Source organism: Pectobacterium parmentieri (genome assembly GCF_001742145.1).
Lineage (GTDB): Bacteria > Pseudomonadota > Gammaproteobacteria > Enterobacterales > Enterobacteriaceae > Pectobacterium > Pectobacterium parmentieri.
This window is the reverse complement of the sequence record NZ_CP015749.1, coordinates 3,226,573-3,284,243: the sequence shown is the minus strand read 5'-3', so window position 1 is coordinate 3,284,243 and position 57,671 is coordinate 3,226,573. Positions and strand designations below refer to the sequence as shown.

The window sequence follows — 57,671 nt, the reverse complement described above, 5'->3', positions numbered from 1 at the left end:
CCTTCACGGGTGAGGGCTTTTTTGTTCGCTTTTTAATCCAATTTGAGCCGGTTCACACTTTTCAATGAAAATGACTGAAAATTTTCACGACGAGTTATGTAGACTGGCCGCCATATTTAATGAGGCACGTGTACATGACTGATTTATCTACTTCTTTTTCCGATTTAGGGCTGTCTGCTCCTATTATTAATGCCCTGACCGATCTGGGTTATGAAAAACCATCGCCGATTCAGGCTGAATGTATTCCTCACCTGCTGAACGGTCGCGATGTGCTGGGTATGGCACAGACCGGCAGCGGTAAAACTGCGGCTTTTGCTCTGCCATTACTCAATAATTTAAAGCCTGAGTTAAAAGCACCGCAGATGCTGGTGTTGGCTCCAACCCGTGAACTGGCTGTTCAGGTTGCTGAAGCCTGTAATGATTTTGCCAAACATATGCACGGCGTTAATGTTGTTGCCCTGTACGGCGGCCAGCGTTATGACGTTCAACTGCGCGCTTTGCGTGGTGGGGCACAGATCGTTGTTGGTACTCCTGGCCGTCTGCTGGACCACCTGAAACGCGGTACGCTGGATCTGTCCAACCTGAGTGGTTTGGTACTGGACGAAGCAGATGAAATGCTGCGTATGGGCTTCATCGAAGATGTTGAAAACATCATGGCTCAGATCCCTGCTACGCATCAGACTGCGCTGTTCTCTGCAACTATGCCGGAAGCGATTCGCCGTATTACGCGCCGTTTCATGAAAGATCCGCAGGAAGTTCGCATCCAATCAAGCGTGACTACGCGTCCAGACATCAGCCAGAGCTACTGGACGGTGCAGGGTATGCGTAAAAATGAAGCATTGGTACGTTTCCTGGAAGCAGAAGATTTTGATGCGGCGATTATTTTCGTTCGTACCAAGAACGCAACGCTGGAAGTGGCAGAAGCGCTGGAACGCAGCGGTTACAACAGTGCCGCGCTGAATGGTGACATGAACCAGGCGCTGCGTGAGCAAACGCTGGAGCGTCTGAAAGATGGTCGTCTGGATATCCTGATTGCGACCGATGTTGCAGCACGTGGTCTGGACGTTGAGCGTATCAGTCTGGTAGTGAACTACGATATTCCGATGGATGCCGAGTCTTACGTCCACCGTATTGGTCGTACTGGTCGTGCAGGTCGTGCAGGTCGTGCACTGCTGTTTGTAGAAAACCGCGAGCGTCGCCTGTTGCGCAACGTTGAACGTACAATGAAGCTGACAATTCCTGAAGTGGAATTGCCAAATGCGGAATTACTGGGACAACGTCGCTTGGCTAAGTTTGCCGCTAAAGTACAGCAGCAACTGGAAAGCAGCGATCTGGACATGTACCGCGCGCTGTTGACGAAACTGCAACCGCAGGAAGAGCTGGATATCGAAACGCTGGCTGCCGCGCTGTTGAAAATGGCACAGGGAGAACGTCCTCTGATTCTGCCGCCAGATCCAGCATTCCGTCCTCGCCGCGAATTCCGCGATCGTGATGAGTCTCGTAGTGATTCACGTGGCGATCGTCGCCGCGATCCGCGTGATTCTCGCGAAAGCCGTGACGGTGACCGTCCACAGCGTCGTGAACGTCGTGAGTCGGGTGAGATGGAACTGTATCGTATCGAAGTGGGTCGTGATGACGGTGTTGAAGTTCGCCACATTGTTGGTGCTATCGCCAACGAAGGGGATATCAGCAGCCGCTACATCGGTAACATCAAGCTGTTCGGTTCCCACTCCACGATCGAGCTGCCAAAAGGTATGCCGGGCGACCTGTTATCACACTTTACCCGCACGCGTATTCTGAACAAACCAATGAATATGCAATTGCTGGGTGATGCAGTAGCACAGCCTGAACGTCGTGGCGGTAACCGTCCTGCTGGTGCGGGTGGCGAACGTCGTGATGGCGCAGCGCCACGTCGCTCTTTCGGCGGTGGTGAACGCCGTGAAAGTAACGGTAATGGCGGTGAGCGTCGCGAACGTTCTTTCAATCGTGATGCAGCCCCACGTGCTCCACGCCGTCGTCCCGCTGACGCGTAAGCATATTGTTACAACAGGAAATAAAATATCGTTGTCGAGATATTTAGTAGCTTGACCTTTTCTGTTATAAAAACGACCCACTAGTGGGTAATGCCGATCAGTTAACGATCGCTTGGACGATCCGGCTATTGTGCAAAAATCCGTAATCTCACAGGGATTACGGATTTTTTTATGCTACTTAGCCAGGTCCTTGATACTGTCCATAAATTCACTTCGAAAGAATTTTCTGCTTTTCCGACCTTCTGTCGCTTGAACTGATTGATGAATGCCTTATGGACACGGCGTCGTTACTATTCATAAACGTCGCCTGCTAATGGAGATGATGGTTTGAGCTGTCACCGGGATGACATTGTTCCTCTCGCTTTCCAAGAGCCAGCTCGTTTCTCATCTCGATATCCGAGAGCAATAAAAAAAGGTAGCCGTAACGCTAGGCGTTACGGCTACCTTCAAAAGCTTAACTGACAAGTATTACCCACTAGTGGGTCGTTTTTTTGCTGTAAAATATCTTTTTTGTTCTTAAGTTATTATTAATGATGTCAGTGTATTATTGATTAAATTTAATGAAGGAGTGGCGTAGGTTTTACCCAGCCTGGGCAATGATAATTCTTATATGGCAACCTCGTTGCTGAATTATTTGAAACATCTAATCAATATGTTTTTATTTAAGGGGTTATTTAAGTGGTTGAATTTTCAAAAAATAAAAATTTTAGTTGGGGCGCGCTCATTTTCTTATTGCTCTTTTTATGGTCTTTTTCTTGCGCACTGCAATTATGGATTGTATTAAGTGGACACAGTGGGACTACGGGGTTACGAGACTCCCTAATATATAGTCTACTTTGGTTGGTTCCTTTGCTTTTCTTTCCTCAGTATACGCGCAGGATTGCTGCTGTTTTAGGTATCGTGCTATGGGTGCCTTCCGCGATCGCTATCTGTTATTACTCAATCTATAAACAGGAATTTTCGCAGAGTGTCCTGTTTGTTATTTTTGAATCTAACACAACAGAAGCCACAGAGTTCCTGAGTCAGTATTTCAATTTGAAGATGATTGCTGTGTTAGTTGCTTATACGGCAATTGTTTTTCTACTGTGGAAAAAATTACGTCCTGTTTATGTCACTACCGTAGCCAAAATCGTGACATCGTTGCTGATTTTTTCAGTATTGTTTGCCGTACCTGTATATAAGAAATTATTTACTCAGAAGATATCTATCGAGGATACTGCGGGCTACATTGCAGGTCGCATGGCGACTACCGCCCCTTGGCAATTTCTATCCAGCTATATTGAGTACCAACAGCAGTTAGAAAGCATGACTGAGATGCTACAGCAGAATGCTGCTCTCCCTCCGTTGGAGAATCTAAAAGACGTAAATGGTGATACACCACGCACCTTAGTACTGGTTATTGGTGAGTCAACAACAAGTAGTCGTATGAGCCTTTATGGCTATTCTCGCCCGACAACGCCTCGCTTGGATGCATTGCATAAGACTGATCCGAATCTCATTGTGTTCAATGATGTCGTGACATCCCGGCCTTATACTATCGAAATCCTGCAACAGTCCTTGACCTTCGCGGACGAACAAAATCCGGATTTATATCTCAGTAAACCTTCAATGATGAATATGATGAAGCAAGCGGGATATAAAACGTTTTGGATCACCAATCAGCAGACGATGACTAAGCGTAATACCATGTTAACGGTGTTTTCGCAGCAAACGGACAAACAGTTTTATTTGAATAACCAACGCACACAAAGTGTAAGACAATATGACGATGTCGTATTATCTCCTTTTCAAGAAGTGCTTGCGGATCCTGCTTCGAAGAAATTTATTGTCGTTCATTTATTGGGAACACATATGAACTACAAATACCGTTACCCAGATGATTTTGACAAATTCAATGGCCGTGATGGTACGCCTACAGGTCTGACCGACGGTGAAGTCGAAGTGTATAATCATTATGATAATGCAGAGTTATATAACGATTACATTGTCGATACACTGATTAAAACATTTGAAAAAAGTAAGCCTAATGGTTTTCTTGTCTATTTCTCCGATCATGGTGAAGACGTTTATGAAACACCGCCTCATAATGTGTTAGGGCGTAACGAAGCGGCTCCGACACGTGCAATGTACACTATTCCATTTATGGTTTGGATGTCACCGGAATGGCGTAAAAGCCATACTACCGACTACTCTAAGTATGTTGATCGTAAGTACAGCAATGCGCATCTTATCCATACTTGGTCCGACTTGTCTGGGTTAAGCTACAATATTTTTGAGCCTGAAAAAAGTGTAGTAAACCCAGATTTCAAAGAGGCGGAACGTTGGATTGGGAACCCTTATGATAAGAAAGGCTTGAGAACATTTGATAGCCTACCTGCGACCGTCGATGGGAAATAATCCATAATTAGCTAATATTTCTAAGCAAAACGTCCGGTGAAAGCCGGACGTTTTGTTTTTACAGCGTTTCATTACAGCGTCTGCCGTACATCCATCGCGATTTCAAAAGATCGCAGTCGTGCCTGACGGTCAAAAATTTGACCATTGATCATCACTTCATCCGCCTGCGTTTCACGCAAAAGACTCTGCAGTCCATGACGTATCTTTGTGCGATCGCCGACAATTGACAATCGCAGGGCTTGCTCCGCGCCAAACTGTTCGACAGGAGACCCAACCGTATCGATGTTTTCTACCGGCGCGGGTAACGGGCCCGGAGTGCCACGGCGCAGGTTGATGAACTGTTGCTGCATCGAGGTGAAGAGGAAGCGTGCATCACGGTCACTATCTGCTGCAACCACATTGATGCAAACCATTGCATAAGGCTTAGCATGGGTGGCTGAAGGAATGAAGTTCTCTCGGTACAGGCGGAATGCCTCCAGCAGCATATCGGGGGCGAAATGGGCTGCGAAGGCGAAAGGTAAGCCTAGTCTTGCCGCTAGTTGCGCGCTGTACAAGCTCGATCCCAATAGCCAAATCGGAACGTGTAGACCTTGTCCGGGGACGGCCTGCACCGCCTGACCCGGCTGCGCATTGGCGAAATAGCGCTGTAGTTCCTGCACATCGCGTGGGAAATCGTCGATATCGGCATTAAGGTGACGGCGAAGCGCCATCATGGTGCGTTGATCGGTGCCGGGCGCGCGACCTAATCCCAAATCGATACGGCCGGGATACAGCGATTCCAATGTACCGAACTGCTCGGCGATGACGAGCGGCGAGTGGTTCGGCAGCATCACACCGCCGGAGCCGAGGCGGATACGCTGCGTTCCCGAGGCAAGGTAGCCGAGCAGCACCGACGTTGCCGCACTGGCGATACCGGTCATGCTGTGGTGTTCCGCCAGCCAATAGCGGTGATAGCCCCATTTTTCTGTATGTTGCGCCAGATCCAGCGAACGGTGGAAGGCGTCACGCGCTGTCGCGCCTTGCGGAATCGGTGCAAGATCGAGGACGGAAAACACGGCGGATTGAGAAGGTGTGGACATAATATGGCTCACTTTGTTGTTCACTGACTCCACCTTGTCGGTAGATGCTAACGCTGTCAGTCAATGATGAAAGTCAGAGCAGTATGAGGGAATGTCGCAGCACTGCGTAATTCAAAAGGTGCGTTTATATTCGTCATACTTCAAGTTGCATGTGCGTTGGCTGCGCGTAGTCACCCGAATCACTTACTTGAGTAAGCTCATCGGGATGCCCTCGCTTGCCGTCTGCCTGAAACTCGAATTATTTAGAATAGGAGGAAAAGGGCGGTTGCCCGCCCTGACAGGAATGCGTTATTGAACGAGCTCAAGGCCAGCGACGCGACGCCAATAGCCGTTGCAATCAGCCTGATTTTCCAGTGTTAATGGTGCATTGCCTTGTTCGTTGGCACGAAATTTATCCAGCATGGCTGGCGTGGTGATGTCGTTTGGAGAAAGTCGGACAACATCGACCAGATCCTGCATTGATGTCAGTTCGTTGCCGAGGTTGTAGCAATAGCCGCTTTGCGTCTGGATGCCGTTGAGGACAAAGACTTGCTGATTTTCCTGCGACAGCATTTTTCTGCCTTGCGGGTAGCTAAGGCAGCAGGTTTCACATTCGTCTTTCGGCCGATCTTCTGAACGGGCGGTGAAGCAGCGTGCGGAATAGGCTAACGGCAGATGGCCGTAGCTGAGCACTTCCACTTCAAACTGATGGCGAAAGCCAAGCTCTTCACATTGGTTCAGCAGGTTCTGTAGCCAATCACGGGATAGTTCGACCGGCATGCACCAGCGCACCATGCCTTGTTTATACAGCACCCGTAGGGTGTACGCGTTATAGCAATTGAGCGCGTGTCCAGCGACAAAAGGCAATCCACGTTCGGCGGCGATGTTGACTGCACCCAGATCGTTTGCTTCCAGTAAAAATTCGCCATTTTCCACATAGCGCCGAAGTTCCGTTAGTTCAGACGGAGCTTGTAATAGCGCCAGCGTCGAGATGACCACCTGTTTACCGCTGTTGGCGACCTCGCGGGCAACGTTGAACCAGTCGGCCACCTTCATCAAACGGCGTTTGCTGCATACTGTTTCACCGAGATAAACGATGTCGGCGCTGCTGTTTACCGTGGCTTGATAAAACGCCTCAACATCCTCTTTCGGCCAATAGTAGAGGATATTCCCTAATGCGTATTTCATGTGTCCTCCTGCTACTGCCATTTACGGTGATACGCGCCGAGCGTGGTCTGCGTGCCTTCTGCCACTGCACCTAACGCATCCATCCAGGCTTGCGTGGGTACAAATGTCTCAGGATTGGCACGGCAGCGATCGATAGCCTGTCGCCATACTTGTGTTATTTGGCTGACGTAGGCTGGGCTGCGTTGGCGGCCCTCTATCTTCACGGAAGCAATATTGGCCGCCATCAGTTCAGGCAGAAGCTCCAGTGTGTTCAGGCTGGTGGGTTCTTCCAGCGCATGGTAGCGCTGCCCATCGACCAAATAGCGGCCTTTACATAATGTAGGATAACCAGCGTTTTCATCGTCCTGATAGCGGTCGATCAGGATATTGTTCAGACGCGATTCCATGCCGTTTTCCGTCTGCTGCCAGCGTACAAACTGCGCGGGCGAGCAGGCACCCACGGTATTGGGTGATTCACCCGTCAGATAGGAAGAGAGATAGCAGCGACCTTCCGCCATGATGCACAGGCTACCGAAGGCAAAAACTTCGAGCGGCACTGGGCTGGTGCGGGCGATTTGCTTCACCTGATGAATGGACAGCACGCGCGGTAGCACGATGCGTGAGACATCGAAATGGCGATGGTAGAAACGAATCGCTTCGGTGTTTGTCGCGGAAGCCTGCACTGATACGTGGCGTTCGATGTTGGGATAGCGTTCGGCAGCATATTCCAACATGGCGAGATCGGCGAGGATCAACACATCGGCACCGATCTGCGCGGCCATATCCACGGCACGCTGCCAGCGTTGATAGCCATCTGGATGAGCAAACGTATTGATAGCGATATGCAGCTTACGCCGATGGCGGTGCACGTACTCGCGCGCTTCCTGTAGTTTTTTATCGGTAAAATTCAGCCCGGCAAAATGACGTGCATTGGTGTCATCTTTCAGGCCGATATAGACCGCATCCGCGCCATTATCGATGGCAGCTTTCAGTGCTGGCAGGTTACCAGCGGGGCAAAGCAGTTCCATACACAATCCTTCATTAATCCCGTCGGGGCCGTAGCTGCTCGGTACGATCAATGATGTTCAGACTGATACCGCTTTTATGACGGGCGTTTTGCCAGCCACTTTGCGGGTCGTCGTAAGCGATTATTTATCAGTCGATGAATGTTGTTAACGATTGGGAATATTAATTAACCCATCAGGTAAGGACTTTGATTTAAGGCAGTTTATGGTGCTAATCGTCGCGCAAGGACAAAATCTGTTGGGCATAATTGGATAAGCGACTAAATTATTGACATAGACCTCTGCCGCTTGCGGTGGATGTGGCAAAATGTTTGCAGATTATCTGAACAGTCAGATTGCTTTAAAGAGGAGTATGCCAGTGTTGGAAAAACTACGAGCGCAGATTGTGCGTCAGGGGCCGAGCTTGTTAGGTAAGCCACTCAAGTTCACTCCCTTTGCGCTACAGCGTCAGGTTTTGGAACAGATGTTGGGCTGGCAGTTCCGTCAGGCGCTGGAAGAGGGCGATCTGACATTTCTCGAAAGCCGCTGGCTGAAAATTGAGGTGCGTGATGTCGGGTTGCAGTGGTTTATGACGCTGCGTGAAGGTCGTCTGGTGGTAAGTCACGATGAGACGCCGGATGTTAGCTTCAGTGCGGATGCAAACGATCTGATTTTGATCGCGGCGCGTAAAGAAGATCCAGACTCGCTGTTTTTCCAACGTCGTCTGCGCATTGAGGGCGACACCGAGTTAGGTTTGTATGTGAAGAACCTGATGGATGCTATTGAACTGGAAGCTATGCCTGCGCCGCTGCGTATTGGTCTGCTACAATTGGCGAACTTTGTTGAAGCCGGGTTACAGGAGGGCGTGGTGCAAGCAACGGATCACGCGCCAGTATCATGCTAGTCCGGGTGGAAATTCCCGTTGATGCCGCAGGGATCGACAGCTTATTGCGCCGTTCTTTTCCTACGGGTGCAGAAGCCGATCTGGTGCATCAACTGCGAGAAGACGGCTTATTGACGCTTGGCGTCGTAGCAACCGACGATGAAGGTGGCGTGGTGGGTTACGCCGCATTCAGCCCAGTACTGATCGAAGGTGAGGATCGGCAGTGGGTGGCGCTTGCGCCGTTGGCGGTAGACGACAGCCTGCGCCGACAAGGCGTGGGGGAGAAACTGGTCTACGAAGGGCTGGATGCGCTGAATGAGTTTGGCTACACCGCCGTCGTTGTGTTGGGTGAGCCTGCGTACTACTCTCGCTTTGGTTTCGTTCCGGCTACAGAGCACCAGTTGCATTGCCGCTGGCCGGACAGCGAATCGACTTTCCAGGTCTACCCACTGGCGGACAATCAGGTTGCCGGTGAAGAGTCGTCTGAAGGCGAAAGTGGATTTGAAGATGCAAGCGGTTTGGTTGAATATGCTGAGCCGTTTAGCCGCTTTCTCTAACCGATAGCGTATCAATACAAATCGTCTGAGGCTGGTCTTGTACCAGCCTTTCTTTTTGTTTTTTGCTCAACTGTTTAATGCGATATTCCAGTTTGAGTGCATTTGAACGATCGCCCACCAGACAGTGAAACACCAGCGTCAGCCCCCCTTTCCCTCGTAGCGCTTTTGCCCCTTTTCCTGCTTGATGCTGGTTCAGACGGCGGCCAACATCCGTCGTGATACCGGTGTACAGCGCCCCGTTGACCGTGCGTAACATGTACAGATACCAGCGAGAATGTTCGGCGTGTTCGGTCATGGCGTTGTCTGTGGTTTCTCGGAAACAGGACTGTTGGCGGTCAGTTTAGGGCGCTTATGTTGCTGCGTGAAGTAGCACATTGCTGCTGTTGTTGACAGATTGCAACCTTCCGCAGGGAAATAATTTTCCTACGGATTTTCCCTGTGTCTAGGGAGAAGCCGCTATGCTTACTCTGTGAGCTGAACCAGAGGTTTCGTGCGGTCTTTATCCGCCTGTCACGCAGGTGTTATGGCGTTTTCATATATTCACCTGAGGAATTCTCTCAATGGGACAGTTTGTGTGATTAAAATCACATATAATTATTATTCATTGCATTTATCTTACATCAAGTGTGAATAAGTGCACAAAATAGTCAGGCGCTGCGTGTTCAAATATCTGAGATGTTCGCGTGCCTATATCGTTTCTTCCCGTATTGTTTTTTCGGTGTTGAAGTCATCGCAGGATGAAGAGTAGAGGAAGGCTGATTGCAGTGAGAAGGCGTTCGGTGTCGCTACAGGTTGTATCTCCTGAGCGCTATCTTCAAGGAACCACGTCCACTCGGCTGCGGGCATTGTCCGAACACGCAGCTTCTGCTCAGCAGAGCCGCGACTCATTATGCGCATACGGCGCACGATTTATGCGTGATGGCATGTTGTTCATGACAGCATGAGTTCACGACTGCAAATGTGCTCGTGGCAGCAGGCTGCTGAGCCATATCAGAATTCATCAGGAGTACAGACCTTGTTTCTGATTCAAGAAATTATTCGTAAGAAGCGAGATGGAAAAGCGCTGAGTGAAGAAGAGATCCGCTTTTTTATCAACGGTATTCGTGACAACACCGTCTCTGAAGGCCAGATCGCCGCTCTCGCGATGACCATTTATTTTCACGACATGTCGATGGACGAGCGGGTGGCGCTGACGTTGGCGATGCGTGATTCTGGCACGGTGCTGGACTGGAAGAGCCTGAACCTGAACGGCCCGCTGGTGGACAAACACTCTACCGGTGGCGTGGGCGATGTGACCTCGCTGATGCTAGGGCCAATGGTCGCCGCCTGTGGGGGGTATGTCCCGATGATCTCTGGACGCGGCTTAGGGCATACCGGTGGCACGTTAGATAAGCTAGAAGCGATACCTGGACTGGATATTTTTCCGAACGATGACCATTTTCGGCGCATCATCCAGCAGGTTGGCGTCGCGATTATTGGGCAGACCTCATCGCTGGCTCCGGCGGATAAACGCTTTTACGCCACGCGTGACATTACCGCCACTGTTGATTCGATCCCATTGATCACCGCGTCGATTCTGGCGAAAAAATTGGCCGAAGGACTGGATGCGTTAGTGATGGACGTCAAAGTCGGCTCCGGGGCGTTTATGCCGACCTATGAACTGTCCGAACAACTGGCGCAGGCGATTGTAGGCGTGGCGAATAATGCGGGATGTCGCACCAGCGCCTTGCTGACGGACATGAATCAGGTGCTGGCCTCCAGCGCGGGGAATGCGCTGGAAGTGCGAGAAGCCGTGCGCTTCCTGGCGGGAGAGCACCGTAATCCGCGTCTGTATGATGTTACTATGGCGTTATGTAGCGAGATGCTGCTAGCGGGCGGGCTGGCAAGCTCGGCGGACGACGCACATTCACGTTTGCAGGCGGTGTTGGATAACGGCAAAGCCGCCGATGTCTTTGGCCGCATGGTTGCTGCACAGCGTGGACCGGGGGATTTTGTCGAACACTACGATCGCTACCTGCCGGTGGCGACGTTAAGTAAGCCGGTGTTCGCAGCGCGTGAAGGCATTGTGACCGCGATGGATACCCGTGCGTTGGGAATGGCAGTCGTATCGCTGGGCGGCGGACGCCGTCAGGCCACAGATACGATCGATTACAGTGTCGGTCTGGATAGCATGATTAGTTTGGGTGAGCGCGTTGACGCACAGCGACCGCTGGCGGTGATCCACGCCAATACAGAAGCGCAATGGCAGCAGGCGGCGAATGAAGTCCGAGCCGCGATCCAACTGGGCGACACGGCGCCGGAAAAGACCCCGATGGTTTATCGTCGGGTGAGTACGGAAGCGTGATTGCGCAGGGTTGGTGATAGGTTGTCTTGAATTGATTTTCCCCTGCCTACAGGTGGGGCGTTAGCGCATCGCTGCGCAGGAGAGAAAGAATGAAACGTGTACATATTATGATTCTCGACTCGTTTGGCATTGGCAGCAGTGCTGATGCAGAACGCTTTGGTGATGTAGGTTCGGATACGCTGGGCCATATTGCTCAGGCGTGTGCGGCGGGAACGGCGAATAAAGGGCGCAGCGGTACGCTGCATTTGCCAAACCTGAGCCGTCTGGGTCTGGGGAAAGCCGCTGAAGCCTCAACGGGAACCTTTCCGGCAGGGCTGGATGAAAACGCAGAAATTATCGGTGCTTACGCGCACGCCAGTGAAATTTCTTCGGGTAAAGATACGCCGTCTGGTCACTGGGAAATTGCTGGTGTACCTGTCCTATTCGATTGGGGCTATTTTAAAGATGAAGAAAACAGTTTTCCGCAGGAACTGTTGGATAAACTGGTAAAACGCGCCAACCTGCCGGGCTATCTGGGCAACTGCCACTCTTCTGGTACGGTGATTCTGGATCAGTTGGCTGAAGAACACATGAAAACCGGTAAGCCGATTTTCTACACCTCTGCGGATTCTGTGTTTCAGATCGCCTGTCATGAAGAGACGTTCGGTTTGGATAAGCTGTATGAGCTGTGTGAGATTGCCCGCGAAGAGCTGACCGAAGGGGGTTACAACATCGGGCGCGTGATTGCGCGTCCGTTTATCGGTGACAAACCCGGTAACTTCGAGCGTACTGGCAACCGTCACGACCTGGCCGTTGAACCGCCAGCGCCGACCATCCTGAAAAAGCTGGTGGATGAAAAAGGCGGTGAAGTGGTTTCTGTCGGTAAAATTGCGGATATCTACGCGCAGGTTGGTATCACGAAGAAAGTGAAGGCTACCGGCATTGATGCGCTGTTTGACGCCACGCTGAAAGAGATGGATAGCGCGGGCGACAACACGATCGTGTTTACCAACTTTGTTGATTTCGACTCCGCCTACGGTCACCGCCGCGATATTCCGGGCTATGCGGCCGCGTTGGAGTTGTTCGATCGCCGTTTGCCTGAGTTGATGTCCCGCGTGAAAGGCGATGACATCCTGATTCTGACGGCCGACCACGGCTGTGACCCGAGCTGGCACGGCACCGATCATACCCGCGAAAACGTACCGGTGTTGATCTATGGGCCGAAAGTGAAGCCGGGCTCATACGGTCACCGTAAAACCTTCGCCGATATCGGGCAGACGGTTGCGGCCTACTTTGGCCTGTCGCCTATGGACTACGGCAAATCGATACTGTAAAACACGTCATTTTTACGTGAACTTGATTAATTAAGGAATAAACGCATGGCTACGCCACATATTAATGCAGAAATGGGTGATTTCGCGGACGTTGTACTGATGCCGGGCGATCCGCTGCGTGCTAAGTATATTGCAGAAACCTTTCTGGAAAATGCCCGCGAAGTGAATAACGTGCGTGGCATGTTGGGGTTCACTGGCACCTATAAAGGCCGTAAAATTTCGGTGATGGGTCACGGTATGGGCATTCCATCCTGCTCGATCTATGCGAAAGAACTGATCACTGAATTCGGCGTGAAGAAGATCATTCGTGTGGGTTCCTGCGGTGCGGTACGTGAAGATGTCAAACTGCGCGACGTGGTGATCGGCATGGGTGCTTGTACGGATTCCAAAGTGAACCGCATGCGTTTCAAAGATCACGACTATGCAGCGATTGCCGATTTCGACATGGTGCGTAATGCCGTTGATGCGGCTAAAGCACGCGATGTGTCTGTACGCGTAGGTAACATTTTCTCCGCCGATCTGTTCTACACGCCAGACCCGCAGATGTTCGATGTGATGGAAAAATACGGCATTCTGGGTGTGGAAATGGAAGCGGCCGGTATCTATGGTGTCGCGGCAGAGTTCGGTGCGAAAGCGCTGGCAATCTGTACCGTTTCTGACCACATTCGTACTGGTGCACAAACCACGTCAGAAGAGCGTCAGACCACGTTCAATGAAATGATCGAGATCGCGCTGGAATCCGTTCTGCTGGGCGATAACGAGTAATATCACTGTGACACCCGGCGAGAACAGCCTGGCTGGGTGTTATTTCCTTAATGCGTTCACCTTTAATATACCCCTTCTGAGCATTTACGCCGCTTGCAAAAAAAATCGATAGTCGCATAATTAACAAAGATAATAATTATCATTTCTATTCAATCGGAAAAAATATGCTTGAGTCATTAATATCATCACGCCCATCCTTGCGTGCCGGGCTTCGTTCGCCAAATTTGCTGGCGTTGTTTATTGGTTCCATATGCAGCGGCATGGCCATGCCGCTGTTGGCTGCACAGCAGCCAACAGCGATACAAGCGGCTGATTCAGCGAAAGCATCGGAAGTTACTGATGGTAAGGATACGATTACCGTTGTCGCGAAACCGGAAGATAGCTTCCGTGCGGGAGGAGATCAGTTGGTGCCCGCCTATCTGGATGGTCAGATTGCCAACGGTGGGCGCGTAGGGTTTCTGGGGCAACAAAACGCGCGTGATGTGCCGTTTAATGTCGTCAGCTATACCAGCAAAATGATTGAATCGCAGCAGGCACAAACCCTGGGCGATGTGGTCAAGAACGATGCATCTGTGCAGAGCGTGCGTGGCTATGGCAACTTTGCTGAAGCCTACCGTATTCGCGGCTTCAAACTGGATGGTGATGATATCACTATGGGCGGCCTGTTCGGCGTGATGCCGCGTCAAATTGTTTCCACCAATATGATTGACCGGGTTGAGATCCTGAAGGGTTCCAACGCGTTCCTCAACGGTGTTTCAGCCGGTGGTAGCGGCGTCGGCGGTTCGGTGAATGTTGAACCGAAACATGCCGATGACGAGCCACTGGCACGCGCCACTCTGGACTACACCTCGTCCTCACAGGTCGGGGGCGCACTCGATATTGGGCGGCGCTTCGGCGACGATAACCGGTTTGGTGTGCGAGTCAACCTGTTGCACCGTGAAGGTGAAGCCGCGATTAAGGATCAACGTGAACGGGTCTCGCTGGCCGCCGTTGGATTGGATTATCGTGGCGATCGTTTGCGTACCTCGTTGGATGCGGGTTACCAACACCAATATCTTCACGGCGGCCGTCTGGGTATCAACGTGTCGCAAACCGGGCTACAAGCCATCCCTGAGCCGCCAGCCAATACGCATAACTACAGCCAGCGCTGGGTCTATACCGATATGAAATCTCGCTTTGGGATGCTGCGTGGTGAGTACGATCTGGATAATCAGTGGACGCTCTATTCTGGTATCGGCATGAGCAACACCGAAGAATTAGGGAATTACAGCACGCCGAAATTGGCCGCGGTCGGTGACGGTAGTGCCACGCTGGGGCGCTTAAGTACGGCATATATCGCTCAAAATACCTCCTCGTTGGCGGGTATTCGCGGCAATTTCGACACTGGTCCGGTCAAACATGAAGTCAACTTAGGCTATTCGGGCATCCATACCAAGGCTAAAGTAGCGTACACCATGTCTAAGTATGACTACGCCTCGGATATCTATAATACCCCGGTAGTGGATTTCCCAGCGACCACCAGTCGTGGGGGAGATATGGACTCACCGAAAATACGCAACCGCATGCAAAACTGGGGGCTGGCGCTATCGGATACGCTCTCGGTGTTGGATGACAACGTGCGTTTTACCGCTGGGCTGCGTCGTCAGGAGATCTTGATACGCAATTATGAATACACAGGCATTGAGAGCAGCACGGGCGGGCGTTTTGATCGCACCAAAGTGAGCCCAGTCTACGGTATCGTAGTGAAACCTTGGGAACACGTTTCGCTCTATGCCAACCATATTGAGGCGTTACAGCCTGGCACGAAAACCTCGTCAGCGGAAGCATTGAACCGTGGGCAGATATCAGGTATCTACGTCGCTAAGCAAAATGAAGTTGGCATCAAAGTTGATTATCAGCGCGTGGGAGGTTCACTGGCGTTGTATGAGATCACGCGAGCAAATGGCTTTATTGATCCTGTGACAAAACTCTATGGTCTAAACGGTGAACAGCGGAATCGCGGCGTGGAGCTGAATGTATTTGGTGAGCCGATGTTTGGCTTGCGCCTTAACGGCAGCGCCACCTTGTTGGATGCCACCCTAACCAAAACGCGTGCAGGGGCTAATGATGGCAATGATGTGGTGGGCACACCCGGCTACCAATTGGTGTTTGGTAGTGAATATGATGTGTCTGCGGTAGAAGGATTGACGCTTTCTGGCACTGTTCTGCGCTACGGCTCGCAATACGCCAACGAAGCCAATACGCTAAAACTGAAACCTTGGACGCGTCTGGACCTGGGGGTACGTTATAGCACACCGATGAACGATCACACCTTAGTGTGGCGCGCTAACGTTGAGAACGTCACCAATGAGAAATATTGGGCATCCGTTGATGATACTGGTACATACGTGACGCAGGGCGATCCGCGTTCACTGAAGCTATCTATGTCAATTGACTTCTAACGTTAGTAACCGTTTCTATTAGGCACGTACAGAAAACCCACCTCAGGTGGGTTTTCGCGTGTTTGGCGGGTCGAAATTTTTGGAAGGGTTACTTGATCGCCTGAGCCGGAACCTGTGCCGCGCTGTTAAAGCTGATCTCGTTGATGGCGCTCCATTTGTTCACATCGGTGCCAAACGTATCCAGCTTGAAGAATTTCGCTTTCACCGCAGGGAAGGTGAATTTTTCACCGTCTTTGGCGTTGTTGGAGGTGACCAGATTATCAGCCAGCTTTTTCCAGATTTTACCGTCGGTAGAGTAGGAGACAGAGAACTTCAGTTTGCGCTCGTCTGCCTTGAAAGGAACCAGAACAAAGTTCTCAACGGATTGTTCTTTATCCAGTTCTAACTGAACCCAGCTCTCACCATTTGCTGCCCAGCGCGTTTTTACGTCACCATCGGCAATGTTGGCAGGTTTGTGGCCCTTGTCTGAATCGTATGCGGAGGCTGTAACCGCCGTGACTTGTACCGCGTAAGCGGAAAGAGAGAATAAGCCGCACAGGAGCGTCGTAGCCAGAGTGTATTTTTTCATATTATTCCTCGTAGATAACGGATAAACCATGGCATGCCTGCAAACCAGAAACATGAAATGGAACCTTATTGTGATAAAAAAGAAACGAGGTTTTATTTATGGCGATCACGTTGCAGGAATTTTTCTGTCAGGAAAAAAAGCAGAGCGGGACGGGGCGCACATTATGGCACCCGTCTTGCCGTGAGGAGTATAGATAAAGAGGTTAGCCGAGCGGCAGTGCCATAAGAATGGCGTCTTCCCGGCCTTGTGTCGTGGGGTAATAATCGCGGCGCACGGAGACTTCGTTAAATCCCAGACTTTCATACAGCGCGATGGCTCGTGCGTTTGACTCGCGCACTTCCAGCCACAGCGTCAAAATACCGCGCCGCTCCATCTCATCGATCAGGTGTTCCAGCAGTTGGCGACCAAAGCCCTGACGTTGATGGTCAGGATGCACGGCGATATTGAATAGCGTCGCCTCATCCAGTACCACTTGCGTGATGGCGTAAGCGGCAAGCTGCCCGTCATGGCTCAGTTTCAGGTTGAAATAACGTTCACCCTGATTACTGACAAATGTTTTTTCCGTCCAGGGAAAAGCGTGGCTGGCTTGCTCAATTTTAAAGGCTTGTGCCAGATCGGCTGGCGTCAGAGAAGATATCGTGTTCATGTTCACAGATCTGTTGCCATAACGCCCGTTTGGCGTCGGCATTTTGGTGAAGTTCGGAAAGCAAGGGGCTGGAAAGCTGAATGCCCTGTAGCGCAATGGGGTCGTTGATGCCCAACCGCCAACTGTGGCAATGTGCGTTGGCGGGCAACATCTCTATCTGCTGCGGCGTCAGCCGATAAGCTTGGGCAGAAGTAAGCGCAAGACTGTGCAGAACGTCGGCCAGCAGCGGCTCATCATCAGCCAGCGGCTCGGCGGAGACGATCACCAGACGCACCTGATCGGGTAGACTGACGGCGATTTCGCCTTGCAGCACCGTCGGGCGACGCAGCGTCCACTGCGTAATCCCCAGTTGCTGTAGCAGCCTGTCACGTCTTGATTCCATGCGTTATCCTGTCTGGCGTGCGAGAAAATGATTCGTGCCTATGCTAACAAACCCCGTCGGACTGCGCCAACGTCGGCGCGGTTATTTCCTCTCCACTCTGCAACTTCGAGGCCGAAGCGTATATAATCCCCCGTTCAATGATTAAGGAGCCGTAGCCTGATGTCCGCATTAACCCCCGCCAGTGAAGTCATACTGCGCCATAGTGACGAATTTCTTTCACGCCGAGTTCTGTTTGCCGGTGATTTGCAGGATACCCTGCCCGCACAATTTGAGGCGGCGTCGGTACGTGTCCATTGCAACCAATATCACCACTGGCAACAGATGGTGAAGCCACTTGGGGATAACGCTCAATACGGTCTGGTCGCGGATGTGGCGCTGGTGGCGGATAGCGACACGCTGATTTATTACTGGCCGAAGAGCAAACAGGAAGCGGAATTCCAACTGCGTAATCTGCTGTCTTTGCTGCCAGTCGGCGCGGAGATCTTCGTGGTTGGAGAAAACCGCAGCGGCGTGCGCAGCGCCGAACCCGTGTTGTCTGGTTTCGTTGAACTGGTAAAAATCGATAGCGCGCGTCGCTGTGGGCTTTATCACGGTCGGATTGATAAGCAGGCCAGCTTCACGCTGGATGACTGGTGGGACGAGTATGTGACAGAAGGCGTTACTGTTAAAACGCTTCCGGGCGTCTTCAGTCGTGATGGCTTAGATCCGGGTAGCCGACTGCTGCTGTCTACGTTTGAACCGCATATGAAAGGCAAAGTGCTGGATATCGCCTGCGGTGCGGGCGTGCTGGCATCGGTACTGGCGAAACAGTCGCCGAAAATTCGCCTGACGCTGAGCGATGTCAGCGCTGCAGCGGTGGAGTCCGGCAAAGCTACGCTAGCGGCGAATGAGTTGGAAGGCGCGGTGATTGCGAGTAATGTCTATTCAGATATCGACGGTCGCTTCGATGTGATCGTATCTAATCCGCCGTTCCATGATGGCTTGCAGACGAGCCTGCAAGCCGCGGAAATGTTGATTCGTGGCGCGGTGACCCATTTACCGATTGGTGGACAGTTGCGCATTGTCGCTAATGCCTTCCTGCCTTATCCGGCGCTGTTAGATGCTGCGTTTGGTAGCCACGAAGTGCTGGCGCAAACCGGACGCTTCAAGGTGTATCAGGCCACCGTGGGTCGTCCGCCGCGTACCGGTAAAGGCCGTCGGTAAAAATCTACTGATTAAGCGTCGCCATACTCTCCTTGCCGTAGCGTTCACCTGCTGCGGCATCGGGCGGGAAGATGGCATTAATGGTGGCCAGTTCCTCTTTCGTCAGTGTGACATCCAGCGCCGCAACGTTCTCTTCCAGATAGCGACGGCGTTTGGTGCCCGGGATCGGCACGATATGTTCACCCTGTGCCAGTACCCACGCCAGCGCTAACTGTGATGGCGTGACCTGTTTTTCCTGCGCCAATTGGTTAATTTTCTCTACCAGTTGCAGATTTTTCCCGAAGTTTTCCCCCGAGAAGCGTGGATTGGTGCGACGAAAATCGTCGGCAGCCAGATCGTCTGGGCTGCGGATTGCGCCAGTCAGAAAGCCGCGACCGAGTGGGCTATAGGGCACAAAGCCGATGCCTAAACGCTCACAGGTAGGCAGAATCTCGGTTTCCATATCGCGTGTCCACAGCGAATATTCGCTCTGTAACGCCGTAATCGGGTGCACGCGATGTGCGCGCTCCAGCGTGGTGACAGAGGCTTCACTCAGGCCGATGTAGCGAATCTTGCCTTCTTTAACCAGCTCGGCCAGCGCGCCGACCGTCTCTTCAATCGGAACTGTCGGGTCGATACGGTGCTGATAGTAAAGATCGATAACGTCCGTACCGAGCCGCATCAGGCTACCTTCTACCGCTTGACGGATATAATCCGGTTCACCGCAGACGCCGCGAGCGTAAGGATTAGCCGGATCGCGCACGATGCCGAATTTGGTTGCCAGAAAGACCCGATCCCGTTTGCCTTTTATCGCTTTGCCTAGCAGCAGTTCATTGGTGTGAGGGCCATACATATCGGCGGTATCCAGCAGAGTGACGCCCAGCTCCAGTGCGCGATGCAACGTGGCGATGGACTCTTTTTCATCCTGCGCGGTGGAGTAAAAATCACTCATCCCCATGCAACCTAGCCCAATTGCTGAAACCTGCGGACCGTTTGCTCCTAATTTGCGCTGTTGCATTGTCATCTTCCTCATCTCGTTGGCAGTGAGAGCAGTCTGGTTGTTTATCTGAAAAAGATAAATACTGCTTTTTATGCAACACTATTCAAAAATAACTAACAATGGTGGCGGCGATGGATCATATTCAGGCGATGCGGGTTTTTGTGCGAATTGTCGAACTGGGGAGCTTCAGCCGTGCGGCGGAGCGGCTGGCACTGCCGCGTGCGACGGTGAGTAACACCATCAAACAGCTTGAAGCACGGCTGGGGGTACGTTTGCTGCAACGCACGACCCGTCAGGTGCAGATCACCGATGAAGGGCGCGTTTATTACGAACGCTGCCTGCAATTGCTCGCGGAAATTGAAGAGATCGACACGCTGTTCACACAGCAAAAGTTGCAGCCGGTGGGTAAAGTGCGGGTGGATATGCCGCACTCACTGGCGCGGGAAATCGTTGTTCCGGCGTTGGGAGAGTTCTATGCGCGTTATCCGCAGGTGACGCTGATGCTGAGCGCCAATGATGCGGCGATTAACGTGCTGCGTGAAGGCGTTGACTGCGTGCTGCGCGCCTGGCAGACGGACGACGAGACGCTGGCGACTCGCCATTTGCCGTCGATGCCGCAGGTCACCTGTGCGTCAGCCGATTATCTGGCACGCTACGGCGTGCCGCGTTCGCTTGATGAACTGTCGGGGCATCAGATGGTCGGCTATTTCTCTCTACGTACCGAATATCGTTATCCGTTGGAGTTCATGTCTGGTGATGAGCGCATTACGCGTATGCTACCCGGTGTGTTGCAGGTTAACGGAGCAGATGCCTACATCGCCAGCGCACGCGCGGGATTGGGGATTATTCAGGCTCCACGCCGCGGCTTAAGCTCACTTCTGGAAAGTGGAGAACTGGTGGAAATCTTGCCGGAGATGCCGCCGCCTGCGATGCCGCTCTACGTGATGTATACACCCGGTCGCTTTCTTGCACCACGGATTCGGGTGTTTATTGAATGGCTTGATGAACTCTTTACGCGCCACGCCGCGGAGAGATGATGATTTTTACAGCAAACCCCGCATTCCCGAGGAAATAATCATTGACGTGAACGCGAAAACCTCTAGAATTCGCCCCCGTAGTGATATTGCGTAAAGCAGTGTTGCGAAGGTGGCGGAATTGGTAGACGCGCTAGCTTCAGGTGTTAGTGTTCTTACGGACGTGAGGGTTCAAGTCCCTCTCTTCGCACCAACATCACTACAACGGTTTTGTTTGTCGAACCGAAGCAGTAAATCAGAATTACATAGTAAAAATTGCATGGCAGAGTTGCGAAGGTGGCGGAATTGGTAGACGCGCTAGCTTCAGGTGTTAGTGTTCTTACGGACGTGAGGGTTCAAGTCCCTCTCTTCGCACCATGTCGTGATAGGTTTACCACGTAATATGAATTTACCGCATAAGACAAGCAACGTTCTCAGTGCGAAGGTGGCGGAATTGGTAGACGCGCTAGCTTCAGGTGTTAGTGTCCTTACGGACGTGAGGGTTCAAGTCCCTCTCTTCGCACCACCGAACGCCTCTGTATTCCCCTGATTCTCTCTCCCATCTATTCTTTTTTATTCATTTCCCGCTATAGTGCTTTTCTACGTTTATTTACCATTGATGCTTTTATAGCGCCGTTAGATTAAATATAACTGACAGCGCCGCCAAACCACCAGCCAGCGCAATGCAGGATGGCAGCAGTAAATAGTGACGTAGACGTTGATGAAACAGCATGACAAGCGTCGCCAATAGGGCGGTGGCGATAATCACTTTCAGGTGCGTCAGGTTCAGATTGAGTAGTGCGAGTAGCGGCATGATGGCACAAGGCAACAGCACGCCCCAGGCACTGGACAGATGCTTCCCCATACACCAACTCACGCCCCATAGCCCGCAGGCTGTGATCATTGCTGTCAGCATTTTTCCACCCGTCAAAAATGATAATGATAACTAATATCATATAAGAATTTATATCAATTACTAGCTTTTTGACGGGAAGATGACCGGAATTTTCTACATAACTGCATTAATCGGGATGCTGGTTGTTCAGATGCTGGCGTATTTGGTGGATTAGGTTCACGATCACGGCCGATCGTTCATGTTTACGCCAGATGGCCGCAATCTTTGTATGGATTTCGGGCATGCCGATATCATGATAGGTCACATTATCGGCTTTAATACAGGTGAGTGACTCTGGTACAAGAGTAATGCCGAAGCCCGCTGCGACCATCCCAATGGCTGCCGTCAACTGTGGGGCAAAGGGACTGGGTCTTGGGCCATAGCCTGATAGATAGCAGGTACGAATAATCATATCGTGTAGCCCCGGACAAACTTCACGCGGGAAAATAATCAGTGGTTCCTGACGTAACTCGCTCAGCGAAACCTGCGTTTTATGGCTAAGGGCATGTTCAGCGGGCAACACCAATTTCATTGGCTCTTCTGCCAAAATTTCCCCGTTGATATCATCACTGAGATCGCAAGGTAAGCGCAGAAATGCGATGTCGATATGGCGTTCTTGCAATGAAGTGATAAGTGTCGCTGGGTTTTCTCCCTTCGGTATCGGTTGCACGTGTGGATGTTGTTGACAGTAACGATGTAGCAGCCCAAGCACGGTAGGGTGGAACATGGCTGATGGCGAGAAACCTACGTTCAAGCTTCCTTTCTCACCCCGCGCAATGCTTCTTGTCCGCGCGATTGCCGAATCGGCGAGTTGGAGAATTCGGCGTGCATCCTCATATAGCGCTTGTCCCGCCTCCGTCATTTCTACGCCGCGTGTCAGCCGTTTGAACAGCGGTGTACCGATCTCTTGCTCGAATTTCTTGATCAACTGACTGAGAGGGGGTTGTGACATCCCCAGATTTTCTGCCGCACGCGTGAAATGTCGTGCTTGTGCAACGGCGACAAAATAGCGCAGGTAACGTAGTTCCATTCACGTAACTCCATATCTTTCCGATCTTGAAATGACCTTTATTGCATATTGGAATTTTGTCCTCTCCCGCGTCAATCTTTATCTAAATATTAATAATTTTTAAGTAATTGGTGCGGTGAGAAGGAATGTATGAAAACGAGTATCGGTGAACAATCCTGTGAGGAAGCCTTTGCTAGCTATGCTTATAATTTCCGATGTCAGCATGAAGACTGCGTTATTTATCAGACATCATTAATGAGTGGGCTAATAAATGGCATATACGAAGGCAGCCGAACGATGGCTGAATTACTGGAACATGGTGATTTTGGATTAGGAACATTTAATAGTTTGGATGGGGAACTGGTTGCGTTAAATAGTCAGATTTTCCAACTGTTATCCGACGGTAGCGCACGAGCGGCGAAACCAGAGCAGAAAACGCCATTCGCGGTAATGACGTTCTTTCGCCCAACGGAAACGATCCGTTTTCATCGCTGGACCTCGCGTGAAGAAGTACATCGCCAGATCGATGAGATCGTGGGAACGGATAATCTGTTCTGTGCTTTGCGGATTGATGGGAATTTTCGCTGCGTTGAAACGCGGACTGTTCCCCGCCAGTGTCGGCCTTATAAACCGATGCAAGAGGCTATTGAGGGGCAACCGATGTTTCATTTTGAACACCGTAGCGGCAGCGTTATAGGCTTTCGTAGCCCAGCCTATACCCAGGGAATTAATGTTGCGGGTTACCACGAACACTTCATTACTGACGATCGCCAAGGTGGTGGACATGTTCTGAATTATGACGTTGAAAACGGCACGCTGACGTTTGGCGTGATCGCCAAATTGATCATCGACCTGCCTCAGGATCGGGAGTTCCTCAATGCCGATCTGTCCTCAGAAAACCTCAATAGCGTCATCCAATCAGTAGAGAGCTAGTCATTTCATCGGAGTTATGTCATGGAAAAGTCCACCGAACAGCAAAGCTGGAGTTGCGGAGCCGAGCTGATTGTAAAACATCTGGAAGCGCAGGGCGTGAAGCATATTTTTGGTATTCCCGGTGCAAAAATCGATCGCGTGTTTGATGAGTTGGAAAACTCGACGATTCAAACGATCCCAGTACGGCATGAGGCGAATGGCGCATTTATGGCGGCGGCAATAGGCCGTCTGACAGGGAAAGCCGGCGTGACGCTGGTGACATCCGGCCCCGGCTGTTCCAATCTGGTGACCGGATTGGCGACGGCAACCGCCGAGGGAGATGCCGTCGTGGCGCTGGGTGGGGCGGTTAAACGGGCGGATAAGCTCAAGTTGACGCACCAGAGTCTGGACACCGTCAGCCTGTTTCAGCCGGTCAGTAAATTCAGTGCGGAAATCACGGCATCCAGTGCGATCTCTGAAGTGCTGGCGAATGCATTCCGGGCAGCGGAAAGCGGTCACCCAGGGGCGGCGTTTGTCAGCCTGCCACAGGATATCGTCAATGAACCGGCTATTAGCCCAGTACTGGCTTGCCCGAACTTGCCGCTGTTAAACGGCGCACCACAGAGTGACATTGCGGAAGCGGCCAAACGGCTGAAACAGGCTAAAAACCCGGTGCTGTTGCTCGGATTAATGGCCAGCCAGCAGGAGAATGCGCAAGCGCTGCGTCGTTTTTTGCGCCATAGCCAGTTACCGGTTACCAGCACGTATCAGGCTGCTGGCGTGATCGATCAGCAACAATTTAGTCATTTTGCTGGACGCGTCGGACTATTCAACAATCAGGCTGGAGACAAGCTGTTACAGCAGGCGGACGTGATTGTCACCGTCGGCTATAGCCCCATTGAGTACGATCCGGTCCTGTGGAATAAGGGCAAGGCGACGCTGATCCACATCGATGTGCTACAAGCGGAGATCGATAGTGCCTACCGCCCTGATATCGAACTGATCGGGAATATCGCGATGACGATGGATTCGCTGAATGCGTGTATCAGCGAGCCGTTTATCTTGTCTTCCGGTACGCAGAACGTGTTGCAGGATCGTCAGCGTCAGCGCCACGATCTCAGCACGCGTGCTATCAACATGGCGGGGTTTGCGATCCACCCTCTGCGTTTGGTACGGGCGATGCAGGATATTGTGAATGAGGATGTCACGCTGTGTGTGGACATGGGGAGTTTCCATATCTGGCTGGCGCGATACCTGTATAGCTTCCGGGCGCGACAGATTCTGATGACCAACGGTCAGCAGACCATGGGCGTGGCGTTACCGTGGGCGATAGCTGCGTCGCTGGTACAACCTGGCAAAAAAGTCGTGTCTGTTTCTGGCGACGGTGGGTTTATGCAGTCCAGTATGGAACTGGAAACGGCAGTGCGCCTGAAAAGCAATCTCCTGCATATCATCTGGGTGGATAACGGCTACAACATGGTGGAAATCCAGCAGTTGCACAAATACCATCGCCCAGCGGGTGTCGCATTCGGGCCGATTGATTTTAAAGCCTATGCGGAAGCGTTTGGTGCGAAAGGGTTTGCGGTGGAATCTGCTGATGAACTGGTCAGCAAACTCCGTCAGGCAATGGACGTAGATGGCCCCGCGGTGATTGCCATCCCGGTTGATTATTCTGACAACCACTGGCTGATGGAGAATCTGAATATCAGTGTGCTGATTTAGTGTGTGTAGATTTAGCGCGTATCAATGTTGTGCCCGCATAGTGACGATCGCGGGCACAACGTAGAGCCTTGTTGTCATGTGCTAATAAACGGTTGTAACCCCTCAATAAATAGACTGATACAGCGCTTTGATGTCGTCGATGTTGGTATCGCGTGGGTTACCGCCAGTGCAGACATCGTCAAAAGCGGCCTGTGCCAACGCGGGAATGTCCTCTTCTCTCACCCCGACATCGCGTAGTCTGGGTGGGATATCTACATCGTGGGAAAGCTGCCGTACCGCATTAATCGCGGCTTCTCGCGCCTGAGTCATTGGCATGTTTGCCGCATCTTTTACCCCCATCGCAATGGCGATATCCCGGAATTTTTCACCGGTGTAATCGGCGTTATAGGCCATGATGTGCGGCAGCAGGATCGCATTAGCAACACCGTGTGGCGTGTTGTAGAACGCGCCAAGCGGGTGTGCCATGCCGTGTACCAGCCCAAGTCCAACGTTCGAAAACCCCATACCAGCAATGTATTGCCCCAGTGCCATCTCTTCCACGCCTTTCGGCTTCCCGGCAACGGAATCGCGCAGTGAACGGCTGATAATCTCAATGGCTTTCAGGTGCAGCGTATCGGTCAGTTCCCAGGCGGCTTTGGTGGTGAAGCCTTCAATGGCGTGCGTCAGAGCGTCAATCCCCGTGGCAGCTTTTAGCGAAGCCGGCATGCTCATCATCATGTCGGGATCGACGATGGCGACAATCGGGATGTCATGCGGATCGACGCACACGAATTTGCGACGTTTTTCTTCATCTGTGATCACGTAGTTGATAGTGACTTCGGCGGCCGTGCCGGAGGTAGTGGGGATCGCGATAATCGGCACGGCAGGACGTCGGGTGGCGGCAACGCCTTCGAGGCTGCGGACATCGGCGAATTCAGGGTTATTGATAATAATACCAATGGCTTTGCAGGTATCCTGCGGTGAACCGCCGCCAATCGCGATCAGGTAATCGGCCTGTGATGCCTTGAAGCGTTCGATGCCTTTTTCCACCACGCTGATGGTGGGGTTGGGAATCACCTCATCGTAAATATCGTAGGGTAAGCCCGCTGCATCCAACTTCGCCGTAACCTTGGCAGCGACGCCAAATTTAACCAAATCCTTGTCCGTCACCAACAGGGCTTTCCTGAATCCCCGCCGTTTTACTTCATCGGCAATCTGAGCGATAGCGCCTGCGCCAAAGTAGGATGTTTCATTAAGAATCATTCTGTTAGCCATTGTATGCTCCTGTTTAACGTTGATTTTGATAAATCGAAAAATACATGTCGCGCAATTCCTTGCTATCAGTGTGGAAAAAACGAGTGGCGAGCGCCTTCCGCCTGCTGCCATGTCATCTTGTACGCTGGCACGGAGGTAAAGAGGCTTGAGAAGTGGCTCACAAAATCGTGATGATGGCAGTGTAAGGAAGAGAATAAGGCTGGGGTTTGCTGTGGGATTTTGATTGAAAAAATCTAATTTAAGTCCGTTTTTATCATTATATTATCTAATCCGAATGGTTTTTTTATTCGAGAGACATTCCCTAAGTTAGCCAGTTTTAATGTCATTAATCTGTGTTATCTACTCATGTAAATAATTTACGTGCTTATTTTTTTCAGTAATTAAGCATATTACACTGTGTTGTTTTTTGTGAGTGGTTCATCTTTCTTCAGTTTCTATATAGTTTATCTTATGACTAAGTGTGTGGTTTACCCTGCACTTCGGTGGTAAGTTCAGTCAGAAGATATCGTTTGCGCAGTGTGTTTTATCGCCTGAACACCATGCGCTGAAGAGGGATGAGGAATGGCAAAGCAGACCCCGTTGTACCAACAACATCTGGCCGATGGCGCCAAAATGGTGGATTTTCATGGCTGGATGATGCCGCTGCATTACGGCTCCCAACTGGACGAGCACCACATTGTGCGTCGGGAAGCCGGTATTTTTGATGTCTCCCACATGACTATCGTTGATTTGCACGGTGTGAGAACGCGTGAGTTCCTGCGTTATCTGCTGGCGAATGATGTCGCCAAACTCACCCAGCCAGGCAAAGCGCTGTATACCGGCATGCTGAATGCTTCCGGTGGCGTGATTGACGATCTGATCGTTTATTTTCTGACGGAAGATGATTTCCGTCTGGTGGTGAACTCCGCGACACGCGAAAAAGACCTCGCCTGGATCGAGCAGCACGCTGCACCGTTCGGTGTCGCAATCAATGAGCGCAAGGATCTGGCGCTGATCGCAGTACAAGGCCCACAGGCGCAGGAAAAAGTTCAAGCGATCCTGAAGGCAAAAGGCCTGAGCGATGCAGATGTGGCAGCAGTTGCTAGCATGAAGCCATTTTTTGGCAGGCAGGCAGGAGACGTCTTCGTTGCCACGACGGGGTATACAGGCGAAGCCGGTTATGAAATTGCATTGCCGAATGAGCAGGTGGTCGATTTCTGGCAGCAACTGCTGGCGGTTGGTGTGAAGCCCTGCGGGCTGGGTGCGCGCGATACGTTGCGGCTGGAAGCAGGGATGAACCTGTACGGCCAGGATATGGATGAGGGGACTTCGCCGCTGGCGGCCAATATGGGCTGGACAATCGCCTGGCTGCCGGAAGATCGCCAGTTTATCGGGCGTGAGGCGTTAACGCATCAGCGTGAAAAAGGCACCGAGCAACTGGTTGGTTTGGTGCTGACGGAAAAAGGCGTATTGCGCAATGATTTACCTGTGCGCTTTACTGATAGTGATGGTGTGATGCGCGAAGGAACGATCACCAGCGGATCGTTTTCGCCAACGCTGGGCGTTAGTATCGCGCTGGCGCGTGTTCCGGCGGGGATTGGTGAGCAGGCTATCGTGCAGATTCGTCACCGCGAACTGCCGGTACGCGTGACCAAACCCGGCTTTGTCCGTGCCGGAAAAGCCATCGTTCAGTATTAATAGCCGCATGCTTATCACAATAAGCCATACCCTAAATAATTCGAGTTGCGTGAAGGCAGCAACCGAGTGAATCCCCAGGAGCTTACACAAGTACAAGTAAGTGACTGGGGTGAATGAGGACAAATCGGCTTAGCCGATTTGAACGCCGCTTGCGGCGGCCCTTCAGGGCGAGGCTCAGAGATGAGCCGAGTATTGCTAACGCACAAGCAGCTTGAAGTATGACGGGTATATAGGATTGACGATTTTACGAAAGGGGATGCAATGAGCAATGTACCAGCAGAATTAAAATACACCACGTCGCATGAATGGGTACTGCATGAGGGCGGTGGTATCTACAGCGTGGGCATTACCGAACACGCGCAGGAGCTTTTGGGTGACATGGTGTTTATCGATTTACCGGAAGTGGGCACAGTGGTTGCGGCTGGCGATGACTGCGCGGTGGCGGAGTCGGTAAAAGCGGCCTCAGATATTTACGCGCCCATCAGCGGTGAGATCGTGGAAATTAACGAGGATCTGGAAAGCTCCCCTGAGCTGGTCAACAGCGCGCCTTATACCGACGGCTGGCTGTTTCGTATCAAAATTTCTGATGAGTCTGATTTGGATGAACTGCTTGATGCTGAAGGCTATCAGGCGTCGTTAGAAGAAGACGAGTAGTGAACGCGCCCCGGCCTCTGTGCTGGGGCGTTTTATTTTATTCACCGCGTCGTATTCCAGCGCGGCCGCTATCACGATTGATGCAGGCACAACCGATACAGGAAATTGCTGTAATGACCCAGACACTCAGTCAACTCGAACATGACGGCGCGTTTATCGAGCGCCATATCGGCCCTTCCGTCAGCCAGCAGCAGCACATGCTGTCGGTGGTGGGGGCGACGTCTCTGGATGCGCTTATTCGTCAGATTGTCCCGGTGGACATTCAACTGCCTAGCCCGCCAGCGGTGGGGGAAGCCACGACGGAGCATGAGGCGTTAGCTGAGCTGAAGGCCATTGCAGGACGCAATCAACGTTATAAGAGTTATATCGGCATGGGCTACAGCGCAGTGCTGATGCCGCCAGTGATTTTACGCAACGTGCTGGAAAACCCAGGTTGGTACACCGCCTATACGCCGTACCAGCCGGAAGTCTCTCAGGGGCGTCTTGAAGCACTGCTGAATTTCCAGCAGGTCACACAGGACTTAACCGGACTCGATCTGGCCTCTGCTTCGCTGCTGGATGAAGCCACTGCTGCTGCGGAAGCGATGGCGATGGCAAAACGTATCAGCAAGCTCAAGCAGGCTGAGCGTTTCTTTGTCGCCGATGATGTGCATCCGCAAACGCTGGACGTAGTGCGTACCCGTGCGGAAACATTCGGCTTTGAGATTGTGGTCGGTAAGGCTGAAGAGGCACTGAAAGACGATGCGGTGTTTGGCGTACTGCTACAGCAGGCAGGGACTACGGGCGAGCTGCACGATTACAGTGGCCTGATGGCGTCACTGAAAGCGCGTAAGGTCGTCAGTTGCGTGGCATCGGACATTATGGCATTGGTGCTGCTGACTGCGCCGGGCAAGCAGGGCGCGGATATCGTTTTCGGTTCTGCACAGCGTTTCGGCGTGCCGATGGGCTACGGCGGCCCACACGCGGCATTCTTTGCCTGTCGTGATGAACATAAACGTGCCATGCCAGGCCGTATTATCGGCGTGTCGCGTGATGCGGCGGGCAATACCGCGCTGCGCATGGCGATGCAGACGCGTGAACAGCATATTCGCCGCGAGAAGGCGAACTCCAATATTTGTACCTCGCAGGTGTTGCTGGCCAACATTGCGGGAATGTATGCGGTATTCCACGGCCCGGAAGGGCTCAAACGTATTGCGGGGCGCATCCATCGTCTGACTGATATTCTGGCGGCAGGGCTAACGCAGGGCGGGCTGTTACTGCGTCATCGCAGTTGGTTCGACACGCTAACCATTGAAGTTGCAGATAAAGACGCGGTGCTGAGTCGGGCACTAAGTTTTGGCATCAACCTGCGCAGCGATTTGGCGAGTGCCGTGGGTATCACGCTGGACGAAGCGACGACGCGTGAAGACGTGCTGGCGCTGTTTGCCGTGCTGTTAGGCGACGATCACGGGTTGGATGTTGAAGCGCTCGATTTGGCCATCGGGCAACAGGTCGCGACGATCCCGGCTGGATTGTTGCGCCATGATGCGATCCTGTCGCATCCGGTTTTCAACCGCTATCACAGCGAAACCGAGATGATGCGCTATCTGCACCGTCTGGCGCGTAAGGATCTGGCGCTGAATCAGGCGATGATCCCGCTCGGTTCTTGCACCATGAAGCTCAACGCGGCGGCAGAAATGCTGCCGATTACCTGGCCGGAATTTGCCGAGCTGCACCCATTTTGCCCGCCGGAACAGGCGCTGGGTTATCGTCAGATGATCGAGCAGCTATCAGGTTGGCTGGTGCAACTGACGGGTTATGATGCAGTTTGCATGCAGCCCAACTCGGGCGCACAGGGGGAATATGCGGGGCTGCTGGCGATCCGCCGCTATCATGAAAGTCGCAATGAAGCGGGCCGTCATCTCTGCCTGATCCCTAGCTCCGCGCACGGGACTAACCCGGCATCGGCGCAGATGGCGGGAATGGAAGTGGTGGTGGTGGCCTGTGACAAACAGGGCAACATCGACCTACACGATCTGCGTGAGAAGGCGCAGGCGGCGGGCGAACAGCTTTCCTGCATCATGGTGACGTATCCGTCTACCCACGGCGTCTATGAAGAGACGATCCGCGAAGTGTGCCAGATCGTGCATCAACACGGCGGTCAGGTGTATCTGGATGGCGCGAATATGAACGCACAGGTTGGGATTACGACGCCGGGCTACATCGGCGCGGACGTATCGCACCTGAACCTGCATAAAACTTTCTGTATTCCGCACGGCGGTGGCGGTCCGGGTATGGGGCCGATTGGCGTGAAAGCGCATCTGGCTCCGTTTGTGCCGGGTCATCAGGTAGTCAAAATCGATGGTGTGCTGACGGAACAAGGGGCTGTCTCTGCGGCACCGTTCGGCAGCGCCTCGATTCTGCCGATTAGCTGGATGTACATCCGCATGATGGGTGCGGAAGGACTTAAACAGGCTAGCCAGATGGCGATCCTGAACGCCAACTATATCGCGGTGCGTTTGCAGCAGGCCTATCCAGTGCTTTACACCGGCCGTGATGGTCGTGTCGCGCACGAGTGCATTCTGGACATTCGTCCACTCAAGGAAAGCACTGGCATCAGCGAAATGGATATTGCCAAGCGTCTGATTGACTACGGTTTCCATGCGCCGACCATGTCGTTCCCGGTAGCGGGCACGCTGATGGTGGAGCCGACGGAATCAGAAAGTCAGGTGGAGATCGATCGCTTTATCGATGCGATGCTGGCGATCCGTGCCGAAATTAACCGCGTAGCGCAGGGCGAATGGCCGCTGGACGACAACCCGTTGGTCAACGCGCCGCACACGCAGGTGGAGCTGGTCGCTGACTGGGCGCATCCGTACAGCCGCGAGCTGGCGGTATTCCCGGCAGGTAGCGAACACAAGTATTGGCCGAGCGTGAAGCGTCTGGATGACGTTTACGGCGACCGTAATCTGTTTTGCTCGTGTGTGCCGATGAGCGACTATGCGTAATTAGCAACACTGGCAGTCATTTACAACGTCAGTAGCGTTGTTGCTCATGGTTCCTAAAACCTTCTCTACAAGGGTAATACTCGCCGTTTAAGCATCGAGATACACGGGGCGACCACAGGGGAGAGGCATCCCTGCGGGAACCCCCTGTGTTTCCCCTAAAAACAGGCTTAAGTGAGCAGTATTACTTTCTGTGTTTGTAGTTACATTTATGATGTTGTTGTTTTTTATCTCTTCCTGCCTATGGCAGCATGATGCCGCGTTGGCATAGTGTACTTAGCCACTATCTTCCAATGTTTTGCCATGCGTCCTCATCCAGTCTGCCAGTGAATCCGGCGTTGGAGGCATTCATCATGTGCCTGCGAAATTATTTGCAGACATATTTTCCATTTCCGAAAACAAACTGTCATTAAACTGACGCCCCTTTGACACGCTAGCGCTCTAGGGTAAGGCCTCTGTGTTTCACACTGAGTGACCTTTGAGTTATGCGTGCAAAATATTTTCCCTATCTTGTACTGTTGCCAACGCTGGTTTTTTTGCTTGCCTTCACCTATTTCCCCTTGCTGCGTTCGGTCATCGACAGCCTGTATGACACCCGTTTGAATGCCGATACGCCGCTGTTCGTCGGGTTGGATAATTTTGCACGTCTGGTGCAGGACGCGGTGTTCTGGCAGGCGTTGTTGAACAACGTGTTGTATATCCTGATGACAGTCGTGCCCGGTGTGCTGTTGGCGCTGTTGCTGGCGGTGCTGCTGTGGGAAAACACGCGCGTGAATCGCTGGCTGCGTACTGCTTTTTTCTTTCCGATGATTATTCCGCTGGTGAGCGCCGCGACGCTGTGGCTGTTCATCTTTATGCCGGGACTGGGGCTGCTGGATTACTATCTGGCGAAAGTGTTCGGCCCGATGAATAACAACTATCTCGGTATGAGTGACAGCGCGCTGGTGGCGGTGAGCGTCATTGGTATCTGGAAATTTGCGGGATACTACATGCTGTTTTTTCTCGCCGGTCTGCAAGCGATTTCTAGCTCTGCCCGTGAGGCGGCGCTGATGGAAGGGGCTTCACGGCGTCAGGTGTTTTTCTACGTCACGCTGCCGCTGCTGCGGCCAACCATCGCCTTCGTGGTGACCATCGCTTTTATCTACGCCATTACCCAGATTGATCACGTCGCCGTGATGACGCGCGGCGGGCCGAATAACGCCACGACCGTGCTGCTCTATTACATTCAGGATCTGGCGAATGATACGCACGATCTGGGCAAAGCCTCCGCGGCCACTTTCCTGACGCTGGCGTTGTTGTTTGCCTTTTCCATTATGAATCTGAAGGTGCTGGAGAAGGGAGCACACTATGAGCGCTGAAAATCAGATCGTTGACGTTCGGAGCGTGAACAGTCAGCGCGCTGCAAGCCGAAGCGTGACCCATCCTCTTCGCATCACGACGCGGTTTACGCTGCCGTTGCTGCTGATTTGTGCCGCGTTGCTGTGGATCAGTCCGTTTATCTGGATGCTGTCTTCTTCCATTAGTACCAGTAGCTTTGGTGTGGATATGGCCTCGCTGTTGCCGCGCCTTCCGCTGACGTTCGATAACTTCCGCGATGCGTGGGACAGTGCCGATTGGTTGCGGCTCTATACCAACACGCTGATCTTTGCGGTCGGCACGTTTCTGGTACAACTGGTGACGATCACCACGGCGGGCTACATCTTCGCCTACCACGAATTCCGTGGAAAAACGCTGCTGTTCTACCTGCTGCTGATTCAAATGATGATCATGCCTGTCGTCATGATGGTGCCAAACATGATGACGCTTAAGCAGCTCGGCCTGCTCAACACCCTGACTGGCGTGATGATGCCGTATTTCGCTTCGGCGTTTGGCGTATTTCTGATGCGTCAGGCGTTTCTCAATATTGCTAAAGAAATCGAAGAAGCCGCGTTGATGGAAGGTTGCCGTTGGTGGCAGGTGGTATTTCACGTCCTGATCCCCATGACCTGGCCGTCTATTCTGGCTTTCGCCACGGTCAGCATTACCTACCACTGGAACGAATATCTCTGGCCGCTGATGGTGCTCAACGACCCTGACAAACAGGTGCTGACCATCGGGCTGGTGTCGTTCGCGATGGGCGCTGAGTCCGGCGGACAGTGGGGGTTAATTTGCGCGGGTACGCTGCTGGTATGTCTGCCGCTGATGGTGGCCTTTGTGGTGTTCCAGAAGCAGTTCCTGAGTAGCTTCGGCTTCTCGGGCATTAAGTGAATCGCGGATGAGGCCATGCGGGGGAGACTGATTACTTAAGCCCGTTGTTAGGGGAAACACAGGGGGAGGTTCCCGCAGGGACGCCTCACCCCTGTGGTCGCCCCGTGTATCTCGGTGTTTAGGCGATCGGCGTTAGGCCATATGGGTGACTTCATTCTATTTATCAGGAGCAACACGCTCCGTGTATCTCGATCCTTAAACGATCGGTGTTCGCCAGTGGGCGAAATAATGATAGAGGTGGTTGTTATGTTGCTGGCTCAGATTTCCGATCTGCATTTTCGCAGTGAGGGACGCAAGCTCTATGAATTTATTGATATTAACGGGGAAAATGCGCAAGTCATCAACCAGTTAAACGCGCTGCGTGAGCGGCCAGATGCCATCGTGATTAGCGGTGACATTGTTAACTGCGGGCGTCCGCAGGAGTATCAGGTTGCCCAGCGCGTGTTGCAGATGCTGGATTACCCGCTGTATGTGATTCCGGGCAATCATGATGACAAGCAGCATTTCCTCAATGCTATGCGTCCGCTGTGTCCGCAACTGGGTGATGACCCGGAAAATATCCGCTATGCGGTGGATGATTTCCCAATGCGTTTGCTGTTCATTGACACCAGTCTGGCGGGGCAATCAAAAGGGTGGTTGACGCCGTCCACGCTGGGCTGGCTGGAACAACAATTACAGGATCATTCGACGCGTGAAACGGCGATCTTTATGCACCACCCGCCGCTGCCGCTGGGATCGGCGCAAATGGATCGTATCGCCTGCGAAAACGGGCATGAACTGCTGATGCTGATCGAACGTTTCCCGCAGCTTACTCGCGTATTTTGCGGCCATACGCATCGTCTGATTATGACGCAGTACCGCCAAGCCATTATTGCCACAGTGCCGGGCACCGTCCATCAGGTGCCGTATTTCTACGAAGACGATGCGCCGTATTACAACCTGGAGCCCGCTAGCGTGGTGATGCATCGCTACGTGCCGGTGACTGGGCTGGTGAGCTACAGTCAATCGATCGCATCTTACCCCGGGCCTTATCTCTATGACCCACGTATTAGCTGCCCGGTGGACGCGTAATGGCCGTGATTCAGTTGCGCAATATCAGTAAACACTTCGAGCACACGCAGGCGCTGGCGTCGCTGTCTTTGGATATCGCTGACGGCGAATTTCTAGTGCTGGTCGGGCCGTCCGGCTGTGGAAAAAGTACGCTGCTGCGTATGCTGGCCGGTCTGGAAGACGTGAGTGATGGGCAAATCCTGCTGGAGGATGACGACATTACGACGTGGAGCCCGAAGCAGCGTAATTTTTCGATGATTTTCCAGAACTACGCGCTGTTTCCTCACCTGACGGTCGAGCAGAACATCACTTTTGGCATGCGGATGCGCGGCGAGCCGAAGGCAGACTATCCACAGCGGGTGCAGCGCGTTGCCAGCCTGCTCCAGCTTGAACCATTACTCAAACGAAAACCGGGAAAACTGTCCGGTGGCCAGCGTCAGCGCGTGGCAATGGCGCGAGCGATCGTGCGCGATCCACGTTTGTTTCTGATGGATGAACCGCTGTCTAATCTGGATGCCCGCCTGCGCAGCGATGTGCGGGATGGCATTATGGATCTACATCGGCAGTTGAAAACCACTACGGTTTACGTCACGCACGATCAGATCGAAGCGATGACGATGGCGGACAGGATCGCCGTACTGGATCGTGGCGTGCTGCAACAGGTTGGCACGCCAGAGCAGCTATATTCTCACCCGGCTAATGTCTTTGTCGCTGGATTTATCGGTACGCCCGCGATGAACATGCTGACGCTACCCTGTACCGATGGTCACGCGATTTTACAGGCATTGTCCGTTGCACTGCCTGCCAGTGAAGAAACGGGGTCATTAACCCGCGTGCTGTTAGGGATCCGTCCTGAGCATATTACCGAACACGCTGCGTCAGACGGCGAGTTGTCATTGTCGGGAACGGTGAAGCAACGGGAATTGTTTGGCGCGGAGTATCTGATTCACGTGGATACGCCGTTGGGAAATATTCGCTATCGTCGGCCAAATCGCGGTGGTGTGCCGAACATCGGTATGTCCGTTGTACTTCATTTTTCACCGCAGGATTGTCATTGGTTTTCCGGGCAAACCGCCCGTAATTTATCCCAGGAGAAAAGAAATGCGTAAGCCTCGTATGATGGCGCTGGCGATAGCCTTGCTGATGTCTGGCTCGGCGTTAGCAAAAGAGAGTATCGATTTTATGTTCCCCGCGCCGGTTGATGGCAAGTTGACGATGGAAATGACGCGCATCATCAAAGAGTACAACCAATCGCAGGATCAGGTTGAAGTGCGTGGGATTTTTACTGGCAGTTACGACACGACGAAAGTGAAAGCGGAAGCCGCCGCTAAAGCGGGCGATCCGCCCGCGCTGGTGATTATGTCGGCCAACTTCACCGCCGATCTGGTCATCAAAGATGAAATCCTGCCGATGGACGAACTGTTCAAATACGGTAACGAAAAGGCCACGCCTTTCCTGAGCAAAAATTTCTGGCCTGCGCTGCATCAGAACGCGCAGGTGATGGGTGTGACCTACGCGATCCCGTTCCACAACTCGACGCCGATCCTCTATTACAACGAAGATATGCTGAAGAAGGCGGGCTTTAACGAACCGCCAAAAAGCTGGGATGATGTGGTGGCGGTCGCGAAGAAACTGACCGATCCAGCGAAAGGGCAGTGGGGCATCATGATCCCATCCACGAACGATGACTACGGCGGCTGGATGCTGTCTGCGCTGACGCGTGCTAACGGCGGGGCGTATTACAACGCCGACTATCCAGGCGAAGTCTATTACAACACGGCATCAACCAAAGGTGCGCTCCAGTTCTGGCGCGATCTGGTGTATCGCGACAAAGCAATGCCAGCCGGTGTACTGAATTCTAAGCAAATCAGCGCTGCGTTTTTCTCTGGCAAATTGGGTATGGCGATGCTGAGCACCGGTGCGCTGGGCTTTATGCGTGAAAACACCAAAGATTTCTCGCTCGGTGTAGCGATGATGCCGGAAAAAGAGCGTCGTGGTGTGACTATCGGCGGGGCGAGTTTGGTGAGCTTCAAGGGGATCTCCGAAGAGCAGAAAAAAGCGGCCTGGCAGTTTATGAACTATCTGGTCAGCCCAGAGGTCAGCGGAAGCTGGAGTCGTTTTACCGGCTACTTCGCACCGCGTATGGCGGCCTACGATCTGCCGGAAATGAAAGACTATCTGGCGAAAGATCCGCGAGCCGCGATTGCGCTGTCACAACTGCAATATGCTCATCCGTGGTATGCAACCTATGAAACGGTCGCGGTACGCAAAGCGATGGAAAATCAACTGGCGGCGCTGTTAAACGATCCAGCGAAAAAGGTCGATGACGCTGCTGCCGCTGCACAAAAAGAGGCAGATGGCATCATGAAGCCTTACGTGGATAAAACCGCGCTGCGAGACGTGAAATAAGGGCATCTTGCCCCGTTGATGTTGACCCAGCGGGGCAAGAGGACTCAATGCGAGATAGTTTTCAGTGCGCAGCCTGAGAACGCATACTCGCCGTGTTGCGTGAAGATGACAGCGTAAAGGCGGAGATCGCTGTAAAAGCGAGCGCGATACCCCCCAGAATCAGGTAAGTCTGGTTGAAGCCGATACGATCGTACAGATTGCCCGCGGCAGAGGAGAGAAATATCGCCATGAACTGTTTGGCGAACTGGAAGCCCACCAGATAAATCGTAGCCGACAAGCGCGAATCAAAGGTATTGGCGATGTATTTGAAGATCCCGATGAGCAGCAGTGGCACCTCGAAGGCGTGCAGCATTTTCAGGATGATGACTTCCGTGATGGACGTGGCGCAGGCCGACCCCAAAATCCTGATCGACATAATCGTTCCTGCCACCAACAGCGCATTTTTAGCCCCGATCCGACCGATCAGCCACGGTGTGCAGAACATCACCAGCGCATTTGCCGCTTCTCCTGCGGTGGTGACAAAACCAAAGATCTGATTGCCCTGTTCTTGTGAACTAAAGAACGATTTAAAGAAATTGGCGAATTGCTGATCGTAGACGTCATAAATGCAGGCGACGCCGACCACGTACAGCACCAGCAGCCAGAACTGACGGTTAGTCAGCAGGCCTAATGCCAGCTTCAGGCTAAAAGGCGAGGCGTTAGCACCCAGTGAATTCATGACGGCAGCGGTTGGGTTGCTCTCCGTTTTTGCCAGGCACAGTAACACGAGCAAAATAATCGCTGACCCAGACCCCATCCAGAACACGATATCGGGGTTGATGTTAAACAACATACCCGCCGTTGAGGCGCAGATCCCCCAGCCAAAGCAGCCAAACATGCGCGCCTTACCGTATTCAAAGTGGTGCTGTCGGCTGAGGCGTTCGATGTAAGCCTCAATGGCACCGGCTCCCGCGCTGAAAGAGAACCCGATATACAGGCCGCCGACTAAAGCACCCAGTATCACGTTGATTTTTAACAGCGGGGCGAAGACATACAGGAAGAAAGGGGCAAAAAAGAGCAACAGCACGGAGATTACCCAGAGCAGGTGCTTCTTCATGCCCAGCTTGTCGGACAGAATGCCGAGGAACGGCTGAAACAGGATGGCGAACAAAGATAGGAAGGAAAAGACGATGCCGGTATCGGTTTTATTGAGCCCGATAACATCCGACAGCCAAATTGGTAAAAACGGAAAGCACGTCGCCATGATAAAAAAATAAAGAAAGAAGAACGCGCCGAAAATCCAGAAGTTACGGTTATTTTTGTAGTAGCACGAGGTAGTAGGCATCTTTATTCCCCCTCATGGGGTAGACGTTATCGTGACGCGGGACAATGCTGTCCCGCGCGGTCGTGTTGTGTATGTTGGGTAAGGAAAAAGGTTATTTGCTGACGGTATTCGTCACCGCGGAAAGCCCGATCAGAATGGCGGTTTCTGGCGTCAGGACGGGCAGGGCAAGGCCGGCCTGCATCAGCCAGTCGCCGGAAACCACGATCGGCTGACGTAACCAGGGTGGAAGCTCTCGCATGGTGCCACCACCTTCGCGTACCGTTTTGATCTCTGGGCCATCCAATAGTTTGACTTCATAGCGTGTGTTGGGCAGCAGGCCGGGGAAGCGGAGCGTGCCTGCCAGCGAATAATCTGGCATGCGCAACTGGGCGATTTGGAAAACGGCATGTTGTCGATCGTTGCTCACCACGCCGGTGGCCTGCACCGTATCGTCCGGCATCTCTACCCGCCAGGTGGTGCCGCTGTGCAGCAGCGGACGCAGCGTCTTATGCAACTGGATGTAGTGGCGATAGCCTTCCAGTTCTTCGTCATCCGCTTTGACAGGATCCAGCTCGATTCCCATGTGACCGAACAGAGCGGTCAAACCGCGAAAGGCGATGGTATGACGCCGATACGTCGCGTGGCAGCGCGCGTGGCCGATGTGTTGCCCCATCACTTCTGGTGGAAAGAAGTAGCTCATGCCGCGTTGGATCGTCTGGCGCTCCAGCGCATCGTTGTTATCCGATACCCAGAAGCGCTGGGTACGCTCAAGCACGCCGTAGTCGATGCGGCCGCCGCCGGAGGCGCAGGATTCAAATTCAACATGGGGAAAACGCTGGCGCAGGGTATCGAGCAGGCGATAGAACTGTCGGGTTTGCGCATCGGCAGCCAGTCGTCCTTCATGGCCGGGCTGCACCAGTTCGCGGTTCATATCCCATTTCACATAATCGACAGGATGCTCGCCCAGTAGCCAGCTCAGCCGCTCCAGTAAATAAGCGAAGGCGTCGGGCTGGTTTAAATTCAGTACATACTGATAACGGCCCGTGGGTTGCTCGTAGCCGGGCAATTGCAGTACCCAGTTGGGATGCGCGCGGAACAGGTCTGAATCGGGGTTAATCATCTCCGGTTCGACCCAAATGCCGAACTCCATCCCCAAGGCTTTGACATGCTCAATCACTGGCATCAGCCCGTTAGGGTATTTTTCCTCATCCAGATACCAGTCGCCGAGCGCGGCTCGGTCGTGATGGCGTCCGCGAAACCAGCCGTCATCGATAATGAAGCGCTCTACGCCGACATCGGCGGCTTTGCTCGCCATTTGCATGATGTATTCAGGGTCGTGATCGAAATAGATCCCTTCCCACGTATTGAGGTGTACCGGGCGTGGCTTATCGCCGCAGAACTGGATCAGCGATTGGCGCAGGAAGGTGTGATAGCGCTGGCTCATGCCGTTCAAGCCGGTATCGGAGAAGGCCGCGTACACCCACGGTGTCGTAAGCGATTCCGACTGCGCCAGCGTGATTTCACCCGGCAGATAAAGGGCTTCTGCCTGTACGACGCGGCGTCCGTCGGTTTTGATATCGGCACGCAGCCGATGGTTGCCGCTCCAGCCTAAATGTATACCCCATACCGAACCACGTTGTTCGCTGAACGTAGGCTCGCCGAGAATTAGCGCCGGGAAATATTCGTGTGAGCTTCTTCCCCGACGGCTTTCCTGAATAAAACCGCCGTGCTGCAACGTGAGGCGGTGAGCCTGAAACTCACGCAGCCAGCGGCCGTGAAACGCCATGACATCGTTCGCCCGTTCTGGGACAGGCAACGTGACGGCGAGACGCTGCACTTGCCAGGCATCAGTACGCAAATTCTGTAGCGTGTGGCGCAGTTGCAGTACATCGGTCTGCGGGTCCAGATGCAGTTCGCTGATCAGGCGAAGACCAGCCTGCGTATCGTCTGCTGTGATAGTGAGTGTGTTGTCTTGAACGTCAACCTGTGTGGTTGTGAAGATCGGCGCGGCATCATAGCCCGCTCGGTGCCCTTCAATACCCGGCGAGCCGAACTGTCCACGCCCGTATTCCATCGCCAGCGTCAGGGGGAGATCCACATCCAGACGACCGTTGGCGATGGGGCGTTGCAGGGAAACGACATCTTCTGGCGAAAAACTACACAGCCGTGGTCCCCAATAGAGAATTTCTGCGTCCGGGGCGCAGCGCACGATAACATCACACTGTGCGCTGGTTAATTGAACAATATCACGCTTCATGAGGAAGACTCCAAATTACGACTCGTGCTTCCTAGTGAAAACTTAAACGATTAAGTCATCAACTTAAACGTTTAAGAATTGTGATGTTGATAAAATAATCGTTGGGGAATAGAAAAGGATTTCGATGAAGATGTGAAGGGTGTCTCGCTGGCGGCTGGCGTAAAAAAAGCCAACCGATGTCGTATGAGAGGGGGCTGATCGCCGAATAGATTAGGCGGGAAAGCTCGTTTTACCGAGGCGAAGCGTCGGCTGCCATAACACCTGCAAATTTTCTACGGCTTCGCCCGCGATGAGCGCCTGCGTCATGCTGGCAATCTGTTCACCAACCTGTTCCCGCGTCGCCTGCTCTATCGCCGTCACGCTAATGTCTGTCAGGCTGTCCTGTGGCAAACCGTCATACATCACTAACGCCATAGGGTGTGAACCGGAAAGGCGGCCTTCTTGCTGCAATGCAGCGACAGCGCCATCGCCGTGGACGTTGCCATCCATCACCATTGCGGTTGGCGGCTCAGGCAGTGCCAGAAGGTCGAGCATGGCCTGGTAACCCGCTCGGCGCGTAGGGCTGACACAGCGCAGGTAGGCATCGTGAAACGGCAGGTTGTGACGTTGCAGGGCATCACGATAACCCTGACGACGCTGCATAATGAACGCTTGTGAGTGGTCTTCGCTTAGCATGGCGATACGGCGATGGCCGAGTTCGATCAGGTGTTCGGTCGCTAGCGCCATACCTGCGCGGTTGTCAAAATCGAACCACGCGTAAGGGTGCGGCAACTGGCTACGCCCCAGCGCGAGAAAAGGCACTTTGTTACGTTGCAGTAGCGTCAGTCGAGCATCCTGCTCACAGGTGTGTGCCACGATCAGCGCGTCGATACGGCGACTGGTGATCAACCGAACACCGTTCTGACATTCGTCTTGTTCATCTGCCAGCAGGAGAAAATCGACGTCGTGCTGTGCCAGTTTGCGACTGATCGCGCCAATCATCTCAAAAAAGATATCGTTGCTCAGAGAAGAGGCATAGGGATAGACCAGCCCGACTGCGTCGCTTTTGCCCATTTTCAGGCGGCGCGCGTGCGTATTAGGGCGATAGCCGATGCGCTCAGCCTCTTCCTGGATACGCTGGCGCGTGGCTTCGGAGATATCCCGATGGCCGTTGAGAGCACGACTCACTGCCGCCACCGACAAACCCAGGTTATTTGCGATTGTTTTTAAAGACACCACTCTCTCCTGACGCGAATACCCGGCGACGGGCGGTTATCGGGAAAATCGAATTATAGTAACCATCCTTTGGCTTTGGCGTCTTCCAGATGCTGCTTCAGGTATTGCCACAGTTCCGGGTTGATCGCGGCGATGAACCCGGCGCGGTCGAGCACCTGTTCCAGGCGGATGCCGTTTTCTACCCAGCTTTGACCACCGTTGTACAGATTCATCAGCATCGGCATGACGCGATCGAGCATCAGGGCGAACTGGGCGCTGGGGGTTTCATTCGCTTCGTATTCTTCCCACAGGTCGTGGAATTGCTGACGCTGTGGCTCTGGCAGCAGGCCAAAAATACGGGCAGCGGCAGCGACTTCCTGATCGTGAATCGCAAGACGCGCGGAAAGATCGTAAACGAGCACATCGCCTGCATCGATTTCGACGATATCGTGGATCAACGCCATTTGGATTACGCGCTGAATATCCACGCCTTCACCCGCGTAAGGGGCCAGCGCCATCGCGGCGACGGCAAAATGCCAACTGTGTTCGGCAGAATCTTCGTGGCGCTCGCTGGCGATAATCTTGGTGCGGCGCTGTACGCTTTTTAATTTATCGATTTCTATCAGAAAGCCGAACACATCGGTCATGGAACCGAAATTCAGAGTAGATGGGGAAGATGACATGAAAAGCGTACCTCTTGCAGTGAAAACGATGCGTGACAAAGTCGTGCATGACAAAATTATGCAATAAGACCAGAAGGAAGGCGCTGTGGGCGTTAGAACCGGATGACCGTTAACGCAAATAACCGGTAAGAACGGCAGAGCCCTTCAAAAAACAGGGAAATATCGAAGTCGGTCATTGTAGGGGATGTTGTCTGAGATTGACATGCATGATTGCACGTTAAGTCAGAGAGACGGTGGAAGGGGGGGGAGGATAATTATTTTAGCTTACACGTGTACACTGAAACTATTCTCAGTTAATCTGCTCAAAGGTTAAACACTCGTGTCTGTGTCATTCCCGAGCAAGAGCGGGAAAGACGGGGCAGATACTGCCAGAACACTCTCTATGGCGAAATACTGCGGAACCTATTGATGTCAAAAAATGCCCAGATGTCGGACTACTCGCTGGCAGAGGAAATTGCGAACAGCATCAGCCATGGAATCGGTGTAATTTTCGGTATTGTTGGTCTGGTTTTGCTGCTGGTGCAGGCGGTCAACAATGATGCCGGGAGCGTGGCGATTGCCAGCTACAGCCTTTATGGCGGCAGTATTATCCTGCTATTTTTGGCTTCGACGCTGTACCACGCGATCCCTTCTCAGCGCATTAAACCGTGGTTGAAAAAGTTCGACCACTGCGCTATCTATCTGTTGATTGCCGGAACTTATACGCCTTTTTTGCTGGTGGGGCTGGATTCACCGCTGGCGCACGGTTTGATGGTCGTCATCTGGAGCATGGCGCTGTTGGGCGTGCTCTTCAAACTGGCGTTTGCCCACCGTTTTGAAGTGTTGTCGTTAATTACCTATCTGGTCATGGGTTGGCTGTCGCTGGTGGTGATTTATCAGATGGTGATGAAGCTGTCGGCGGGGAGTGTGACGCTGTTAGCGGTGGGCGGTGTAGTGTATACGCTGGGGGTGATTTTCTACGCCAGTAAGCGTATTCCCTATAACCATGCGATTTGGCACGGATTTGTGTTAGGCGGCTGCGTCTGCCACTTTCTGGCGATTTATCTTTATATTTAAGTTCGTATAAAACGCATGAGCCCGTTAGACTCATGCGTCATGTCACTCGCCGGATTAATCCGTGATCTCATACGGCAGAGGCTGAACCGTGAGCTGGCTTTCGGTGTCGTCACGCACGCGTAGCACGTTCTCCGCGTTCAGATCGTTATTCAACACTGCCTGTACCCAAACGTCACCGTTCTGCAATTGGCTGGCTGCTAATACTGTCCCGGTACGACGCCAGTTCTCGCCAAGCTGCAGTTCGAGATCGTCTCCCGCCTGCGGCACCCGGTTTGCTTTACCCGCCAGCCAGTAGAGCGCACGCTTATTCGCCCCGCGATATTTTGCCCGAGCAACCATTTCCTGACCGGTATAGCACCCTTTGCTGAAGCTAATTCCATTTAATGCCTGTAAATTAGTCGCTTGCGGGATGAACTGCGCACTGTTTGCGCTGTCAATGATGGGCTGACCGGCCTCAATATCCAACGTCAGCCATTGGCGGCTGTCATTCAGGCTGACTTTATCGTCGAGCTGTTCAAGCAACGCAGCGTTTTGCTCAGAAGACAGCACCAGCAGGAAACGCTCTGCGGGATGAGTGAAATGCAGTAAGGTGGCACCTTCGTGCTGCACGACAGGATGCTCAGCGTCTGGAAGTTGGTTAAATACCGAGGCCAACTGTTCGCGGATGCCCGCTCCTGCTGCACCCAGCAGCACGGCGCTGTCGTCTGGCGCGATGGTGGTTTTCGAAAAAACGGCGTATTTTTTCAGTTCGCTAAGCTGAGCGTCGCGTAGATTACGCCGCTCAATGAAAGCAAACCCCTCGCCGTGATGGAACAGGCGCAGGTTGCTCCACATTTTTCCTTTCGCGTCGCAGTGGGCGCAAAGAATGTGTCGATCGTCAGCCAGTGCGCCGACATCCGCGGTAACCTGTCCCTGAAGATATTTGACGGTATCCGGCCCGACCAGTGTGGCTAGCGCCCAATCATCCAGTGAGATGAGCGTGGCGTCGAGCTGAGCGGAAGTCAGTGGAGGGTGTGAGGCAAAAGGGCGTTGATGAGCCGTATGTTGGTTAACCATATAGTACAATCCTGCGCTAAGGGCGATGGCCTAATGGTAAAAGAGCGCTCAGGGTTTGCAAGTGGTTATTAACGCCGTGCTATGACATAGCACATCCTGACTCTGATGAGCGTACTCGGTGCGCTGTATGCCGGTAAGTTATGTCAAAATGTTACTATTAGTTGATGTCCGCTACCTGAATCAGAGTACACTAGCGGCAAGCAGCGATAACAAGGTGGACATGAAACATGGAAATCGATAACAAATCACGTATTCATTGGGCATGCCGCCGTGGTATGCGCGAACTGGATATCGCCATCATGCCGTTTTTTGAGCATGACTATGACACATTAAACGATATAGATAAGCGCACGTTTGTACGCCTGCTACAAAGCGACGATCCCGATTTATTCAACTGGCTAATGAACCACGGTGAGCCAGAAGACGGAGAGCTAAAACGCATGATTTCCCTTATCCAGACGCGAAATAAAGATCGTGGCCCAGTGGCAATGTGACCTTCGCGTTTCCTGGCGCATGCAACTGCTGTCATTGGTTGTGCATGGTCTATTAGTGTTGCTCATTCTGCTGGCACCGTGGCCGGACGGCTATGCGTGGCTGTGGCTGTGTTTGGTCACAATGGTGATGTTTGGTTTCATCCGTAGCCAAAGGAATATCAAATCGCGGCAAGGGTGCATCACGCTGCTTAGCGAAACGACCTTGAACTGGCGGCAGCAGGAGTGGCGGATTGTCAAACGACCGTGGTTGCTGAAAAATGGTGTGTTATTGGCATTGCAATCGGCTAATGGGAAAGACAAGCAACAACTGTGGCTGGCATCGGACAGCATGGGCGATGACGAATGGCGTCATCTGCGCCAGCTTCTTTTGCAGCAAAAACACTGGGCGAGATGAGGACGTATTTTGCGTAGGTATCGCGCCCAGTGTGTAGAAACATCACCGCGGTGATTTACGGAAATAATCGCAGCAGGTATCTTACGCCGCTATCGTGAGTATAGGATATCGGCTGCTCCCGTCATGGGAATGTCGGCTTTCCTTTCTTTTTCCCCGTGCTATTCGGGGAAATGTTCTTATTCGGCCACTGTCTGGCCGTGCCTTGAAATTTATTGGGTATAACTGATGACTAAGCCCGCAGTGCAAAAAAGTGGTCTGCATCCTCGCAATCGCCATCGCGACCGTTATGATTTTCCCGCGCTCAAACAGAGCTATCCTGCGCTGATCCCGTTCGTGAAGGTGAATGCCTACGGTGATGAGTCAGTGGACTTTGCCAATCCCGAGGCGGTGAAAACGCTAAATCAGGCGTTGTTGCAGCACTTTTATCAGATTGCGCACTGGACGATCCCAGACGGCTTTCTGTGCCCACCGATCCCCGGTCGTGCCGACTACATCCACCATCTGGCCGATTTGTTGGCGGAAGATAACCGCTCGGTAGTGCCGCGCGATGCTTCCGTGCTGGATGTCGGCTGCGGTGCCAACTGTGTCTACCCGCTGATTGGCCATCGTGAGTATGGCTGGCGTTTTACCGGCAGCGAGATTAATCCGCTGGCGATGAAAGCAGCCAATGAAACGATTGAAGCAAACCCAGGTTTGAATCGGTCGATTCGCCTACGTCGTCAGAAAAACAGCAAAGCGATACTGGCAGGCATTATTCACAAGAACGATACATTTGATGCCGTCATGTGTAATCCTCCGTTCCATGCTTCCGCTGAAGATGCCCGCGAGGGATCGCAGCGCAAGCTGCATAACTTAGGGCTGGATAAACGTTCACCGCTGAATTTTGGCGGCCAGCAGGATGAGCTGTGGTGCGAAGGCGGCGAGTCTGCTTTCATTGGTCAGATGATCAAAGAGAGCGTCAGTTTTGCCCGTCAGTGCCTGTGGTTTACGTCGCTGGTGTCGCGCAAAGAGAACCTGCCGGAGATTTATCGTGCGTTGGAAGCGGTTGACGCAGAAAAGGTCAGAACGATAGACATGGCGCAAGGCCAGAAGCAAAGCCGCTTTGTCGCGTGGAGCTTTATGGATACTGCCGCGCGAGCCCGCTGGTTGCAAAAGCGCTAAGCTGATTTAACGTACTCACGGATGCCTGTCGCGAAGGTATCCGTGAACGTGCTGCTGTCAGTGCCCATCTCTCTGGAGGTGATTCTTTACTCAACGCTAACCGTATCCGGTTCCTGTTTGGTCACTTTCAACGATGTACCCTGAATCGCCATAAACACCGCTTCCCGCCTGGTCAGATAGCCCTTGACTGAATGTGGCTTAATTGCGCCAGTCAGCGTAGTGTCGGTGATGATGCCACAGCCTGTCGCGTGCGCGATTTGTTGTGCCGTTTCATCAAACCTTGAGAAATCAATATCGTAATATTGTGGCACATCGCATTTTCCGCCCAGATTTTTGGCGTATTCCTTTGTGCCTGTTTGCGCACAACCGGCAAGTAACACACCCGTGACCGCTATGAGTAACATTTTCATCGTGTTTACTCCTGTTGATGCGTACCGTTTACAGCAGTGACGCCATCTCTTGCAGAATCTGTTCGCACCACTGTTCCAGCCGTTCATCGCTGAGATCGTATTGATTCACTTCGTCCAGTGCTAACCCGACAAAATGTTTGCCGTCAGTGGTCAGTGGTTTCGGGCTGGTGAAGTCGTAGCCGTCTGTTGGCCAGTAGCCAATGAAGGTGACACCCAGCGGCAGCAGTTGTTCATGCAGCATGCCCAGCGCATCAAGGAACCATTCGCTATAGCCCAGTTGGTCGCCCATACCGTAAAGCGCCACCACTTTTCCTTTGAGGTTTAGCGTTGCTAATTGACCCCAAATGTTCTCCCAGTCTTCCTGAATCTCACCGAAATCCCAGGTAGGGATGCCGAGAATCAGCGTACTGTAGTCTTCCATTCGTTGAGGTTCGATGTCCTTAACGTTGTGCAGATCTACCAGTTCTTCGCCCAGAATATCGCGAATTTTTTCCGCCGCCATTTCGGTGTAGCAGGTGCTTGAGCCGTAAAACAGACCGATTTTCATATGTCATAAGAGAATTTTGTGGCTAATGCTAGCGAGGATACCACAAGTCATGTGCCGTGCAGAGGGTGGCGCGGGCTGATGCGTGAACGATGCATGCCAGCATGGCACCTCGCTCAGAATGGTGCGCCTGTTTATAAGAGAATGTAGGATTTAAATATATCAAAATGGAATAATCAAAGATTTATTTATTCTTTATGCCTATATTAACTCCCGTTACGATACGATCATCTGGCTATAAATTGTTGCTCTGATGACCTCTGGTCTCTTTCTGAGCCGAAGTGAGGTCATCAAGAGAAAGCGGCAAGGGGTATAAGGACCTGTTTCGTTATGATCGTTCTTTCGAACGTAGGCAAGACTTTTGACAGCGCACATGGCCGCATTGTCGCAGTAGATGACGTGAATCTTACGGTCGAGTTGGGGCAAATTTACGGCATTATTGGTTACAGCGGCGCGGGAAAAAGCACGCTGATCCGTTTGCTGAATGGATTGGAAACGCCGACCAGCGGTAGCATCGTCATCAACGGGTCTGATATTGCTCGCGCCAGTGCGGAAGAGTTGCGTCGTGCACGCCTGAAAATCAGCATGGTGTTCCAGCACTTTAATCTACTGTGGTCGCGTACCGTCAGTCAGAATATCGCTTTTGCCTTGCAAATTGCGGGTGCGCCAAAAGCCGAAATTAAACGACGCGTTGCTGACTTGATTACGCTAGTGGGGTTGGAAGGGCGAGATCACGCCTATCCTTCCCAACTGAGCGGAGGTCAGAAGCAGCGGGTCGGCATTGCCCGTGCGCTGGCAAACAATCCCAGTATCTTGCTGTGTGATGAAGCGACCTCGGCGTTGGATCCGCAGACCACTGATGCAATCCTCGAACTGCTGTTGGATATCAACCGTAAACTGAATCTCACCCTTGTTCTCATTACTCACGAAATGCATGTGGTACGCAAAATCTGCCATCGCGTCGCGGTGATGGAAAATGGTCGGATTGTGGAAGAAGGCTCGGTACTGGATGTATTTGTTCGCCCGCAGCAGGCGATTACTCGCCAGTTTGTGAAGCAGTATCAGAAAATGGAAGAAAGTTTCAACCCACTCCTGACAGAGCACCTGGCGGGCGCTGTGCTTAAATTGACATTCGTCGGTCAGCAAACGCATCAGGCCATTATTTCAGAAGTGATTCAGACCTATCACCTGACGATAAATATTCTGCACGGCCAAATCAGCCATACGCTGAACGGATCGTTTGGTGAATTATATATACATGTTGAAGGCTGCGAACAGGAAACGGACCGCGTATTAACTTTCCTGCAAGAACGTGCGATTGCTGTTGAGGTGATTAAACATGCTTGAGTCTTTATTCCCTCACCTGAACGTTGAACAATTGCTAGATGCAACGTGGGAAACGCTGTATATGACTAGCGTCGCTGGCGTGGCGACGCTGATTGCGGGGATTATTTTGGGCGTGACGCTCTTCCTGACGTCCAAAGGACAGTTGCTCCAGAATCGTCCAGTTTATCTGTTGATTTCAGCCTTGGTGAATATCTTCCGTTCTATCCCCTTCATTATCTTGATTGTTTTACTGATCCCATTTACCAAAACGCTGGTTGGCACCATTTTGGGCGCAAATGCTGCGCTGCCTGCGCTAATTGTCGGTGCTGCACCGTTCTATGCGCGTCTGGTCGAAATTGGCCTGCGCGAGGTTGATAAAGGCGTGATCGAAGCGGCGCGTTCTATGGGCGCGAAAACCCACACGCTAATCTTTCGTGTTTTATTACCAGAATCATCCCCCGCACTCGCCTCTGGGATTACCGTCACGCTGATCGCCTTGGTCAGCTATACCGCGATGGCCGGTGTGATTGGTGCTGGCGGATTAGGGAATCTGGCTTATCTGGAAGGCTTTCAACGAAACCACGGCGACGTAACGCTGGTTGCGACACTGATGATCCTTGTGATTGTGTTTGTCATCCAGTTTATAGGCGACCTGATTACTACCACATTCGATAAACGTTAAGGGCAGGAAGAACGATGATGAAAAAACAACTTATGATGATGGCCTTCGCCTCGCTCACTGCGCTGATGTCGGTCGGTGCAGTTGCGGATACCAAACTCGTGGTGGGGGCGTCCAATGTGCCCCATGCCGAGATTTTGGAAGTGGCTAAGCCCATTCTGAAAACAGAAGGGATCGATTTGGAAATCAAACGGTTTCAGGATTACATTCTGCCGAATACTGCGCTTGCCAGTAAAGATATCGATGCCAACTACTTCCAGCATATTCCGTACCTGGAATCGGTATTGAAAGATCATGCGGGCGATAAAACTTACGATTTTGTCAGCGCGGGAGGGATTCATATCGAGCCAATTGGTATCTACTCCAAAAAGTACAAAAGCCTGAAAGATCTGCCAGAAGGTGGCCGTATTATCATGCGTGATGCTGTGGCGGAAGAAGGCCGAATTCTTGCCATTTTTGAACGTGAAGGGGTGATTAAGCTAAAATCCAGCGTCAACAAGGTTAATGCTCGTATCTCGGATATCGTGGAAAACCCGAAAAAACTGAAGTTCCTGCCGAATGTCGAAGGTGCGCTGTTGCCGCAGATGTACAATAACGACGAAGGCGATGCGGTGGTGATCAACGCTAACTATGCTATTGATGCTGGCCTGAACCCGACCAAAGACCCGATCGCGGTGGAGAGCGGTGAAAATAACCCGTATGCCAATATCATCACTGTACATAAAGGTGATGAAAACAAAAAAGAAATTGTGGCGCTAGTGAAAGTGCTGCATTCCAAACAGATTCAGGATTTCATCCGCGAGAAGTATAAGGGCGCGGTTATCCCAGTCGATAAATAAAAATATGCTGGTATCGTGCATAAAAAAGAACCGCCGAAATGGCGGTTCTTAGCTTGCTGACAACGCATGGTAAGCGGTGTTCAACGGTGTTCCTGATGCAGATGCTTTACTCTTCTACCTCACTCTCACCGTCTTTGTTCCGTAATTATTTATCCCAGTGACTGGTGACGCGTTTCTTTGGTTAGTAGCAGTGCAATCAGCGTCAGTGACGCCATGGCTGCCAGGTAAACGCCAACATAGAACAGACCGTAGTTAGCCGTCAGCCACGCCGCGATATACGGTGCAACTGATGCGCCCAAAATCGACGAAACGTTATAAGAGAATGACGCGCCGGTATAGCGCACTTCCGTCGGGAACAGCTCCGGCAAAAGGGCACCCATCGGACCGAATGTTAATCCCATCAGGCTCAGACCCAGCACCAAAAAGCCCATCACCAGCGCTTGATTACCAGAACCAAGCAAATAAGGAAACAGCATGGCGAAGACCAGCATGATGCAGGTGACGGTAATCATGGTCTTGCGGCGGCCAAAGGCATCTGCCAGATAGCCCGCGACTGGCACCATCAGACCAAAGCCGATCACCGCGACCATCAGCATCAGTAGGAAACTGTTGCGCGAGAAACCCAGACCCTTAGGTGCCGGCGTCGTGCCGTAGGTCATGGAATACACGGTCATGATGTAGAACAGTGTGTAAGTTGCCAGCATGATGAACGTGCCGAGGATCGTGACTTTCATATGCTTACTGAGCAGCGTTCCCAGCGGCATACGCACCTGCTTACCGGCTTTGACCGCTTTGGTAAAGACCGGCGCTTCATGCAGCGATATGCGGACATACAGTCCGACCAGCACCAGCACAGCAGACGCCACGAACGGCACGCGCCAGCCCCAGTTCATGAATTGTTCTTCCGTCAGCAGCCAAGATAACAACAGGAAAGTGCCGTTAGCGAAGAAGAAGCCAATCGGTGCGCCAAGCTGGGGGAACGACCCATACAGCGCACGTTTATTGGATGGGGCATTTTCAGTCGCCAGCAGCGCCGCACCACCCCATTCTCCGCCCAGACCCAAGCCCTGACCGAAGCGAGCCAGAGCCAGCAGGATCGGTGCAAGAATACCGATGGTTTCGTAGGTCGGTAGCAGCCCGATGAGAACGGTTGAAACCCCCATAGTCAGCAGAGAAGCGACTAGCGTGACTTTACGCCCGACGCGATCGCCAAAATGACCAAATAGCGCTGAGCCAATAGGGCGGGCGATAAAGGCAATGGCAAAAGTTGCCAGGGACTGTAGCGTAGCAGCAGTCGGATCGCCCTGCGGGAAGAAAATGTGCGGGAAAATCAGCACCGCGGCAGTAGCATAGATATAAAAATCGAAAAATTCGATCGCGGTGCCAATCAGTGACGCAACAATGACCTTATTGCGTGAGTTTACGGGCGGCGCTTCCGCTTCGGCATCAAGAGTGGGGGTGATGGTGGCTTGCATAATGTTTCTTTATTTTAACAACACGAACAGCCATTCTACGCATAGAAAAATCGGCTTTTCAACGTTGATTAAGTAAGGTCAATACCAGTAGACATGCGGCTTCAAGGAGCCTGTTCCGATATATTGACGATACATAAAATATAATGTGCCGTGGCCTTGTTTTTGCCGGAGAATGTTATGGTGATGTTGATGTTCACGGAATATGTGAGATCGCACACAATTCTATTTGCGAGAGAATACAGCCTTGATGAAGGTGTAAAGTCGTCGCTTCATCGGCATAATATTGCCAATTAGTAAAGAAGGACACGGCGATGCAAGAACACGATCAGGCACTTATCGAACAGTTTCTCGACGCGCTGTGGCTGGAACGAAATCTGGCTGAGAATACATTGGCGTCTTATCGCTTGGATCTGCGAACGCTCGCGGAGTGGCTTGCACATCATGACAACGATTTATTGCAGGCACAGTCGCTCGATCTTCAGGCGTTTCTTGCTGATAGGGTCGACGGCGGCTACAAGGCGACCAGTTCTGCGCGTTTGCTGAGTGCGATGCGTCGCTTCTTTCAGTACCTTTATCGCGAAAAGCTACGTAGCGACGATCCGAGTGCGGTGCTGTCGTCTCCGAAACTGCCGCAGCGTCTACCTAAAGATTTGAGCGAAGCGCAGGTGGGGGCGTTACTCGATGCCCCGAGCATTGAACAACCGCTGGAATTACGCGATAAAGCCATGCTTGAGGTATTGTATGCGACGGGGCTACGTGTTTCCGAACTGGTTGGCTTGACGATGAGCGATGTCAGTCTGCGGCAAGGTGTGGTGCGCGTGCTGGGTAAAGGCAATAAAGAACGGCTGGTGCCGCTGGGTGAAGAAGCGGTGTATTGGATCGAGTATTATCTGGAACATGGTCGTCCGTGGTTGCTGAATGGGCAGACGCTGGATGTGCTATTTCCCAGCAATCGCGCTCGACAAATGACGCGCCAGACGTTCTGGCATCGCATCAAACATTATGCGGTGCAGGCGTCGATCGACAGCGAAAAGCTCTCGCCGCACGTTTTACGCCATGCGTTTGCGACCCATTTATTGAACCACGGCGCGGATTTACGGGTCGTACAGATGCTCTTGGGGCACAGCGATCTTTCCACGACGCAGATATACACGCATGTGGCGACGGAGCGGCTGAAGCAGCTTCACCAGCAGCACCATCCGCGCGCCTAGGTTAGCGAAACAACACAGAGTAGAAGTACACAGAGTAACAGGATGTTATCTGGCTGGCGGGCCACCCCGTCTACTATCACGGCGTATTGCTACAAGCTATATCGCTAGGCAATGTTGCGAAAACAGGATTGATGAAATGAAAAAAGGGTTATTACTACTGTCTTTACTGGTGGCGACGGCGACCAACTTTGCTCACGCTGACGATACCGCAATCCAGCAGACGCTGACGCGTCTGGATATGCAGGGGGCAGAAATTCTGCCTTCGCCGATGGCGGGTATGAAAACCGTTATTACTGAGAGCGGCGTGCTGTACATCAGCGAAGACGGCAAACATTTGCTACAAGGCCCGCTTTATGATGTGAGCGGCACCATGCCGGTCAACACCACCAATAAAATCCTGATCGGCAAGATGGATGCGTTACAGGAGCAGATGATTGTTTATAAAGCCGCGCAGGAAAAACATGTGATTACCGTTTTCACCGATATCACCTGCGGTTACTGCCACAAACTGCATGAGCAGATGAAAGATTACAATGCGTTGGGTATCACCGTGCGCTATCTGGCCTTCCCGCGTCAGGGCATGAAATCTCAGGCAGCGAAAGATATGCAGTCCATCTGGTGCGTGGCCGATCGCAATAAAGCGTTTGATAACGCGATGAAGAGCGAAGCGATCTCGCCAGCAACGTGCAAAACTGATATCGCCGCGCATTACCAACTGGGTATCCAGTTTGGCGTGCAGGGCACCCCAGCCATCGTGCTGCAAGACGGCATGGTTGTACCGGGATATCAAGGGCCGAAAGAGATGTTGGCAATGTTGGAAGCACACAAAGCCTCGAAAAAAACCGGCGGTTGATGCTACGTGAATATGATTACCCAACTCCGCCGGCGTCCGCTGGTGGAGGATATTGATTTACCTGACACCGTTCCGCCTTTATTGCGTCGTCTTTATGCGCAGCGCGGCGTTAAAGGTGCTCAGGAGCTGGAACGTAGCCTGAGTGGTTTACTCAATTACCGTTTACTCAGCGGCATTGATAAAGCGATCGACCTGCTGCAACTTGCGTTGGCAGAGAAGCGCTGCATCGTGATTGTCGGCGACTTTGATGCCGATGGCGCCACCAGCACCACGCTTGCCGTCTTGGCGTTGCGTAGCATGGGCGGCGCGAACGTGAAATATCTGGTGCCGAACCGTTTTGAAGATGGCTACGGGCTAAGCCCGGCCGTGGTGGCGCAGGCTGCCGCCTTGGGCGCGGAACTTATCGTTACTGTTGATAACGGGATATCCTCCCATGCGGGTGTCGAGGATGCACATCGGCGCGGTATTTCTGTGCTGGTGACCGATCACCATCTACCGGGCGAAACCCTGCCTGACGCCGATGCGATGATTAACCCCAATCTGCCAGATTGTGCATTCCCTTCTAAAGCGCTGGCTGGCGTGGGGGTGGCGTTCTATTTGATGATGGCGCTGTTTGTACGCCTGCGCGACAGCGACTGGTTTACGCAACCCTTATTTACGAAACAGGGGCTGGCGAAGCCGAATCTTACCGAATTATTGGATCTGGTGGCGCTGGGCACGGTGGCTGACGTGGTGCCGCTGGATGCCAACAACCGGATTCTAGTGGCTCAGGGGTTGAATCGCATTCGCGCCGGAGAGTGTCGTCCGGGCATTCGAGCGCTGCTGGAAGTGGCTAATCGTGATGCCAGCCAATTGGTCGCCAGTGATTTAGGTTTTGCCATCGGGCCGCGCCTCAATGCCGCTGGACGGTTGGACGATATGACGGTCGGGGTCGAGCTGCTATTGAGTAACGACATTACTCAGGCGCGCATGTTGGCTAACGATTTAGATGGTTTGAATCAGGATCGGCGCGAAATCGAACAGGGGATGCAAGTCGAAGCCTTGCGCCTGTGCGAATCACTGGAGCGTACCCGCACCGAATTGCCTTACGGTCTGGCGATGTATCATCCAGAGTGGCATCAGGGCGTTGTGGGTATTCTGGCTTCACGCATTAAAGAGCGTTTTCATCGTCCGGTGATTGCTTTTGCGCCTGCGGGCGATGGTATGCTGAAAGGGTCGGGACGTTCTATTGCCGGTCTGCATCTGCGTGATGCGTTGGAAAGATTAGATACGCTATACCCCGGCATGATGGATAAGTTCGGCGGACACGCGATGGCAGCAGGGCTATCGCTGCATGAGACGCAGTTCGAGGATTTCCGTCAGCGCTTCGGCGAATTAGTGGGGGAGTGGCTCGATCCGTCTCAGCTTGAAGGCGTCGTCTGGTCTGATGGCGAACTGGCATTGCCGGAGCTGAATTTGCTCTCAACGGCAGAAATGCTGCGTTATGCGGGGCCGTGGGGACAAGCGTTCCCTGAACCGACGTTCGATGGCCGTTTCCGCATTCTGCAACCCCGTTTGCTCAAAGAACGCCATTTGAAAGCGATGTTTGAACCGATCGGTGCAACAGGCACTGTGCCGCTGTTAGATGGCATCGCGTTTAATATTGATACCACCATCTGGCCCGATCCGAGCATTAAAGAAGTGGAAATGGTGTACCGGCTGGATATTAACGAGTTTCGCGGTAAACGCTCGGTGCAATTGTTGATTCAGCATCTGTGGCCGCGCTGATACCCGTCATACTTCACGCTGCTTGTGCGTTGACTGCCCTTATACTCTCAGCCCATCGTGGGCCTCACCCTAAAGGGCCGCTGCAAGCAGCGTTCAAATCTGCTCCCGGCAGATTTGTCACCCCCAGTCACTTACCTGAGTAAGCTCCTGGGGACTCGTGCGGTTGCCGCGTTACAAGGCCATAAATAGGCCTTGCCCTAAAGGGTCAACGCAGAGCGTTGTTCAAAATGCCAACGTTTTGTCACGCAGCTCGAATTATCTAGGGTATAGCGTGAACCGAATAGGGCGGGCGGAAAGTCTATAAAATGCTTCTTTTATCCGCTAGAATGGCGGGTTACATCATTCCGTTGTCAACGACTTAACGTAAGAATATAAAAAATCATGTTTGAAATTAATCCGGTAAAAAACCGCATTCAGGATCTGTCTGAACGTAGCGCCGTTCTTCGGGGGTATCTTTGACTATGATGCCAAGAAAGAACGCCTTGAAGAAGTAAACGCCGAACTGGAACAGCCTGATGTCTGGAATGAGCCTGAACGCGCTCAGGCATTGGGAAAAGAACGTTCCTCGCTGGAAGCTATCGTAGACACCATCGATCAACTGGCCCAAGGGCTGGAAGATGTGGCAGGTCTGCTTGAGCTCGCGGTGGAAGAAGACGACGAAGACACTTTTAATGAAACCTCGCTAGAACTGGACGCGCTGGAAAATAAATTAGGCCAGCTTGAATTCCGCCGCATGTTCTCTGGCCAGTACGACAGCGCAGACTGCTATCTGGATATTCAGGCGGGTTCTGGCGGTACGGAAGCACAGGACTGGGCCAGCATGCTGGTGCGTATGTACCTGCGTTGGGCGGAAGCCAAAGGGTTTAAAACCGAAATTATTGAAGAGTCAGACGGTGACGTGGCCGGTACAAAATCTGCCACCATCAAAATCATCGGTGACTACGCGTTTGGCTGGCTGCGCACTGAAACCGGTGTACACCGCCTGGTGCGTAAGAGTCCGTTCGATTCCGGCGGCCGCCGCCACACCTCATTCAGTTCCGCGTTTATTTACCCGGAAGTGGATGATGATATCGATATCGAAATCAATCCGGCCGACCTGCGTATTGACGTTTACCGCGCATCCGGTGCAGGTGGTCAGCACGTTAACCGGACGGAGTCCGCGGTACGTATTACCCACATTCCGACCAACATTGTTACGCAGTGTCAGAATGATCGTTCCCAGCATAAAAATAAAGATCAGGCGATGAAACAGTTGAAAGCCAAACTGTACGAGTTTGAGATGCAAAAGAAAAATGCTGAGAAACAGGCGATGGAAGACAACAAATCAGACATCGGCTGGGGCAGTCAGATTCGTTCCTATGTTCTGGATGATTCGCGCATCAAAGATTTACGAACCGGAGTGG

General features: G+C 52.5%; 52 protein-coding genes and 3 tRNA genes (1 of these 55 running past the window's edge). 35 read left to right on the top strand and 20 right to left on the bottom strand.

From position 1 onward, the window contains the following. Positions 1 to 64: 64 nt before the first annotated feature. The 3 genes from yrbN to cptA all read left to right on the top strand — a co-directional run bounded on the left by yrbN (position 65) and on the right by cptA (position 4,430). On the top strand, positions 65 to 142 hold the full coding sequence (gene yrbN / locus A8F97_RS25175) for a protein YrbN (RefSeq protein ID WP_099092854.1): 78 nt from the start codon (positions 65 to 67) through the stop codon (positions 140 to 142). Continuing rightward, a complete protein-coding gene (locus A8F97_RS14895; protein ID WP_012822545.1) occupies positions 135 to 2,033 on the top strand; it encodes a DEAD/DEAH family ATP-dependent RNA helicase in 1,899 nt (632 codons plus the stop codon). The genes yrbN and A8F97_RS14895 overlap by 8 nt, the downstream gene beginning before the upstream one ends. A 678-nt stretch (positions 2,034 to 2,711) precedes the next feature. Then, positions 2,712 to 4,430 carry a phosphoethanolamine transferase CptA gene (gene cptA / locus A8F97_RS14890; RefSeq protein ID WP_033070896.1) on the top strand — a complete coding sequence of 573 codons (1,719 nt, stop codon included), beginning with the start codon at positions 2,712 to 2,714 and terminating at the stop codon, positions 4,428 to 4,430. A gap of 71 nt (positions 4,431 to 4,501) precedes the next feature. On the opposite strand, the gene A8F97_RS14885 is transcribed toward cptA, so the two are convergent. The 3 genes from A8F97_RS14885 to ubiU form a co-directional block, all read right to left on the bottom strand. Then, positions 4,502 to 5,509, bottom strand: coding sequence for a luciferase-like monooxygenase (locus A8F97_RS14885; protein ID WP_033071941.1), 1,008 nt, complete (start codon positions 5,507 to 5,509; stop codon positions 4,502 to 4,504). A 288-nt stretch (positions 5,510 to 5,797) separates the two neighbouring features. Further along, on the bottom strand, positions 5,798 to 6,676 hold the full coding sequence (locus tag A8F97_RS14880; RefSeq protein ID WP_012822548.1) for a U32 family peptidase: 879 nt from the start codon (positions 6,674 to 6,676) through the stop codon (positions 5,798 to 5,800). Between the two features lie 11 nt (positions 6,677 to 6,687). Beyond that, positions 6,688 to 7,683: a ubiquinone anaerobic biosynthesis protein UbiU gene (gene ubiU, locus A8F97_RS14875; RefSeq protein ID WP_033070897.1), complete on the bottom strand. Its 996-nt coding sequence runs from the start codon at positions 7,681 to 7,683 to the stop codon at positions 6,688 to 6,690. 355 nt (positions 7,684 to 8,038) lie between these two features. Here ubiU and ubiT point away from each other — a divergent pair, with 355 nt between their 5' ends. Together ubiT and A8F97_RS14865 are read left to right on the top strand one after the other, a co-directional pair. Next, entirely contained in the window at positions 8,039 to 8,563 is a 525-nt protein-coding gene (ubiT, locus tag A8F97_RS14870; RefSeq protein ID WP_025919813.1) for a ubiquinone anaerobic biosynthesis accessory factor UbiT, read from the top strand. After that, on the top strand, positions 8,557 to 9,099 hold the full coding sequence (locus A8F97_RS14865) for a GNAT family N-acetyltransferase (RefSeq protein WP_014698742.1): 543 nt from the start codon (positions 8,557 to 8,559) through the stop codon (positions 9,097 to 9,099). Before ubiT ends, A8F97_RS14865 begins: the two co-directional genes overlap by 7 nt. Here A8F97_RS14865 and A8F97_RS14860 read toward each other — a convergent pair. Both A8F97_RS14860 and A8F97_RS14855 read right to left on the bottom strand, forming a co-directional pair. Continuing rightward, positions 9,083 to 9,394: a GIY-YIG nuclease family protein gene (locus A8F97_RS14860; RefSeq protein ID WP_012822551.1), complete on the bottom strand. Its 312-nt coding sequence runs from the start codon at positions 9,392 to 9,394 to the stop codon at positions 9,083 to 9,085. The two genes, A8F97_RS14865 and A8F97_RS14860, sit on opposite strands and share 17 nt — an antisense overlap. Before the next feature lie 392 nt (positions 9,395 to 9,786). Continuing rightward, complete coding sequence (locus A8F97_RS14855) at positions 9,787 to 9,996, bottom strand: hypothetical protein (RefSeq protein ID WP_033070898.1); 210 nt, start codon at positions 9,994 to 9,996, stop codon at positions 9,787 to 9,789. 118 nt (positions 9,997 to 10,114) lie between these two features. Here A8F97_RS14855 and deoA point away from each other — a divergent pair, with 118 nt between their 5' ends. The 4 genes from deoA (at position 10,115) to A8F97_RS14835 (ending at position 15,962) form a co-directional block, all read left to right on the top strand. Next, on the top strand, positions 10,115 to 11,443 hold the full coding sequence (gene deoA, locus A8F97_RS14850) for a thymidine phosphorylase (RefSeq protein ID WP_012822552.1): 1,329 nt from the start codon (positions 10,115 to 10,117) through the stop codon (positions 11,441 to 11,443). A gap of 89 nt (positions 11,444 to 11,532) precedes the next feature. Then, positions 11,533 to 12,756, top strand: coding sequence for a phosphopentomutase (gene deoB / locus A8F97_RS14845; protein ID WP_012822553.1), 1,224 nt, complete (start codon positions 11,533 to 11,535; stop codon positions 12,754 to 12,756). 45 nt (positions 12,757 to 12,801) lie between these two features. After that, entirely contained in the window at positions 12,802 to 13,521 is a 720-nt protein-coding gene (gene deoD, locus A8F97_RS14840; RefSeq protein ID WP_005971563.1) for a purine-nucleoside phosphorylase, read from the top strand. Positions 13,522 to 13,685: 164 nt separating this feature from the next. Then, the gene (locus A8F97_RS14835; protein WP_033070899.1) at positions 13,686 to 15,962 is read left to right on the top strand and encodes a TonB-dependent receptor; all 2,277 of its coding nucleotides are present in this window, start codon (positions 13,686 to 13,688) and stop codon (positions 15,960 to 15,962) included. Between the two features lie 88 nt (positions 15,963 to 16,050). On the opposite strand, the gene A8F97_RS14830 is transcribed toward A8F97_RS14835, so the two are convergent. The 3 genes from A8F97_RS14830 to A8F97_RS14820 form a co-directional block, all read right to left on the bottom strand. Continuing rightward, positions 16,051 to 16,530 (bottom strand): discoidin domain-containing protein, encoded by a 480-nt coding sequence (locus tag A8F97_RS14830; protein ID WP_014698744.1) that lies wholly within the window; start codon positions 16,528 to 16,530, stop codon positions 16,051 to 16,053. Between the two features lie 202 nt (positions 16,531 to 16,732). Beyond that, positions 16,733 to 17,176 (bottom strand): ribosomal protein S18-alanine N-acetyltransferase, encoded by a 444-nt coding sequence (gene rimI / locus A8F97_RS14825; protein ID WP_012822557.1) that lies wholly within the window; start codon positions 17,174 to 17,176, stop codon positions 16,733 to 16,735. Next, complete coding sequence (locus A8F97_RS14820; RefSeq protein ID WP_012822558.1) at positions 17,127 to 17,558, bottom strand: DNA polymerase III subunit psi; 432 nt, start codon at positions 17,556 to 17,558, stop codon at positions 17,127 to 17,129. The genes rimI and A8F97_RS14820 overlap by 50 nt, the downstream gene beginning before the upstream one ends. A 159-nt stretch (positions 17,559 to 17,717) precedes the next feature. Here A8F97_RS14820 and rsmC point away from each other — a divergent pair, with 159 nt between their 5' ends. Continuing rightward, positions 17,718 to 18,761 (top strand): 16S rRNA (guanine(1207)-N(2))-methyltransferase RsmC, encoded by a 1,044-nt coding sequence (gene rsmC / locus A8F97_RS14815; protein ID WP_033070900.1) that lies wholly within the window; start codon positions 17,718 to 17,720, stop codon positions 18,759 to 18,761. Positions 18,762 to 18,765: 4 nt separating this feature from the next. On the opposite strand, the gene A8F97_RS14810 is transcribed toward rsmC, so the two are convergent. After that, on the bottom strand, positions 18,766 to 19,758 hold the full coding sequence (locus A8F97_RS14810; protein WP_014698746.1) for an aldo/keto reductase: 993 nt from the start codon (positions 19,756 to 19,758) through the stop codon (positions 18,766 to 18,768). Between the two features lie 113 nt (positions 19,759 to 19,871). On the opposite strand from A8F97_RS14810, the gene A8F97_RS14805 reads away from it, so the two are divergent. The 4 genes from A8F97_RS14805 (at position 19,872) to A8F97_RS14790 (ending at position 21,279) form a co-directional block, all read left to right on the top strand. Then, positions 19,872 to 20,777, top strand: a complete 906-nt coding sequence (locus A8F97_RS14805; protein WP_033070901.1) for a LysR family transcriptional regulator — start codon at positions 19,872 to 19,874, stop codon at positions 20,775 to 20,777. Positions 20,778 to 20,880: 103 nt separating this feature from the next. Next, positions 20,881 to 20,967 (top strand) — tRNA-Leu (locus A8F97_RS14800). A gap of 77 nt (positions 20,968 to 21,044) precedes the next feature. After that, a tRNA-Leu gene (locus A8F97_RS14795) sits at positions 21,045 to 21,131 on the top strand. 61 nt (positions 21,132 to 21,192) lie between these two features. After that, positions 21,193 to 21,279, top strand: a tRNA-Leu gene (locus A8F97_RS14790). A 99-nt stretch (positions 21,280 to 21,378) separates the two neighbouring features. Here A8F97_RS14790 and A8F97_RS14785 read toward each other — a convergent pair. Then, entirely contained in the window at positions 21,379 to 21,669 is a 291-nt protein-coding gene (locus A8F97_RS14785; RefSeq protein ID WP_014698748.1) for a DUF1435 domain-containing protein, read from the bottom strand. Between the two features lie 106 nt (positions 21,670 to 21,775). After that, positions 21,776 to 22,678, bottom strand: a complete 903-nt coding sequence (locus A8F97_RS14780) for a LysR family transcriptional regulator (protein ID WP_012822563.1) — start codon at positions 22,676 to 22,678, stop codon at positions 21,776 to 21,778. A 129-nt stretch (positions 22,679 to 22,807) separates the two neighbouring features. Between A8F97_RS14780 and budA the strand changes: the two genes are divergently transcribed. Together budA and alsS are read left to right on the top strand one after the other, a co-directional pair. Next, the gene (budA, locus tag A8F97_RS14775) at positions 22,808 to 23,590 is read left to right on the top strand and encodes an acetolactate decarboxylase (RefSeq protein ID WP_012822564.1); all 783 of its coding nucleotides are present in this window, start codon (positions 22,808 to 22,810) and stop codon (positions 23,588 to 23,590) included. A gap of 21 nt (positions 23,591 to 23,611) precedes the next feature. After that, a complete protein-coding gene (alsS, locus tag A8F97_RS14770) occupies positions 23,612 to 25,291 on the top strand; it encodes an acetolactate synthase AlsS (RefSeq protein WP_012822565.1) in 1,680 nt (559 codons plus the stop codon). A gap of 102 nt (positions 25,292 to 25,393) precedes the next feature. Here the strand turns inward: alsS and fucO are convergent, their stop codons facing one another. Further along, the gene (gene fucO, locus A8F97_RS14765; protein WP_012822566.1) at positions 25,394 to 26,545 is read right to left on the bottom strand and encodes a lactaldehyde reductase; all 1,152 of its coding nucleotides are present in this window, start codon (positions 26,543 to 26,545) and stop codon (positions 25,394 to 25,396) included. Between the two features lie 561 nt (positions 26,546 to 27,106). Between fucO and gcvT the strand changes: the two genes are divergently transcribed. The 8 genes from gcvT (at position 27,107) to A8F97_RS14725 (ending at position 37,566) form a co-directional block, all read left to right on the top strand. Further along, a complete protein-coding gene (gcvT, locus tag A8F97_RS14760) occupies positions 27,107 to 28,222 on the top strand; it encodes a glycine cleavage system aminomethyltransferase GcvT (RefSeq protein ID WP_012822567.1) in 1,116 nt (371 codons plus the stop codon). A 261-nt stretch (positions 28,223 to 28,483) separates the two neighbouring features. Continuing rightward, positions 28,484 to 28,876, top strand: a complete 393-nt coding sequence (gene gcvH, locus A8F97_RS14755; protein ID WP_012822568.1) for a glycine cleavage system protein GcvH — start codon at positions 28,484 to 28,486, stop codon at positions 28,874 to 28,876. A gap of 113 nt (positions 28,877 to 28,989) precedes the next feature. Further along, on the top strand, positions 28,990 to 31,863 hold the full coding sequence (gene gcvP / locus A8F97_RS14750) for an aminomethyl-transferring glycine dehydrogenase (RefSeq protein ID WP_025919816.1): 2,874 nt from the start codon (positions 28,990 to 28,992) through the stop codon (positions 31,861 to 31,863). 482 nt (positions 31,864 to 32,345) lie between these two features. Next, the gene (locus A8F97_RS14745) at positions 32,346 to 33,218 is read left to right on the top strand and encodes a carbohydrate ABC transporter permease (RefSeq protein ID WP_005971600.1); all 873 of its coding nucleotides are present in this window, start codon (positions 32,346 to 32,348) and stop codon (positions 33,216 to 33,218) included. Continuing rightward, complete coding sequence (locus tag A8F97_RS14740) at positions 33,208 to 34,107, top strand: carbohydrate ABC transporter permease (protein ID WP_012822570.1); 900 nt, start codon at positions 33,208 to 33,210, stop codon at positions 34,105 to 34,107. The genes A8F97_RS14745 and A8F97_RS14740 overlap by 11 nt, the downstream gene beginning before the upstream one ends. A 246-nt stretch (positions 34,108 to 34,353) precedes the next feature. Next, entirely contained in the window at positions 34,354 to 35,178 is an 825-nt protein-coding gene (locus A8F97_RS14735; protein WP_012822571.1) for a phosphodiesterase, read from the top strand. Beyond that, positions 35,178 to 36,266 (top strand): ABC transporter ATP-binding protein, encoded by a 1,089-nt coding sequence (locus A8F97_RS14730; protein ID WP_025919818.1) that lies wholly within the window; start codon positions 35,178 to 35,180, stop codon positions 36,264 to 36,266. The genes A8F97_RS14735 and A8F97_RS14730 overlap by 1 nt, the downstream gene beginning before the upstream one ends. Beyond that, complete coding sequence (locus A8F97_RS14725) at positions 36,259 to 37,566, top strand: ABC transporter substrate-binding protein (protein WP_012822573.1); 1,308 nt, start codon at positions 36,259 to 36,261, stop codon at positions 37,564 to 37,566. Before A8F97_RS14730 ends, A8F97_RS14725 begins: the two co-directional genes overlap by 8 nt. 61 nt (positions 37,567 to 37,627) lie before the next feature. Here the strand turns inward: A8F97_RS14725 and A8F97_RS14720 are convergent, their stop codons facing one another. From A8F97_RS14720 to A8F97_RS14705, 4 genes are all read right to left on the bottom strand, one after another. Then, positions 37,628 to 38,890, bottom strand: a complete 1,263-nt coding sequence (locus A8F97_RS14720; RefSeq protein WP_033070902.1) for an MFS transporter — start codon at positions 38,888 to 38,890, stop codon at positions 37,628 to 37,630. A 91-nt stretch (positions 38,891 to 38,981) separates the two neighbouring features. After that, on the bottom strand, positions 38,982 to 41,126 hold the full coding sequence (locus A8F97_RS14715; protein WP_033070903.1) for an alpha-galactosidase: 2,145 nt from the start codon (positions 41,124 to 41,126) through the stop codon (positions 38,982 to 38,984). 210 nt (positions 41,127 to 41,336) lie between these two features. Then, positions 41,337 to 42,341 carry a LacI family DNA-binding transcriptional regulator gene (locus tag A8F97_RS14710; RefSeq protein WP_012822576.1) on the bottom strand — a complete coding sequence of 335 codons (1,005 nt, stop codon included), beginning with the start codon at positions 42,339 to 42,341 and terminating at the stop codon, positions 41,337 to 41,339. Between the two features lie 53 nt (positions 42,342 to 42,394). Further along, positions 42,395 to 43,003 (bottom strand): HD domain-containing protein, encoded by a 609-nt coding sequence (locus A8F97_RS14705; protein WP_014698756.1) that lies wholly within the window; start codon positions 43,001 to 43,003, stop codon positions 42,395 to 42,397. Between the two features lie 408 nt (positions 43,004 to 43,411). Here A8F97_RS14705 and trhA point away from each other — a divergent pair, with 408 nt between their 5' ends. Next, entirely contained in the window at positions 43,412 to 44,059 is a 648-nt protein-coding gene (gene trhA, locus A8F97_RS14700) for a PAQR family membrane homeostasis protein TrhA (protein ID WP_012822578.1), read from the top strand. 54 nt (positions 44,060 to 44,113) lie between these two features. On the opposite strand, the gene ygfZ is transcribed toward trhA, so the two are convergent. Next, a complete protein-coding gene (gene ygfZ, locus A8F97_RS14695) occupies positions 44,114 to 45,115 on the bottom strand; it encodes a tRNA-modifying protein YgfZ (protein ID WP_012822579.1) in 1,002 nt (333 codons plus the stop codon). A 227-nt stretch (positions 45,116 to 45,342) separates the two neighbouring features. On the opposite strand from ygfZ, the gene sdhE reads away from it, so the two are divergent. The 3 genes from sdhE (at position 45,343) to rlmF (ending at position 47,164) form a co-directional block, all read left to right on the top strand. Further along, positions 45,343 to 45,609, top strand: a complete 267-nt coding sequence (sdhE, locus tag A8F97_RS14690) for an FAD assembly factor SdhE (protein ID WP_012822580.1) — start codon at positions 45,343 to 45,345, stop codon at positions 45,607 to 45,609. Beyond that, positions 45,590 to 46,003 carry a protein YgfX gene (locus A8F97_RS14685; RefSeq protein ID WP_012822581.1) on the top strand — a complete coding sequence of 138 codons (414 nt, stop codon included), beginning with the start codon at positions 45,590 to 45,592 and terminating at the stop codon, positions 46,001 to 46,003. Before sdhE ends, A8F97_RS14685 begins: the two co-directional genes overlap by 20 nt. Before the next feature lie 225 nt (positions 46,004 to 46,228). Beyond that, entirely contained in the window at positions 46,229 to 47,164 is a 936-nt protein-coding gene (gene rlmF / locus A8F97_RS14680; protein ID WP_012822582.1) for a 23S rRNA (adenine(1618)-N(6))-methyltransferase RlmF, read from the top strand. 86 nt (positions 47,165 to 47,250) lie between these two features. Here rlmF and A8F97_RS14675 read toward each other — a convergent pair whose 3' ends face one another. Continuing rightward, positions 47,251 to 47,574, bottom strand: a complete 324-nt coding sequence (locus A8F97_RS14675; protein ID WP_012822583.1) for a hypothetical protein — start codon at positions 47,572 to 47,574, stop codon at positions 47,251 to 47,253. Between the two features lie 28 nt (positions 47,575 to 47,602). After that, complete coding sequence (gene fldB / locus A8F97_RS14670) at positions 47,603 to 48,121, bottom strand: flavodoxin FldB (protein WP_033070904.1); 519 nt, start codon at positions 48,119 to 48,121, stop codon at positions 47,603 to 47,605. 327 nt (positions 48,122 to 48,448) lie between these two features. Here fldB and A8F97_RS14665 point away from each other — a divergent pair, with 327 nt between their 5' ends. Genes A8F97_RS14665 through A8F97_RS14655 form a run of 3 tightly spaced genes read left to right on the top strand, consistent with a single transcriptional unit; the run spans position 48,449 to position 50,962 of the window. After that, entirely contained in the window at positions 48,449 to 49,465 is a 1,017-nt protein-coding gene (locus A8F97_RS14665; protein WP_012822585.1) for a methionine ABC transporter ATP-binding protein, read from the top strand. Continuing rightward, a complete protein-coding gene (locus A8F97_RS14660; RefSeq protein ID WP_012822586.1) occupies positions 49,458 to 50,126 on the top strand; it encodes a methionine ABC transporter permease in 669 nt (222 codons plus the stop codon). The genes A8F97_RS14665 and A8F97_RS14660 overlap by 8 nt, the downstream gene beginning before the upstream one ends. Before the next feature lie 17 nt (positions 50,127 to 50,143). Then, a complete protein-coding gene (locus tag A8F97_RS14655; protein WP_033071942.1) occupies positions 50,144 to 50,962 on the top strand; it encodes a MetQ/NlpA family ABC transporter substrate-binding protein in 819 nt (272 codons plus the stop codon). 149 nt (positions 50,963 to 51,111) lie between these two features. Here the strand turns inward: A8F97_RS14655 and A8F97_RS14650 are convergent, their stop codons facing one another. Next, positions 51,112 to 52,437, bottom strand: a complete 1,326-nt coding sequence (locus A8F97_RS14650; RefSeq protein ID WP_012822588.1) for an MFS transporter — start codon at positions 52,435 to 52,437, stop codon at positions 51,112 to 51,114. Between the two features lie 311 nt (positions 52,438 to 52,748). Here A8F97_RS14650 and xerD point away from each other — a divergent pair, with 311 nt between their 5' ends. From xerD to prfB, 4 genes are all read left to right on the top strand, one after another. Beyond that, positions 52,749 to 53,648 carry a site-specific tyrosine recombinase XerD gene (gene xerD, locus A8F97_RS14645; RefSeq protein WP_014698760.1) on the top strand — a complete coding sequence of 300 codons (900 nt, stop codon included), beginning with the start codon at positions 52,749 to 52,751 and terminating at the stop codon, positions 53,646 to 53,648. Positions 53,649 to 53,784: 136 nt separating this feature from the next. After that, entirely contained in the window at positions 53,785 to 54,501 is a 717-nt protein-coding gene (gene dsbC / locus A8F97_RS14640) for a bifunctional protein-disulfide isomerase/oxidoreductase DsbC (RefSeq protein ID WP_012822590.1), read from the top strand. Positions 54,502 to 54,507: 6 nt separating this feature from the next. Then, positions 54,508 to 56,268 (top strand): single-stranded-DNA-specific exonuclease RecJ, encoded by a 1,761-nt coding sequence (gene recJ, locus A8F97_RS14635; RefSeq protein ID WP_193412820.1) that lies wholly within the window; start codon positions 54,508 to 54,510, stop codon positions 56,266 to 56,268. Positions 56,269 to 56,649: 381 nt separating this feature from the next. After that, a protein-coding gene (gene prfB / locus A8F97_RS14630; RefSeq protein ID WP_099092841.1) for a peptide chain release factor 2 occupies positions 56,650 to 57,671 on the top strand; the annotation gives its coding sequence in 2 pieces (ribosomal slippage) (positions 56,650 to 56,724 and positions 56,726 to 57,671; 1,098 coding nt in all); it runs 77 nt beyond the window's last position.

Excerpts from the sequence above, each read along its gene's own strand:
- A8F97_RS14715 (WP_033070903.1), bottom strand. The coding sequence starts at position 41,126 with ATGAAGCGTGATATTGTTCAATTAACCAGCGCACAGTGTGATGTTATC.
- deoD (WP_005971563.1), top strand. The coding sequence starts at position 12,802 with ATGGCTACGCCACATATTAATGCAGAAATGGGTGATTTCGCGGACGTT.
- fldB (WP_033070904.1), bottom strand. The coding sequence starts at position 48,121 with ATGAAAATCGGTCTGTTTTACGGCTCAAGCACCTGCTACACCGAAATG.
- A8F97_RS14820 (WP_012822558.1), bottom strand. The coding sequence starts at position 17,558 with ATGGAATCAAGACGTGACAGGCTGCTACAGCAACTGGGGATTACGCAG.
- A8F97_RS14730 (WP_025919818.1), top strand. The coding sequence starts at position 35,178 with ATGGCCGTGATTCAGTTGCGCAATATCAGTAAACACTTCGAGCACACG.
- A8F97_RS14675 (WP_012822583.1), bottom strand. The coding sequence starts at position 47,574 with ATGAAAATGTTACTCATAGCGGTCACGGGTGTGTTACTTGCCGGTTGT.
- A8F97_RS14720 (WP_033070902.1), bottom strand. The coding sequence starts at position 38,890 with ATGCCTACTACCTCGTGCTACTACAAAAATAACCGTAACTTCTGGATT.
- ygfZ (WP_012822579.1), bottom strand. The coding sequence starts at position 45,115 with ATGGTTAACCAACATACGGCTCATCAACGCCCTTTTGCCTCACACCCT.
- A8F97_RS14725 (WP_012822573.1), top strand. The coding sequence starts at position 36,259 with ATGCGTAAGCCTCGTATGATGGCGCTGGCGATAGCCTTGCTGATGTCT.
- A8F97_RS14780 (WP_012822563.1), bottom strand. The coding sequence starts at position 22,678 with ATGGAACTACGTTACCTGCGCTATTTTGTCGCCGTTGCACAAGCACGA.
- yrbN (WP_099092854.1), top strand. The coding sequence starts at position 65 with ATGAAAATGACTGAAAATTTTCACGACGAGTTATGTAGACTGGCCGCC.
- gcvP (WP_025919816.1), top strand. The coding sequence starts at position 28,990 with ATGACCCAGACACTCAGTCAACTCGAACATGACGGCGCGTTTATCGAG.
- A8F97_RS14665 (WP_012822585.1), top strand. The coding sequence starts at position 48,449 with ATGATCGTTCTTTCGAACGTAGGCAAGACTTTTGACAGCGCACATGGC.
- rsmC (WP_033070900.1), top strand. The coding sequence starts at position 17,718 with ATGTCCGCATTAACCCCCGCCAGTGAAGTCATACTGCGCCATAGTGAC.
- A8F97_RS14880 (WP_012822548.1), bottom strand. The coding sequence starts at position 6,676 with ATGAAATACGCATTAGGGAATATCCTCTACTATTGGCCGAAAGAGGAT.
- budA (WP_012822564.1), top strand. The coding sequence starts at position 22,808 with ATGAAAACGAGTATCGGTGAACAATCCTGTGAGGAAGCCTTTGCTAGC.
- A8F97_RS14740 (WP_012822570.1), top strand. The coding sequence starts at position 33,208 with ATGAGCGCTGAAAATCAGATCGTTGACGTTCGGAGCGTGAACAGTCAG.
- A8F97_RS14655 (WP_033071942.1), top strand. The coding sequence starts at position 50,144 with ATGAAAAAACAACTTATGATGATGGCCTTCGCCTCGCTCACTGCGCTG.
- dsbC (WP_012822590.1), top strand. The coding sequence starts at position 53,785 with ATGAAAAAAGGGTTATTACTACTGTCTTTACTGGTGGCGACGGCGACC.
- A8F97_RS14705 (WP_014698756.1), bottom strand. The coding sequence starts at position 43,003 with ATGTCATCTTCCCCATCTACTCTGAATTTCGGTTCCATGACCGATGTG.
- A8F97_RS14735 (WP_012822571.1), top strand. The coding sequence starts at position 34,354 with ATGTTGCTGGCTCAGATTTCCGATCTGCATTTTCGCAGTGAGGGACGC.
- A8F97_RS14895 (WP_012822545.1), top strand. The coding sequence starts at position 135 with ATGACTGATTTATCTACTTCTTTTTCCGATTTAGGGCTGTCTGCTCCT.
- trhA (WP_012822578.1), top strand. The coding sequence starts at position 43,412 with ATGTCAAAAAATGCCCAGATGTCGGACTACTCGCTGGCAGAGGAAATT.
- A8F97_RS14835 (WP_033070899.1), top strand. The coding sequence starts at position 13,686 with ATGCTTGAGTCATTAATATCATCACGCCCATCCTTGCGTGCCGGGCTT.
- A8F97_RS14865 (WP_014698742.1), top strand. The coding sequence starts at position 8,557 with ATGCTAGTCCGGGTGGAAATTCCCGTTGATGCCGCAGGGATCGACAGC.
- A8F97_RS14745 (WP_005971600.1), top strand. The coding sequence starts at position 32,346 with ATGCGTGCAAAATATTTTCCCTATCTTGTACTGTTGCCAACGCTGGTT.
- rimI (WP_012822557.1), bottom strand. The coding sequence starts at position 17,176 with ATGAACACGATATCTTCTCTGACGCCAGCCGATCTGGCACAAGCCTTT.
- ubiU (WP_033070897.1), bottom strand. The coding sequence starts at position 7,683 with ATGGAACTGCTTTGCCCCGCTGGTAACCTGCCAGCACTGAAAGCTGCC.
- A8F97_RS14810 (WP_014698746.1), bottom strand. The coding sequence starts at position 19,758 with ATGCAACAGCGCAAATTAGGAGCAAACGGTCCGCAGGTTTCAGCAATT.
- A8F97_RS14650 (WP_012822588.1), bottom strand. The coding sequence starts at position 52,437 with ATGCAAGCCACCATCACCCCCACTCTTGATGCCGAAGCGGAAGCGCCG.
- A8F97_RS14885 (WP_033071941.1), bottom strand. The coding sequence starts at position 5,509 with ATGTCCACACCTTCTCAATCCGCCGTGTTTTCCGTCCTCGATCTTGCA.
- fucO (WP_012822566.1), bottom strand. The coding sequence starts at position 26,545 with ATGGCTAACAGAATGATTCTTAATGAAACATCCTACTTTGGCGCAGGC.
- sdhE (WP_012822580.1), top strand. The coding sequence starts at position 45,343 with ATGGAAATCGATAACAAATCACGTATTCATTGGGCATGCCGCCGTGGT.
- alsS (WP_012822565.1), top strand. The coding sequence starts at position 23,612 with ATGGAAAAGTCCACCGAACAGCAAAGCTGGAGTTGCGGAGCCGAGCTG.
- deoB (WP_012822553.1), top strand. The coding sequence starts at position 11,533 with ATGAAACGTGTACATATTATGATTCTCGACTCGTTTGGCATTGGCAGC.
- A8F97_RS14660 (WP_012822586.1), top strand. The coding sequence starts at position 49,458 with ATGCTTGAGTCTTTATTCCCTCACCTGAACGTTGAACAATTGCTAGAT.
- A8F97_RS14785 (WP_014698748.1), bottom strand. The coding sequence starts at position 21,669 with ATGCTGACAGCAATGATCACAGCCTGCGGGCTATGGGGCGTGAGTTGG.
- gcvH (WP_012822568.1), top strand. The coding sequence starts at position 28,484 with ATGAGCAATGTACCAGCAGAATTAAAATACACCACGTCGCATGAATGG.
- xerD (WP_014698760.1), top strand. The coding sequence starts at position 52,749 with ATGCAAGAACACGATCAGGCACTTATCGAACAGTTTCTCGACGCGCTG.
- gcvT (WP_012822567.1), top strand. The coding sequence starts at position 27,107 with ATGGCAAAGCAGACCCCGTTGTACCAACAACATCTGGCCGATGGCGCC.
- A8F97_RS14855 (WP_033070898.1), bottom strand. The coding sequence starts at position 9,996 with ATGCGCATAATGAGTCGCGGCTCTGCTGAGCAGAAGCTGCGTGTTCGG.
- rlmF (WP_012822582.1), top strand. The coding sequence starts at position 46,229 with ATGACTAAGCCCGCAGTGCAAAAAAGTGGTCTGCATCCTCGCAATCGC.
- A8F97_RS14805 (WP_033070901.1), top strand. The coding sequence starts at position 19,872 with ATGGATCATATTCAGGCGATGCGGGTTTTTGTGCGAATTGTCGAACTG.
- A8F97_RS14830 (WP_014698744.1), bottom strand. The coding sequence starts at position 16,530 with ATGAAAAAATACACTCTGGCTACGACGCTCCTGTGCGGCTTATTCTCT.
- A8F97_RS14860 (WP_012822551.1), bottom strand. The coding sequence starts at position 9,394 with ATGACCGAACACGCCGAACATTCTCGCTGGTATCTGTACATGTTACGC.